This window comes from Patescibacteria group bacterium (assembly GCA_041661505.1).
Classification (GTDB): domain Bacteria; phylum Patescibacteriota; class Patescibacteriia; order Patescibacteriales; family JBAZCA01; genus JBAZCA01.
The window spans coordinates 115,343-170,896 of record JBAZUF010000002.1 but is presented as its reverse complement, the minus strand read 5'-3'; the positions used below and the strand labels follow the sequence as shown (position 1 = coordinate 170,896).

Genomic DNA, 55,554 nt, shown 5'->3' with positions numbered 1-55,554 from the left:
CAACCAAAGCCACTCCCGAGGCGGTATGATGAGGCGAGCGAAAAGGCCGGCAGGCGATTAGCGCGGTGTTAGACGGCAGTTTGCCGGCTACGCTGTAGATTTTGGTAATTTCCAAAGCCTCCTCCAGGCATAAATCCGGGAGAATGGAAGGCATAGTCCGGGCGATTAAGGTCTTACCCGAACCCGGCGCCCCGCTCATCAGTATATTATGGGCTCCGGCCGCTGAAATCTCCATCGCCCTTTTTACATGCTCCTGGCCTTTTACGTGGGACATATCAAAGGCCAGGGGCGGCGGGGTAAAATCGAATTGATGATCCCCGGCCGGAGGGATTTTCCTTTTTCCGTTTAAATGATTAACGACATCGGCTAAATTTTTAACCGGTATCACTTCTAAATCAGCTACCAATTTAGCTTCAGGCGCGTTAGACTCCGGAACAAAAAGATATTTAAAATTTTCCTTCTTGGCTTTAATGGCGATGGGAAGCACTCCGGTAATCGGCCTAAGAAGCCCGGACAAAGCCAGCTCGCCGACAAACATCATCTCGTGGATATTTTCGCGCGGTTTCAGTTCTTTGGTGATAAGCAAGATGCTGATAGCGATCGGTAAATCGTAATTCGGCCCGTATTTCCTTAAATCCGCCGGCGCTAAATTCACGGTCACTTTTAATTTGGGAAAATAAAAATCCGAATTCTTAATAGCGCTCCTTACCCTTTCCCGGGATTCAGAGATTGCCGCGTCCGGGAGCCCGACCACTGTAAATTTACCCAATTCGCCGCCGCCCAAGTCGCCCTCCACCTCGATCACTTCAGCATCCAATCCTAAAACTGCCGCCGAAAAAACTTTTGAAGACATATGAAAATATAAAATTGCGAAAAGCCGGCATTAGCAAAGATAGCCGAGGCCAGGCTAGCCGCACTTCGTGGCTCAATATTTTTTTTATTACTTGGCTCCGCTTGCCACCGCTTCTTCTAGTTTTACCGATAGCAATTTTGAGGCGCCGTCTTGCTGCATGGTAACGCCGTACAATATGTTGGCCCGGCGCATAGTCGCCCGGTTATGAGTGATAACTATAAATTGAGTTTTGTGGGAGAGGTCGTCTAAGATTTTTGCCAGGCGCTCGGAATTGGCTTCATCCAAAGCCGCGTCCACTTCGTCTAAAACGACAAACGGGGATGGGTTTGCGCTAATAATAGCGCAAATTAAAGCGATAGCCGTTAAAGCGCGCTCGCCGCCGGAGAGCATGGAAATTGAACGGATCTTTTTCCCCGGGGGAGTAGCCTGGATTTCGATTCCGGCCAAACCGGTCGCGTTATGCTTTTGCAAAAATTTTATCTTATTAATGTCAAATGCCAATTCGCCGATTGCCGAGTTCTTCTTTTTTTCTTTCTTTTCTCTCTTCCCGTCTCCGATATTCCCGTCCGGCAAAGCTATACTATCTTGGGCGGCTGGCTCCAAATCAGCCGCGGCCTCGATCCCGCTCCCTTCTTCCATCTCGCTCTCCATAACCTTAACGATCTTGGCCGCTCCGCCGTTAAATAATATTTTGAAATATTCTTCAAATTTGGAGGAAATAATTTTGAATTCCTTGTCAAAGCGCTCTTTAATCGTCCCGTCCAGCTCGCGGACGATTTTTTCCAAAGAAGTAATGGCCTGATTTAAATCGTTGACCTGGTCAGCCAAAAAATCATGGCGCACTTTGGTCTGTGTATATTCTTTTTCAATTTCCGGATCCAGCCCGCCGATTAATTCCAGCTGTCTTTTCAGGCTGGCAATCCGCTCCTGTCCGGCTTCCGCGTCGATTTTTTCCCCGCCGCTCGTTCCATTGCCGCTTTTTTGCCTTACCTCTTTCAATTCGACCGAGCTTTGCCGGATTTCCTTTTCCAAATCCTCCAACCGGGTCTCGTAGCGGGTGGAAGCAACCCTTACTTCGCCCAACTGGCCGGAAAGGCTATTTAATTCGTTTTGCAGATCCTGAATTGAGCGCTGTATTTTAAATAAGCGCCGCCTTTCTTCCTCTTCGACGCGGGAATTTGCCTCAATTTTTTCCTTGGCCGCGGCGATTTTATCGTTTAAGGCTTCTAGCCGGCTCTTATGCATCGGCTCTTCCTTGCCGTAATTTTTTTCCTCCTCCTTTTGGCTGGCTTTTATTTTTTCTTCCAATGACTTCAGTTCAGGCCTGGCCGCTTCTTCCCGCTGGCAAAGCATCTTAAGCTTCTCCTTTTTCATCTCAAGCTCCAAAGAAATTTTGTTGAATTTTTCTAAAATATCTTCTTTAGTTTTAATCTTTTTTTCGATTTCTTCTTCAATATTAGCTAAGTTATTTACCTCTTCGTTTTCCTCCAAAGCAACAATTTTTTCCAGCTCTTTTTTTATCTCACTCACCAATTTTTTTATTTTTCCGAAATCTTCGCTTTCTTCGGCGGCGGTAATCTTTTCTAAAAGAGCGCTTATTTTTTTTACTATTTTCTTTTCCGCCCCCTCGCCGGCTGCCTGGTTTATTTCTTTAACCCGTTCTCTTAGATCCTTTATTTCGCTGTTCACCCGTCCAGCTTCGGCCTCCAGTTCGATTTTTATCTGGTTTACTTTTTTTTCATCGCTCACAAGGCCCTTTTTCTCTTCTTCCAGCTTTTCCAAACCTTGTTTTATTTCTTCAATTTTCCCAAGCACCCAGGACAAATCGAACTTTCCTTTAGCCTCTAATTTTATCTGCGCCCGGGCTTCAAGGCGGGCCAATTCCCGAACGGTCTTTTCTTTCTCTGTCTGCAGTTCGGCCAATTCCTTTTTATAATTTTCTACATCATTATTTTCCCTCTCTTTTACTTCTAAATTGCTATGCTCGCGGTTTAGCGCCTCAAGCTTTTTGTCCTTTTCTTTTTTTACTTTTTCCAGTTCAAGAAACCGCTTGTTATAGTCGCTCCACTTTCCGTTAATCTCCTGCCAAATTTGGCCGTAATATTTGAGCTCCGCTTCCCGCAATTCTTTCTCCATTTCATCGCGCTTCTTTAATTTATCCACCTGCCGGGTAAGCGTCTTTAATCTCGGGGCGATTTCCTCCAAAAGCATCCTGGCTTGGCTTAAATTTTCGTAACTCGCCCGCAGCTTATTTAGTGAATCGTCCCGCTTGATCTGGAACTGCTTTACTCCGGTCGCTTCATCAAAAAATTCTTTCCGCTCCGAAAGGCTGGTATTTAAAAACCCCTCAACCGTTCCTTGGCCGATTACCGAGTAAGTCCTTTGCCCGAACTTGGCTTTGGCTAAAAACATTTGGATATCCAAAAGCCGGGCCTTTTGGCCGTTCAAAAGATAGTCTGATTCACCGTCGCGGAACAGCCTCCGGGTTAAAACGATTTGCGAGTAATCGATAACCGACTTCCCGTCCTCGTTATTTAGAAACAAAGAAACCTCGGCCATCCCGAGCTTCCCTTTTTTATCCGATCCGGAAAAAATCACGTCTTCGGATTTTTTTCCGCGCAAAATTTTCATGCTCTGTTCGCCCAAAGCCCAGCGGACCGCATCGGCAATATTCGATTTGCCGGATCCGTTCGGGCCGACTACCGAAGTAATTCCTTTGCGCCCGCCTTTGGGATCGGGAAAAACCAAAACATTTTTATTGGCAAACGATTTAAAGCCCTGTATCTCCAGCCGTTCTAAATGCATAATAAGATAACCTTCAAAAAAACGTATTTTAGAAAGACGCCTTAATTCGCGTCTTGAGTTTATTATACAATATTTCGCGCCCACAACAAAATCCCGCCTTTATGGCGGGATTTTGTGAGTCCTTCCGGGTTGACTCCCTTAAGTCGCAAGGAACCAGCCCGGTTTGTCCCGATCACTAGGGGACTATTCAATTTTAAAAGAGCGATTTACTTTTTTCATTTTGGATAACAATGCATAGGGACTTCGTTAATTATATAATTTTTTTAAATCCGTTCCGGAGTAAAAATATTTCAAAATTTCCTGCCACCCTTTCCCGGCGTTAGCCATTAAAAGCGCTCCGCGGGCTGACATGCCAACCCCATGCCCCCAAAGAGCTTGGCCCTTGTCTTCCGGGACTAAAACGCTTACCAGCCAAGCCATAGCTTTTCCGCCCCAAACTTCGATCCAGCTTCTTGTTCTTCCGTCTGACCGGGAAAAATATGGCGTAATAGCGATTTCTTCATTGTAAGTAACGATCGCCCCGCGCGTGTCATTAACGGCTTTGACTAAATTAGGCATGCGGATTTCCGAACCATAGCCGCGGTAAACCTGGTCATAGGCGGCATCAACATGAAAATGCTCGTCCGCATGCTTGGTTGATCCGTCCGGAATCTTATAATCCAATCCGCGGGAATAATGGTAAAGCGCGTAAGTCCGGGCGGCGGTAATTAATGTTTTTTGAAATTCAATATGGGAGATATTGGAGGTTTCGGCCAAGCCTTTCAGATAGTTTTCAATCGGCAGTTCGTTTATCGCCCATAGTTTTTTTGTTGCCTGGCTGTAATTAAATTCAACTGTGTTTCGGAATATGTTGTCGTTTAAACTTTTGTTCCAGGCCGGCCTGGCCTCATAATCAGGGAGGGTAATTAACCCGTCTTTATCGCGGGAAACGAATCTGATCGGTCCGGACAAATTTTTCGATATTCCGTTAACTTTGAGCGTGAATATTTTACTGGTGAAATTAAAAGCTAAAGAACTTTGGGCGTTTTGGCCGAGCCCGGAATAAATTAATTCTTTGCCCGAATAGACGTCGTAAAAGCCGCTTGAAATTATCCGGTGGGCTGATTTAGCGCTAAACAACCCAACCCGGATTATCGGCTCCTCATTCAAAAAATTCGCATAACTGGCAATGCCCGAACCTTGGCCGGTTTCATTGGGATTGGTATTGCATTCTTCATACTGTTTTTTATCTTCTTCAGCCAAAGCAATGCAAAAGTCTTTTGAATTGGCATTGGTATTAACATTAGTTTGGGCGGCGGCAGTATTTTGTACGGCAACCGAAGAAGTTAGAGGGGTTTGGGCGGCTGGATTAGCCGGGAGAGGCACAATGCTTGCCTTACTGGCTACATTAATGAAAATCCGGGTTAACGTGCCGGCCACCGGCAGTTCGCCGTTTTTTACCAGTTGCAAATCTTCCTGATAATCTCCGGTTTTTGCCGGACTGGCCAGGTTAAATTTAAATTCCGCTGTTTTTCCGGGCAAAACATCCCCTGTCAAACCGGCCAGCCGGAAATATTTTAGCCAACCCCCATCTTTAAACAAGGACGGGCGTTTTAAGGCCGAACCGGTTTCCAAAAAAATTTCTCCTTTTTTCCAGGCGCTTTTCCCGGTATTTTTAATTTTTAAACTGTAGCTGATAGTTTCCCCGGCTTTAAACTCTAAATAATGAGTGCCTTTTTCAGGCTGGCCCTTTAAATCAGACTCTGCCGCCCGCGCTATATCAATTTTAAGGCCGCCCGCCATTATTCGCTCCCCGGCATTGCCTAATAAAGAGCCCGTTAAGGCAATATACTGATAGGCGCTCTCCCATTGATGACTTTCTCGCCTTTGGCCGGCCTCGTTCCCAAGCTTAGCTTCGGAATAAAATCGATAGATTGAATTTAAGCCGGCCGCGCCGCCGACAACAATAAAAAAAGCAATGGACAGGCTAATTAGGAGCCCGAGTAAATCCGGCTCCTTGTCCATTGCTTTCTTCTTTATTTGGTTGTAATAACGCCAAGTTACATGGCTAAAACCATTAACACTCAACGCATTAGCTCTATCTTGCATGGGATTTTATTTTTGTTTTTGACTGCCGCTGCGATTTTTGTTTTTTGGAAAATATTAGAGACTTGTTTTAAGTCTCTATGTATATTGTATCAAAAAAAATCATTTTTGTAAAGCTGGCCTTAACGCTATATTTTTTATACTTGTCCCGCGAAAAGTAAGCTATTTTTCAAAATAATACGCGGAAACACGCAACAATATTGTCCCTAGTCTAACGAAGTCAAGGTTGACTTTTTCGGATGAGTTTGCTATTATTAAATTAGATAAGAAAATCCCTATGCCTCATCTAAAAGTGGGAAATAGGGCTTTTTTTATCCAGTTCGTTGCCCGAAAAACAAAAGGACATATGAACTTAAACAAAAATAAAGACAAAATCGCAAAAATGCTGGCTCACGTAAGCAAAAAGCTAAAAAAGCACCAGACTTTTATCTTTTCTTTTTTGATTATTGTTGTTGCTTTTGACTATTTTCTTTTCCCGTTGCCGGCTTTGGCCCAGGCTGAAGGCGATTTAAATGCTTCGGCAACGGCTGAAGAGCTGATAATTGAACAAAAAGAAAGCGTTCCAGCGGCAAATTTACCGGTAAATGAAGCTTCCAAACCGAAAAAGATAAAAATAGTGCAGATTACGGCCTATAATTCCGAGGCGGGACAAACCGACAGCGACCCTTGCACCACGGCCAATGGTTTTAATGTCTGCAAGCACGGGGTAGAGGATACTATCGCTACCAATGCGTTGCCGTTTGGCGCGAAGGTTAGAATTCCTGAACTCTTTGGCGACAAAATTTTTACCGTCCGGGATCGAATGAACCGGCGCTATACGGACCGGGTTGACGTATGGATGCTTAGCCACGAAAAAGCCGTTAATTTCGGAGTGAAGGTCGCTAAGCTTGAGATTCTTCCTTAATTGTCCAGAAAAACCGTATTAATATTTTTAACCCCGTGTTCCGGGGTTTTTTATTCTTGTATTTTTAACTGCTTTTTTGTAAGATTAAAAGGCAACGGATCTGATATTATAATTGCTATTGGCGAACATGCTAGAAAATGAAATTTCCTGCGTTTTTGGCGGCCAGGTGGCCAAGCGGCAAGGCGAGAGTCTGCAAAACTCTTATACAGGGGTTCGATTCCCCTCCTGGCCTCCAAAAGCGCAGGAATCAGCTATAAACTGGGCGGTCTGGGAATAAAATATATTAGAACATAAAAAGGGCTGTGTCCACAAAACTCTGGACATAACTCTTTTTTGTTTAAAAAAGTAAAGTCCACAGTAGCCTGGACTTAACTCGTTTCTAGTTTCCAAATTTCTGTCTCATTTTGTTTGAAAATTCTTCTTCAATTCATATAAAAATATGATGACCTGTGGATAACTCATGGATTTAAGTCCAGGCTACTGTGGACTTAAGTCTTATAAGAATTAATATAAAATTTATCTTTTGCCAAATTTTGACTAATATTATTCAAAATTTATTGTTTGCCATAATATTATAATGATATTTGACATAATTGACTCAAGCTTACGTATTTGATATAATTATATTAGATAGTGCATTGAAAATTTATTGCCTTTATTTCTTTGGCCGATAAAGCCAAGAAGTTGAAGGCTAAAATGCACGATTGAATTCAGTCGTGTACCTCTGTTTACTAATCTCGAATCCGGGAACCAACACCGGCTTGAGAAATCAAAACAAAAAAAACGGCTGGCATAGGTAAACCTACAAAACTTAGCCTATAGCTGGCCACTGATTGGTAAATAGAGAGCGTTTCGAAGTTGGTAGTAGCGCCAAAACCCCGAGGGTAGGGATTTTCTTAACCCATCATAAAGATGGGCCAGAAATAACCTTTAGGGCTGGGGCTCAAGACATAGGCCACAAAAATCTTTTTAATAAAAAAGGGGCCCGTCTGGGCCCCTTTTTATTTGCCAAAAAATCAATATCTGGATTATCCGCCTTTTTTAGGTCAAAAAACCTGGCTGGCAGTCAGTCTTGCCAAACTAATGCGTTTACCCTATAATTAATTTAGCTAGCCAGCCGAAGCCTTTATTGTTAAAAAGGGCTTTTATTATAAAGGGGGCAAGGAAATGGAGCCATTTCATTTCCGAAAGAGTATAAAAAATATATCGTCAGATATTTTAAATTGAGTTAAGAATATGATAGATAAAAAAACTCTTGCGCAAATAGAAAAAGAGCTGAAAGCGCAAAAGGAAAAAATAATAAAAGAGCTTGAAAACTTTACTTCCAAAAGCGACCACGATAAAGACGACCACAAGACTAAATTTCCCGAATACGGCAATAAAAGCGACGAGAATGCCCAGGAAATTAGCGAATATTCGGCGAATATCGTAACGGAAAAAATCTTGGAAGGAACTTTGAGAGATATTGAAGCGGCCTTAAAAAGGATTAAGGATGGGTCTTACGGCATCTGCAAGTACTGTAAGAATGAAATTAATCCTAAACGGCTCCTTGCCCGGCCTTTTGCTTCGGCTTGCGTGGAATGCAAGAAAAAACTCCAAAGTACATCCTGAACCGCTCTTATCCATCCTTAAATCATCCCGCCATACTCTCGCGAAGGAAAATTACCCGGCAAGAACGTCAAACAATCAGGAGCGGAACCAAAATATGCTATTAAGCCTCAATAAAAAGATGATAACCCTGAATTCGGTTGCCATCTTTTTTGTTTTTATTGACCGGCTATTAAAAATCTACGCGAATAGCCAGCTTTTTGGGGAAAAAATCACATTAATCCGCGGCGTCTTCTTCTTTGAACTGGTAAAAAACCAAAACATTGCCTTTTCTTTGCCGCTTTCCGGAGTTTGGGTGAATATCCTGATTTTTTTAGTTCTTGGGCTAATATTAGGAATAATAATAAAAAATGGCCGGAAAATAGGAATTAACGGCACATTTCTTTTATATATCTTTTTGGGTGGTTTAAGCAATTTAGCGGACCGAATCCGTTTTGGATCAGTAATTGACTATTTCCACCTGAATCATTTCACGGTTTTTAATCTGGCGGATATGATGATAACTTTTGGAGTTTTTGGGATATTGTTGGCTAACTTTAAACAGATTTATAACAAAGAGGCTAAAAATTAAATTTTATTTTTCTCTTAGCCTGGCTAATCTGTATTATCTCTATCCACTTAGTCTTTTTAGGAAGAATGCCTTTTAGCTTGTCAGCCCACTCAATAATTGTTATAGTGTCCTGTCGCCTAATAAACTCCGAAGCGCCGATGGCAATTAAATCTTTAGGGCTTATCCGATAGGCGTCAATATGGCAGAAATATTTAACCTTTTTGGCCTGGCCAGTTTTGGTTTTTAACCGGTAAAGCATCATAATGACAAAAGTGGGGCTTTGAACCGTCTCTTTTATTCCCAAACCCCTTGCCAATCCTTTAGCAAAGATTGTTTTGCCCGACCCCAGATTGCCTTTCAGGCCGACTAAATCGCCTCCAGACAGGCGCTTAGAGATGTCCTGGGCCAGATTCAAGGTTTCCGATTCATTGTTGGTAATAATGGATTTCATATTTTTCATTCTATAATCACAGCCATAATTAGTAAATAGCAGAGGCAATAAGCCAGGCGCCGCGATATTGCGCCATAAAAAATTTATGAGAAAAATTGAACAAGTAAACGAATTTTTATTGAGGGAGCTTTCACTGATTATTTCCCGCGAGCTTCCTTTGGAAGACGGATTTATTTCCATAAGCAGCGTTAAATGCTCGCCTGATCTTCTTTCGGCTAAAGTTAAAGTTTTGGTTTTGCCTGACCACAAGGCCGGGACTGCCTTAAAAAAATTAAGAGGGCACAGTTCGATGTTTGCGAAAATCCTTCAAAAGAAAATCCGGTTCCACCACATCCCGAAATTCAACTGGATAATTGATCCTTCGGGAAGGGAGGCCGACGAAATGGAAAGCCTTTTTAATGAAATTAAAAATGAATAGTCGCGAGAATATATTTATTGGGCAATAACTCATAGCAAAAGTTTAAACCCGGGAATCCAAGTAAACCATGAATCATCTATACCAAAAGGCTAATCAGGAAATTTTGAGGGCGAAAAATATTTTTTTAGCCACCCACATCAATCCGGACGGCGACGCCATTTCGTCTCTTTGCGCTATGGCCGAATATTTGGAAGGCCTGGGGAAAAAATATACGGCTTTTTGCCAAAGCGACTTGCCGGCCAATTATAATTTCATCCCTCATTTTGAAAAAATTAAATGCGCCCGCGAAGTAAGTCCGGCCCATGGGAGCAAGCTTGATGATTATGACCTCGTTTTGGTTTTTGACTGCGCCACCAAAGCGCGGGCGGGGCTGGGAGAGGGCTTTGACCGGCTGGCTTTAGGGCAAAAGATTATTGAGTTCGACCATCATCCTAAGGGCGAAGATTATGCCGATCTTGAGCTAAGGGATCAGGAGGCCTCATCCACCACGGAAATAGTTTACTCGTTTTTCAAAGCCAACAGCATTCCCATCAACCGGAAAATGGCCACCTCTATACTAACCGGAATTATCACCGACACTGAAAGTTATCTTTTCCCGTCGGCCACGAAAAAATCGGTAAAAATCGGTTCGGAGATGCTTTCGGCCGGCGCCTCCCACGCGCGGATTATTGAAAAACACATGAAAAATAAAAGCCTGGCAACCCTAAAAACGTGGGGGCGGATTTTATCCGGCCTGGCAATAAATAAAAAATATAATATCGCTGTAACGGCGCTAACTTACGATGATTTCCGGGAAAGAAATATTCCCGAAGAAGAATATGACGGGCTTTCGGCATTTTTAAGCAACCTGGCCGGCGTCAGCGCGATTTTATTCTTAAGGGAAGCCGAGCCGGGGAAAATTAGGGGTAGTCTAAGGACCTCTGGAAATCGCGTTGATGTCTCCAAATTAGCCGCGATTTTCGGGGGCGGCGGGCACCGGGCGGCGGCCGGCTTTACTTTTTTCGGCCGGCTGGAAAAAACAGGAAACGGCTGGCGGGTGGAGTAAAAGCAACAGGCGCCCAGGCGAAATTCTAAAGCAGGCGTTAAATGCGCCTTATATTTTTACCCCTTGACAATTTTTTCCTTTGTGCTAACATGCTAATACAATAAGACAAATAATAATATGGCTATAAAACCAGACAAAAAATTCGACAACCTTTACAAGGTCATTTTGCGGTTAAAAGACTTGAACGAAGCCCGGGATTTTTTCCGGGATTTGTGCACTGTTTCCGAATTAAGCGATTTATGCGACCGCTGGGAAATTGTCCAAATGATTGAAAAAGGCGTGCCTTACCGCGCCATTGCGGAAGAAATCGGCACCTCTACCGCTACGGTCAGCCGGGTGGCTTTTTGGCTGGCTAACGGAACTGGCGGCTACCGGACAATGCTCGACCGGCTCGGTTTAAATAGCGATAAGCATCAGCCCAGCTCAATCTCTTTCGGGAAAGGGTTGCGTTTAAATAATTAACTGCTTTTATATTCAGCGTTTTGATTGTTACTAACCCCTTCTCGAAAGAGAAGGGGTTTTCTGTTTTGCGTTTGGCAAAACAGAGCCTTGTTTAAATCAGGATCTCATATTGAGAAACCCAATGTTCGTTAAAAAGGAAAAAGAGAATGAAAATTACGACGGAAAAACAAATCAAAAAGTTGGAGTATTTGATTGGCCCGGAAAACGCTGAATCGGCCCGCTATCTTTTGGCCTCGGGCGGAGAGCTTTGGGTTTTTCGATCATTCGAAGAACTTGAAAAAGACGAAGATTTGAGCGAGCAGAAAAAAGTTCAGTGCTGGAAAATGTTTGTTGAAACCGGCGGTAAGTATGCCGCTTGGTATCGATTGCCGGAAAATAAAATAAAATTCTCTTCCGGCTTTACTTCTGATCCCGGCGACAATCGGGTTCGCTTTAACTGCGCGACTAGCGGCGCAACCTGGAGTCATTAATGCGTATTTCAACCAAGACCTTTAATTGGAATTCAGGATGCTTTGAAGGCTCCACTATCTGGAGAGGCGACTTGGATGGCGACGGTCTTTCGGGCGAACCGAATATAGATGAACGAACGGCCAGCCTGTCAGTGATAGATTTAACTTTTATTGTCCCTGTGTTTTGCCGTGGCTGGAAGGAAAAATACCTAACAGGAAAGGAGAAACTAAAGCGATTAAAAGAAGTACCGGAAAGAGCCCGACTTGGCATTAACGCCTTTCTCGGGCTTTGGGAAGATTATCTTCTGAATGATTCGAACAGCGCGATTGAATGGCTATTCAGGAATAAGATGGATGAGTATAAAATATATGACGACGACCCATTGGATGAGGAGGGTAAGCCGATAGAGGATTTACATGGCGTAAGTCGTTATATGGTTCTTGAATTTCCCGGACTTGTCATGCGCAACAGATATGGACATCCTTTTTGGCTATGCATAACGCGGTATTTTAGCGGTCGGTGCGTTTATACGGTTTATTTTCTTAACTGTTATGCTGATCGAAACGGAATTTCGCTTTGCTATCGATAGGAGAAAACAATGGGACTGAACATCGTTGTACCGGATGGATCAATGAAATTGAAAGTGATGGAGCTTTTTGGGAAAGCCGGCCTTCCTATCAGATTTGAAGCTGAACGCTCAAACATAGGGAAAGTGGATGTACAATGGATTAGCCAAGTCGTTTTTGAGCGACCCCAAGAAATTCCTGATTTTATGGCTGAAGGATATTTTGATGTTGCCATAGCAGGGGAAGACTGGCTGGCGGATTGCAACCTTGGCTTCCCGACCTTGCTTTCCATGGCCATAGGCCGGAAAAGCAATAGAGCTGTGAATATCATAATGGCAGTGTCAAAAGAGAACCCGGCTCAAACCCCTAATGATTTACCATCTAAAAGCATTGTTGCTACTGAATACGCCCGGCTGGCTGAAAAATTTTTCCGAATCATTGATCGGCCGGATATTATCATTAAACCCTCATACGGCAACACTGAAGCAAAAATCCGGTACGGGACTGACGGCATTATTGATGTAACGGAAACCGGCAGTTCGCTTGAGGCTAACGGACTAAAAATTATCGGCACAATCATGAAATCCAACACGGTCATTATCGCCAACCCAAAATCATTGGAGGATGAAAAAAAGTGGCTCAAGATAGACTGGTTTGCTCGATTAATTGAGGGCGCATATATTGCCTCAGTTTACATGGGTATTACCGCCAATGTTCCCGAAACGCTTCTTGATAGAGCGGCTAAAATCATAGGAGGACTTAAGGGGCCGACCCGTGCTCCTTTGCACGGCCCTGAAGGCTGGTACGCCCTCAACTCATTCGTTCCGAAAAAAGAATGGGACCTAATTTCATTTGAACTCCTACAAATCGGCGTTGAGGATATCGTGCCAACCTGGGAAATCCCCTGCGTAATGCGCTCCATGGTAAAAATTCCAGAATTTTCCCAAAATGATTGCGAAGGAATCGGGCCTTGTCTTGCTTGCATCCGATGGGAACAATTCGGTGGTAAATGCATGGGGATCACTTTATTAAAGGATCCTCCTTATGATTGCTATGTGCCAGGCCTTTAAGAGCAATTGACTTGCATGATTGTTCTTTGTTGAACTTAAGCCAAGTCTAAAAAATATGTTTAAGCGGGAATATAAGAGCAAATCTTTTTATTCCCGCTTCTTTTTTATAAATAGAATTCGGGTTGAAAAAAATAGGGCATTATGTTAAGGTATTTATACTTGCATGACCCGTGTGGCGGGCTTTACGGGATAGAAGAATTGAGGCCTCGCGGCTTACACAAAACAAAGCCAAATGGCTGATATTCATTATCCTTTTTTAATTTCCAGAGCCATTTAAACTCTTTAACATTAGATAAAAACGCGCCGTTAGCTCAGCTGGTAGAGCAGTTGCCTCTTAAGCAAACGGTCACTGGTTCGAATCCAGTACGGCGCACAAAAACCTGTCTAACGTCAGGCAGACAAAAATAGAATAGGATGTTGCCAGTTGAAACGTCCGGTCCTTGCCAATTAGCCTCTTTTCCGCCCCATGCCCCCCCCTAGTACTTAATCCGATTTAAAATATATTAGGTACTACAAACCCCAAAAAAGAAAAAGTAACGGACGCTTTTTAAAAAGCGTGATTGTTTTTTTTGTTGAATTCGCAATCCGGCTTTTTAAATTCCTGGTCATCTTGAAGGGCATTGTTTTTAAAGCCCTTGTTTATTTCTATAATTATCTCGGCCGGCCGGTTTTGAGATTTATTTTTTATAAGCTGGTTGTCAAAGTCTATAGGCTTTACCTTTTTGCCGTAAAAAGAAGCGGCTTGGCTAATAGCCCGACCTGGAATTTCATTAATCAGAAATTGATCCATGTATTGATGGCAGCCATTGCCGCCGTCATCCTCTTTTCTAATATCGCTGATTCCACCGCTTCCCAGTCTTTAATCGCCAATGCAAGTAAGCCGATTCTTTACAGCTTAATCCAAAACGAATTCGGAGCTCCCATAGACGACCAGCTGATTGAAGAAAAAATCGACGATCAAACTACCGCATCGCCGGTAGCAAAAAATTATTTAGAAGGCCAGAACGCGTTAAAATCCCAGCCCCGGGCTTCGACCCAGGAGCAAAACGATGAAGCCGAACTAACTTTAATTTCCCAGGGCGGAACCGCTCTTTTAAAGCCGGATATCGTATCCACCGATAAAATTATCCGGGCCCGCGATAATATTATTAACTATGCGGTGGCGGACGGCGATACGGTTTCGACCATTGCCCAGAAATTCGGCATCACCGTCAACACCATTCTTTGGGAAAATAATTTGACCGCTTATAGCTTGATTCGGCCTGGCGACCAGCTGGCGATTTTGCCGGTTTCGGGAGTAACTTACAAAGTGGCTCGCGGAGATACGCTTACCAGCATAGCCAACCGCTACGGGGTATCAGCCGACGATATTTTAAAGACCAACAAATTGGCGAGCGCTGGCGGAATCCGCGCCAGCGAAAAATTGGTCATCCCTGGCGGAAGAAAAATTGAATCCACCCAGTATCGCCAGCCGACCCAGGTCGCCTACACCGGCATTTCCATCTTAAAAAACCTAATCAAGCCTTTGAGCTCCAAGCCTATTTTCGGCAACAAGATGAATTGGCCGACTTCCGGATACCGCATCACCCAATACTATTCCTGGAGGCACACGGCCATTGATATTGCCAATAAAGTCGGAACTCCAATTTATGCCGCTGATGCCGGAACGGTTGTCTTTAGGGGCTGGTCAAACGGCTATGGAAATAATATCGTCATTGACCACGGAGGAGGAAAGAAAACCCGCTACGCCCATCTTTCAAAATTCTATTGCACAAACGGTCAGGACGTCGAAAAAGGCGAATCCATCGGCGCTATGGGCTCTACCGGCTGGTCAACCGGCTCCCATCTGCATTTTGAGATCATGATTAACGGGACTAAATATAACCCATTAAATTACGTAAAATAACTATGCAGCACATTATTTTAGGCTTGGTTATCATCGCGGCCGGAGCTATTACTACCATTAAATCCGAAGCTATGCTCGCCACTTTCGGGCGGATTAATTTTTTCGAGAGGTATTTAGGAACCGAAGGAGGGTCAAGGCTGGGATATAAGCTTTTGGGGATTGTGATTTTCTTTATCGGCACTCTGGTTCTGACTAACCTGATCGGCGGATTTTTAGGCTGGCTTTTGGGGCCGCTAATGCGCGTTTCTACGCCAAGATAATCCGTCTTATAGGCCGAAAACCGCGAAGTTTAAATTGACTTTTTTAATTCTCCACGGTATAGTAATTTTTTATAATAAAACACAGCCGGGCTGTTAGCTCATCTGGTAGAGCGCCTGCTTTGCACGCAGGAGGTGAGGAGTTCGAGTCTCCTACAGTCCACAAAATAAAGACCGTCTTCTGACGGGCTATTTATTAATTAACTATTCATTATTAGCACGCTATGCTTCAATTTTCAGAAACGTCGTTCAAAAAAATTGTTATCGCCTTGTCTTTGTACCTGGCTTCGCTTTTTGCCGCCAACACTTTAGGGCTAAAAATCATGCCCTTTCTATTCGGCTCCCATCTTTCGGTCGGGGTTTTTTCTTTTCCCATTGTTTTTTTGATGACTGATGTTATTGGCGAAGTGTACGGGAAAAAAGTGGCCCGGTTTTTTGTTTTAGCCGGTTTTCTCGCCACGGCTGTTTTCATTCTTTACTCCTTCCTTTCTCTAGCCATGCCCTGGTCCGCGGCCGGCCTTTGGGCGCAAGCCGGGTATGACCAGATTTACGGTATTTCTATCCGCATAGCAGTCGCATCTCTCGCCGCCTTCCTAATCGCCGAGTACCAGGATGTTTTCACTTTCTTTTTATTTAAAGAAAAATGGGGAATTAAAAATTTTTGGCTCCGCTCTAATTTGTCAAACGTTTGGTCTCAATTTTTAGATTCGGCCATATTCATGGTCATTGCTTTTTACGGCATCTATCCTAATAACACGTTAATCAGCATCATAATCACCTGGTGGCTTTATAAAGTCGCTATGGGCGCCGCCTATACTCCGCTTTCTTACATCGGCCTTTGGCTATTAAGAGACAAGAATGCCTCCGGAAAGCCGGATCAGATTAAAGAAACTGAAGCAACCGCATGATAGTCACACCGGTTAAAACCAGAATATTTAGAGAAGGCGAAGACGTCATTAATTTTATCTTAGAAAACATTAAACCTCTGAAAGATGGCTCAATTTTAGTTGTTACTTCAAAAATAATTGCTCTATCGGAAAGAAGGACGGCCGTTGCCAAGGATGAACGCGCTAAAGAAAAACTTATCCAAGAAGAAAGCGAGTGGTCGATGGAAACTAAGCATGTCTGGCTGACAATTAAAGATGGCGCGGTTATGCCTTCGGCCGGGATTGACGAATCAAACGCCAACGGCAAATTAATTTTACTGCCTAAAGATAGTTTTAAAACGGCTGATGCCTTAAGAAAGAAGCTAAAAAAGCATTACCATGTCAGACGTTTGGGGGTATTAGTAACTGACAGCCGGACTATTCCTTTAAGAGCCGGAGTTTCCGGCGTAGCCCTAGGCTATGCCGGCTTTAAAGGTATAAGGGATTATCGAAAGACTAAAGATATTTTTGGCCGGAAGTTCGAATATTCGCGCCTCGACTTAGCCGACAGTTTAGCGTCGGCCGCGGTCATAGTTATGGGCGAGGGAGCCGAAAGACAGCCTTTAGCAGTAATCGAAGGCGCGCCGGTAGAATTTTCAAACAGAGTTAACCGCATGGAACTGCGAATCGATATTGAAGACGATATGTATGGGCCGCTTTTTACCAAACTGGCAAAAAAATAAATTTTATTCATTCAAAAATCCACCGCGGGCAAAGCGGTGGATTTTTTATTTTTCCGCTACTCGGCAATTTGGATACTTTTAGCACCCATCCATGAGAGCTCAAAAATTTTCTTTTGGGCTCCCGCGATTTCTTCGGACTCGATTATTATCGCAAACTTTTCTCTCCAGCTTGCGACCATAATTTTATTATTATAAATATTCATTTCAATCGAGAAATAAAACTTATCGGCCGGTACTAAAAGGGAAGTCCGCATTTCTTCCATGTCATTCGCCGCTACTGCCCGGGACTCCGGCGTATCCGGCGCGATTACCCGGACCGAAACATTTTTTAAAGTCCTTTTCTTAAAATAATCTTTAAAATATTTCTCGCCCAAAGCTTTGTTCATATCCTCGCCGACGGCAAAAGCTAAAATTTCTTTTTCGGCAGTCAAAGTATCGGAAAACGCTTCCCGCATTCCTTCCACTCCTTCAAAAAATTTTACCTTGGGTTTTTCTTTGGTTGAATAAATTGACAAAAGCTGGGGCAAAAGCGACTGGGCCATTTTTAACTGCCCCTCGGTCTCCTTTATTTTTTTTTCCAGATAGCCAATAACTTTTTCCGGGCGTTCGGCCGCGTATTTTTGCACCTTGGTATCGGCGAGTAAATGCACTAACCCATTACTGGAAAGCGCTTCTAAAATATCATAGCTGGTCGTCCGATTGATTCCGGCCTTTCGGGCAATTTCCGTGGCAGTTCCCGGCCCTAATTCCAATAGGGCCAAATACACTTTTGCTTCCTTTTTATTAAACCCCAGCCCAATTAACTCTTTTTGGCTGATCATATATTTACTCACATTTAGGGCCAATTTTGGGCCTTATTTTCATTATACACCAAAGTGCGATTTGTGTCAATATTTTTCCACAATATTACATATTATTATTATTCATCTTTATTAAAGAGCAAATTTTATCCTTTTTTTGTCGTTCATACTTGACAATATATTATTCATGTGCTATTATACAAAGTTCAAGCTCAAAGTGGGCTTGAAAAGAAAAAAGTTCATTACAACTCTAACCAAAAAATATGATTGGAGAAAAATATGTTTAAGCTGGCGGACTTGATTTCTGATTCTATAGCATCCTTTAGAACAGCTGTGTCGGAAAAAAATTGGGGCAAAGTGCTTTTCGAAGGAAAAGAGATAGAAATGGGAGAAGACCTACCTCCTAAAATTAGCGAGCTCCAAACAGAAACTGAAATTGAGAGAGAAGGGGATTTGTTTACCGAAATCAAGGAAATGCTTGAGGAAAAACTTCAACGTTCGAACAACGGACCCAATTATCGCGTTCGGCTCCTTCATTGTCCCTGCGATTATAACGATTGCGAAGGAGATACCCTCTTTTTCAGCAAAAACGAGGAGGTTTTTCAAATTCGACTTATATCACATGAACAGCATGAATACATCTTCCCCAATAGAGCCAAAGAACTACTCAACCTCAAAAGAAATATTTTAGAAAAAGAAATCGGCGAGATTGATTTAATACTCGCCAGCATTTAATCTGTTTATCAAAGGAGTGAGTATGGTCAATATTGAAATTCTGGAAAAAAAGGTTAAGGACTTGGGCTTATCTACACGGGCTTACCTGACTCTGCGCCATTTGGAGGTGGTTACGGTTTTGGACCTCCTCCGAAAAACGCGGCAGGAGCTCCTCCACTGCAAAAACTTCAGCTGGAAATCCTGGGCCGAGGTGGAGCACGTCCTGGCTGATCTCGGGCTGGAGTTGAAGCCTTACTAGCTCTTTGCAACTAACAATTTAAAAGGCAGGAACCCGGGTTTAGTTCCTGCCTCTTTTATTTGAAAAAAATTATTTATTCTTTTCCCTGTAATCCGCAATGGCTTTTTTTAGGGCATCGGCCGCTAAATTAGAGCAGTGCATTTTAATCGGGGGAAGGCCTTCTAAGGCGTCGGCCACGTCGTTCCTCGTAATCCTTTCGGCTTCGTCCAGAGTTTTGCCTTTAGCCAATTCGGTTACCATACTGGAAGTGGCGATAGCGGACGCGCAACCCAAAGTTTCAAATTTAATATCATTAATCACGCCGTCCTTAACGTCTAAATATAATTTCATTAAATCGCCGCAAACCGGGTTGCCGACTACGCCGACCGAGGACGGATTATCCATCTTGCCCTGGTTGCGCGGATTGGTAAAATGGTCGATTAATTTTTTTGAGTAGTCCATAGAATTAATTTACAATTGTCAATTTTCAAATATCAATTGTTTTAATTTTTTAAAGCCAGCTTAATGATCATGGTCATCTTCCATAACCCGGCCAGCCGCTTTTTCTTTGTAAAAATCCGTTAAGACGCCTCCGGAAACTTTTCTTAATTTGGCTACCGATTCTTTTAATTTTTCTACGGTATAATCGATTTCTTCCCGGGTATTATACTTTCCCAAAGTCATCCGGATTGAGCCGTGCGCCTCTTCATGCTTTCTCCCTATTGAAAGGAGAACATGAGATGGTTCGAGTGAATCGGACGAACAAGCCGAACCGGTTGAAACCGCAATGCCATGCATATCGAGAAGCATCAAAAGGCTCTCGCCTTCAACGTTTTTAAAACTAATATTGGCGTTATTGGGGGAGCGCAATTCGCAGGAGCCGTTTAAAGTCGTGTCCGGGATTTCTTTTAAAATCCTATTAATCAAATAATCCCGGAGATCGGCTACTTTTTTATTTTTTCCCGAATCAATCATGGAAATAGCTTTCCCTAAACCGACAATGCCCGGAACATTTAATGTCCCGGCCCGCATTCTTCCTTCCTGGCCGCCGCCGGTCTGAATTTTTGTAATCGGCGTCCCTTTTTTTATGTACAGGAGGCCAATGCCTTTGGGGCCGTAGATCTTGTGAGCCGACATTGATAATAAACCAACGCCCAGCCGGTCGACATGGCAGTCAAAATAATCAATGGCCTGGGTCGCATCAGTATGAAAAATAATCTTTTGCCCGCGTTTTTTATTTTCTTCTTTTATTAACTCTCCGAGTTCGGCAATCGGCTGGACGGTTCCTATTTCGTTATTCACATACATGAGAGAAATCAGAATCGTGTTCGGCTTTATGGCGGCCATTACTTTTTTCGCGTCCATAACACCGTCAGCCTCGGGCAATAAAAAAGTAACTTCGGCCAAGCCTTCTTTTTCTGCGGCCTTGCAGCTATCTAAAACGCAATGATGCTCGAAGGATGAAGTAATAATATGCGGTTTTGCATCCTCTTTCCTGTTTAACTCGTAAAATCTTTTGACTGCTCCTTTAATCGCCAAGTTGTTGGATTCGGTAGCGCCCGACGTAAATACAATCTCTTCCGGACTAACGCCAAAATATTTAGCCGCCCTTTCCCGGGCCAGGCCAACGGCGGCGGCGGCGGCGTGGCCGAAAGAATGAAATGACGAGGCATTCCCGAACAAAACGCTAAAATAGGGAAACATTTCCTTTAAAACTTCCTCGCTAACCGGCGTTGTCGCCGCGTTATCTAAATATATTTTTTTCTCCTGCATATTATTTAATCAAAGTGTTTAACTTTATGCCGTATAGAGTTTTTCTGATCTGTCCTCCGAGCTTTTCCCAGACTTTGGCTGAAGGGCATTTGTGCTTCAGGCTGCAAGCTACGCCCACGCATTTCATCGGCGAAATCGAACCTTCGATAATTTCGATTACTTCTCCAACCGCCACTTGCGACGGCCTCTTCACTAAGGCGTATCCTCCAGTCTTTCCTTTAGTGCTTTTTACCAGATTATTCTTTCTGAACTCGCCCATCAGGCGTTCCAAATACTTTAAGGAAATATTCTCTTCTTTCCCGATTTCCGAAATGCTTTTTTGCTCCGGATAGGCGTTAGCCAGATTAATTATTGCCTTTAGCCCATATTCAGCTCGCGTAGAAAACTTCATATATTAGCCAATTCTAACTCCTACTAATTAAGTATGGATTAAGTATACCGAAAAGCTTATTTTTAGTCAAGCTGTGGTCGATTTCCTAATATTAATTCTGCGTTATAATAATAAATATGAATATTGAAGAATTAAAACATGGGGTGGAGGAATTTGATAAAAAGCTTGGCTGGAACAAGACGGAAATCAAAGAGATTATTAATTTCATGCAGGAGGAATTGGATAATTTAAAAGCCGGCGGATACAATAGAGAAAGGATTGACCATCTTCTAACTGACCTACTAATGCTCGTTATGCAGGCTGGCTATAAAAATCAAACTGATTTTAAGAAGGAAATAGAAAAATGGTTTATAGAAACTGAAAAAACGATTATAAAATAGCCCGGCAAAATGCCAGGCTATTTTATAATCTAGCTCTATTTTAATTTTCTACGGCATCTTGGAGCTAAATTTCGCAAATTCGTAGAAGAGAAACGAAAATAAAATTACCATAATAATCGGCGCGACAAAGGAGGCGTAATTTCTTTTCCCTGGCCGAAAGAGGCGAAGGAGAAGGGAGTTGGAGACCACGGATATTGAGCTTAAAGCCATAGCCAGGCCGGCTAGTTCCGGTTTTAGGACTAAGCCAAAGCCCATAAATACCCGGGCGGCAATCGGGATGCCGATAACGTTATAGAACAGGGCAAAAAACATATTCTGCTTTATTTTACCCATTGTTTCCGCGGACAGTTCAAAGGCGGTTACGACATCGCGCAAATCATTTCGCATGATTATGATGCCGCCGGTTTCCATAGCCACGTCGGTCCCGGAACCCATGGCAATGCCTAAATCAGCTTGCGCCAAAGCCGGAGCGTCATTAATACCGTCTCCAACCATGGCGACTTTCTTTCCGTCCGCCTGCAATTTTTTAACCTCTTTTGCCTTGTCTTCGGGCAATACTTCAGATAAGACGTAATCGATTCCTGCTTGCGCGGCAATCGCTTTAGCGGTCCGTTCATTATCGCCGGAAATCATATAGACTTCGAGTCCCATATCCTTTAATTTTTCGATCGCCTCGCGGGAAGTTTTCCGGATAGTATCCGCTACGCCGACCGCGCCTAAGATTTCTTTTTCATTAGCTAAAAGCATTACGGTTTTTCCTTCATTTTCCAGTTTTGCGATCTGCGCTTCCAGCTTTCCGATTGGCAGTTTAGCGGTTTGAGAAATTAATTTTCGGTTGCCTAAATAATATTTTTCTCCGCTGATTTCGCCCGTTACGCCCAGCCCCGGAATTGCCTTAAATTTTTCCACTTCGCTCAATCCATTCTTTTCTATTTCAGCTTTGTTAAATATCGCTTCGGCTAAAGGATGCTCGGATTGTTTCTCTAAACTGGCGGAAATGGATAATACTTTATCACTATCAGTTTTCCCAAACCCCACAATATCGGTTACTTCCGGTTTGCCTTTAGTTATCGTCCCGGTTTTATCAAAAATAATGGCGTTTATCTTTTCTACTGCTTCCAAAGGTTCTCCGCCTTTAATCAGGATGCCGTACTCGGCGCCTTTACCGGTTCCGACCATGAGAGAGGTTGGCGTAGCGAGTCCCAGGGCGCAAGGGCAGGCAATAACAATAACGGCGGTAAAGGCCATTAACGAGAAGGCAAGGGTGGCGTTTAGGAAAAAGAACCAGACGATAAAAGTAAGGACAGCTAAGCCGATTACTATCGGGACAAAATACGCGCTTATTTTATCGGCAAAAGACTGGATCGGCGCTTTTGATCCCTGGGCTTCTTCGACTACTTTAATTATCTGGGCTAAGGTCGTTTCTTCCCCTATTCTCGTTACCTTAAATTCAAAACTTCCAGTCTTATTAATCGTCCCGCCAATAACATTATCTCCTAAACTCTTTTCCACTGGGATTGATTCGCCGGTCAGCATGGATTCGTCAATCGAAGAGGCGCCTTTTACTATTTGTCCGTCAATCGGAATGGCTTCACCTGGCCGGACAATAATTATATCGCCTTTTTTCACTTCGTCGATTGCCAAATCCATGGTTTGATTGCCGCGCACCACCCGGGCGGTTTTCGCCCTTAACCCCATTAACTTTTTTATCGCGTCTGACGTCCGCCCTTTGGTCCGAGCTTCAAGGAGCTTGCCTAATACTACGAAAGTTATCAGGAAGGCGGCGGTTTCAAAGTAGAGGTCTGGAACCATTTCGCCGTTTTGGCCGATTATCGAGCCAGTGCGCGAGGCATAAATAAGAAGATTTGCGAGGCTATAGAAAAAGGCGGTCGAAGTGCCAATGGCAATTAGCGAATCCATGTTAAAAGTTTTCATCTTGAGGCTTGACCAGGCGCCTTTATAAAATCCCAAGCCGATATAAAACTGGATCGGGATGGTTAAAAGGAGTGAGATCAGGCCGTGATAAGGGATAAGAGCGCGGCCGGGAAGCGTTGGGAAAAAACCGTTTAGCATGAAGTAAACCAGCGGCAAAGACAAAATCAAGCTTATTAGAAATTTATTAGTCTGGGTTTTTAATTCTTTTTCTTTTCTTTTAGCTTCATCTTTTTCGCTTAATCCAGCGATGGCGCCATACCCGGCTTTTTCTATTACCTTAATAATCGCGCCTGTTTTTATTTCGTCTTCTTCGTAGATTACTGTAGCTTTTTCCGAAGCTAAATTAACGCTCGCGTTTTTTACGCCCGGAAGCTTTTTAACTGAACGCTCAATAATCGCGGCGCACGACGCGCAATGCATGCCCGAAATATTAAGCTTTAAAATTTTTGGCATATGATTATTCTCTTACTACTTCATAATTGGTCCCTTCGAGCGCCTTTTGGATTTCACTAAGAGGAATCTCCCGATCCGCCTCCACTTCAGTTTCCCCGCCCAAATCTTTTATCCTTACTTCTTTTACTCCTTCGATTTCACCGATCATGGACTTGGAAAGCTCAATACAGGCTTCACAGTTAAAATTTTTAATCTTGAATTTTATGGTTGCCATACGTTTGTTGGTTTAATATTTAATATTATTGAACTGAACTTTGGCCGCATCCGCAAGTTCCGCCGGAGGCCATGGCACAGCCGCCTGAAGCGCAGCCTCTCGAAGACCCATCGCAGCTTCCGCCAGTTTTTTTAACGGCGGCAGTTAAATCATTTTCTGCCGCTCCTTGTCCGGTCTCGTCAACCACGTTAAATACTCCGGTGTACATTCCCATTGAGCAGGAAAACTTTAGGGTGCCGGTTTCCGCAGGCGTAAACTCAATTATGTTTTCTCCGGCCACGAGGCTCTTAACAATATTGTATTTGGACAATACAATAGTGGAAGCGCAGGAATTAGGGGCTTGGGCGTCAATGACCCATCTTACCGGAATGCCTTTTTTAATCGTAAACCGGTTCGGGGTATATCCATTCGAAACTTCGGCCATCTTAACTACCTGGACGTTGTTTTCCATCGTAACGTTCGGATCGCTTTGGACAGCATTAACCTCATTCCTTCCGGCCTCCCCAAAAGAAAGGCCAGTAAGGTTGTATCCGTTAATAAGATTAAAGAGGGCGAATATTATTACAAGAAGGCCGGCGAATTTAAAAAAACGCCTGGCAAAAATTCCTTTTACTAAAGCGGTAATTCCGCCGACGCCTAAAAGGCCGGGGGCAGTGCCTAGAGCAAAAGTTCCCATAACCAAGGCGCCGGTCTGGAAACTGCCGGTCGAAACCGCGAATAATTGCATGGCCTGGGTAAATCCGCAAGGAAGAAAAAAAGTCAGGGCGCCCAAGAGCGCTGATTTCAGGTGGCTGTATTTTCCGGCTTCGGTTTTAATCCCAAGCCCGCGGCTAATGAATTTAGGCAGAGTCAATTTAAAAGAGTTTAAACCCGGAAAAATTCCGATTAGCTGAAGGCCCATTAAAAGCATAATCAGGGCGACAATAATCGTCAGGCCGCCAAGCGTTAAGCCGTTAAACTGGAATACGGAACCGATTATCCCTAATACTCCGCCCAAAAGGGCAAAGCCCAGGATCCGCCCCAGGTTAAAAAACAGGTGGGGCTTAAACTTTTGGAAGGCCGTGGCTTCGGGGTGCGCGGCGCCAAAGCGCGCCGCAGTCCCTAAGACTAGACCGCCGACTAACGCCATGCAAGTCGAAAATCCGGCGGTTACTCCGATTAAGAGGACGACCGGGAGACTGCCAGGCTGCGTGAGAGAGCTGCCAAAATTAATTCCGGTAATGCCAAAACTTTTTAGCGCTAAATAGACACCGAGTATGACTGCCAAGGCAAGGCCCAAGTCTTTATAATCGTTTATATCGCGGCTTATCCGGCCCGCGTCTTTTTCCGCGCCGATTTCATAGCCAGCCGAGCGGATAGCTTTTTCTATTTCTTTTGTCCGAGGCTTCTGGGCTTCGTAATGAATTTCCGCTATTCCCCTTTTATGGTTTAAAACTGATTTTTTCACGCCGGTAACTTCCTTCAACTTATCTTCAATAAGCATTTCGCAGGATTTACAGTGCATGCCTTTAATCGGTATAGTTAATTTTTTCATATGTTTATTCGCTTATATTTAATCTTATTCTATTTGCTTGATAAATACAAAAACATCCCGAAAAAAGGATGTCCGCGGTTAAACATAAAACTATTCTTTTTTAAATATTGAGGAAATTAACCCGGCCTCGGGCGGCGGAAGATCTAAAAATAGATATCCCGAAGAATTATAATAAATCTGATAACTGCCGTATCCGGTCAGAGCCTGGGCCGGAATTATTATCGGATGAAAGCCGTCTTTTTCTTTTGGAAGATCAGTCAGGCTGGTCTTTTCATGGTTAGCGCAGCAAGGAAGGACTGTATTTCCGTTTTGACTATCTGAATCAGCGCTTAGGCCTTTGGCAGGATGGACAACAGGAGCTTCGGCTCGCGTCGCGTGCCCGCCGCAAGTGCCCATCACAGGCCGCGGCATCGCGCGACTAGTCGGTTGTTCTTCGCTCGCCATTGCCGGGATTGGTAAAAGCAAAACGCAAAAATTTAAGCCGCTTAGTATAAATACCGAGAGTGAAATTACCCCCCAAGTTTTATTAAAACTTCTTTTCATTTTTTTAAATTACTCAATACAGCAGTCGATAGCCTTCTTAACCAGTTCACCCAGTTTTCCCATAAAGCCTTTTCTTTCAGCCTTAGGAGTATTTTCCGCTTCATGCTTATTAATCGCGTCCTCGTCAATTTTTTTCACGCCCTCTACTCCTATCACTTTTAAATTCAAGCCCCAAAATAACGAATAAAGGTCATAGGCTTTTTGAAATAAATCATTAGCTTCTTCCTTTTTTCCCATTTTATGCTGCTTGGTTCCAACTTCCATTAAACGCATGGAGGCGGCGAGTAAATGTTTGGAAATGCACCACTGTTCGCCTTCCGGGTCTTTAACAATTTTTCGAAGCAGATCGCCGCGCATCGCCCGGGCTTCTTGGAGCAGGTCGTAATACTCAGGCTTACCGAGCTTCGCTCCGGTAAAAAAGAAATGCTCTTCTATTGAAACCAGGTTCATAATTGCAATCGACAAATCCTGATCCGAGGACAAATCCATCTTGTCCTGTTTTTTCATATTATCCACCTTGGCGATAAATTCGTTTAGTTTTTGGGCGTCCATATTTTTTTAATCGGCATTACTGATTAAAATTTTGCCGATTATTTAGTGATGAAGTAAAAAATTGCGCTTAAAATAAGGAGGGCGCTGACCGGCATAACGACTTTTTGAAAAGGAAAGTATGCGTGCCCGTCGTTTCTTCGTTTCAGGTAATGATAGAGCCAGGCCGCCCCCCAGAAAACCAAACTGCCGGAGAGAATTCCTAAAAGCAATTTGTCGATTCCCCAAAGTTTGTTGCCGGAAAGGTGGACAAAATTGCTATAATAAAGAGAGAAGTAGATTAATACATAATATCCGATTATAACGGCCGGTCGGTCGTAAGGAAAGCGCCATTTTTTCCCATCCAGCCAATCCATTGTCCAATAGATCAAAGAAACTGTCAATCCGCCGATCCAGACGCCGGCTATCGTATCGTCAACGCCGAGCCATCTTGATAAACCCATAGCCGCCACGACCGTAACCGTGCAAACCGGACAAATCGCTTGGGCAAAGCTCGCTTTAAGGAGCCCGAAAAGCGGTATTAGTATGTAAAAAACCATCATAATTAAACTGCGCTATTTTTTACTTAAATAATCAATAATCGGCTGGTCGCCTTCAAAGCACCGGCCGTTGTCCCATAAGAAGGGAACCCCGACCTTGTCGATCGCTAATCCGCAATCAACCGCTTTCTCGCCCAGTTCCGCATTATTGGCTTTGTTTTCAAAAACTTCTTTGCGGATAATTTTTATCTTTTCGTCGATTTTATTATTGGCAATAAAATCTTCCACGTTTTTGCAATGCGGGCAAGTACTGCCGTAGTAAAGAATTAAGTCGGTGTTTCCGCCGTTCACCTTCCCAGCCGGCTTTTTGGAAAAATAAAAGTAGCCGGCAATGGCCGCTATTATCAAAACCCCAATAATTAAGTATTGCTTTTTCATAATTATTACTCCATTTGTATATTTTCATTCTACTCATTTATTGGAAAAAAGACAAATGTCCATTCTCTTCCGGCTAGATTGCATTTATTCGAATTTTCAGCTAAAATAAACCCATAATTACTCATTTCTCGACTAAAATTTCTAACTTTATGGCAGTTATAACTAACCAGGAAAAAATTAGAGAAGTATTAAGCCGCGGAGTGGAAAAAATCTATCCGTCTTACGAAGCCTTGGAAAAAGTTTTAATGTCCGGCCAACGGATCCGCCTTTACTGCGGCTTTGACCCAAGCGCCGAAGCCTTGCATATTGGGAATGCCATCCAGCTAAACAAATTAAGGCAGTTTCAGGAGTTGGGCCATGAAGTCATCTTTTTAATCGGCGATTTTACCGGAATGATCGGTGATCCGACCGACAAAACGGCCACCCGGAAAAAACTGACCCGGGAAGAAGTGCGAGCTAACGCTAAAAATTACAAAAAGCAGGCAGGTGCTTATCTGAATTTCAAAGGCGAAAATCCGGCGCAAGTCATGTATAACTCAAAATGGTCAGACAAAGTAACTTTTAAAGACCTGATTGAAATTACGTCAAATTTCACGGTTCAGCAGATGATCCAAAGAGATATGTTCCAGGAAAGGATGAAAGATGAAAAGCCGATTCACTTTCATGAATTCCTTTACCCAGTTGCCCAGGGGTATGATTCGGTCGCTATGGACGTTGATTTGGAAATCGGCGGGAATGACCAGATGTTTAACATGATGTGCGGCCGGGATTTGATGCGGGCCATGCGTAACAAGGAAAAATATGTTTTGACCACTAAGCTCCTGGCTGACCCGAACGGCGCGAAAATGGGCAAAACCGAAGGCAACGCCGTATTCATGAATGAAACGCCGGAAAACGTGTACGGCCAGGTGATGAGCTGGCCGGACGGTATAATTGACCAAGCTTTTGAATTGGCAACCATGGTTCCGGCGGAAGAAGTAAAAAAAATCCAGGAAGATTTGAAGAACCCAAACACCAACCCCCGCGATTTAAAGATGAAACTGGCTTTTGAGATCACTAAAATTATCCATAACCAGGCTAAAGCCAAAAAAGCCCAAAAACATTTTATTAAAACCGTCCAGCATAAAGAAATTCCAGATGAAGTCAGGGAGCTTAGCATGTCATCAGGAACGCGAAATATTGTTGACCTCTTGGTCAGCGCCAACCTGGTCGCCAGTAAAGGCGAGGCTCGAAGGCTGATTGAGCAAGGCGGGATAAAAATTAATGGCGAAGCGGTTAAAGACGCCAACATGAATATAGAAACAAAAGAGGGCATGATTATTCAGCGGGGAAAAAGGCAATTTGTAAAAATTTCAATTAGATAAATATGAACTCATTAAATAAGGTGAAAGCGCATGCCGCGGAGAAGGTTAATAAAGCGTTAAAACGAAAGCTCGTAAAACCAGACAGCTTTATTTATCCCCCGAATCCCGAATTCGGCGATTTGAGCTTGGCTTGCTTCGAATTGGCGAAACAACACAAGAAAACCCCAATCGAACTCTGTTCTGAATTGGTAAATAAAATTCCGGCTGATAAAATTATTGCCGGCGTCAAAGCGGTTGGACCGTATTTAAATTTTACTTTTAATAAAACCAATTTAACTGAATCGGTGTTAAAGGAAATCGGAAAAGAAAAGGATAAGTATGGCGCGAATAAAACCGGCAAGAGTAAAAAGGTGATGATTGAATTCTCTAACGCCAACACTCATAAAGAATATCATGTCGGGCATTTAAGGAATCTCTGCTTCGGCGATTCAGTTAGCCGGATTTTAGCCGCAAACGGCTTTAAATCGATTCCGGTTTCTTATATTAATGACTTTGGCATTCACGTTGCCAAAACAGTTTGGAAATTAAAGAACAGGGGCATGAAAGACATTCCTCAAAACAAAGGTTTTTATCTCGGGCAGATCTACGCCCAAGCCACGAAGGAATTAAAGGAAGATGAAAAGGCTAACCTAGAGGTCCGCGCAATAATGAAAAGCATAGAAAGCCGCAAAGGCGAGGACCATAAGCTGTGGTTTAAAACCCGGGAATGGAGTATTGACCAGTTTGATAAAATCTACGCCGAACTGGGCGTAAAATTTGATAATATTTTTTACGAAAGCGAATTCATCGAAAAAGGCAAGGACCTGGTATCCGAGCTATATGAAAAGCGCGTTCTAAAACGAAGCGAGGGGGCGATTATTGCCGATTTAGGCGAGAGTCTGGGCGTACTGGTTATTGTCCGTACGGACGGCACGACTACTTATCCGGTGGCTGACATCCCTTTGGCTTTGGAAAAATTTAAAAAATACAAACTAGATAAATCCATATATGTCGTGGATGTCCGCCAGAGCCTGTATTTTAAGCAACTTTTCGCCATCTTAGAAAAGCTCGGAGTAAAAAAAGAAATGGTCCATTTGGCTTATGAATTCGTAAAGCTCCCTTCGGGAATGATGTCTTCGCGCGAAGGGAATGTTATTACTTACGAGGATTTAAAAGAAAAACTTTTGGAAAAAACTATAAGTGAAACCAAAAAGCGGCACGAAAATTGGAACAGCGCGAAAATCAACCAGACCGCCTGGAAAATCGCGGTTGGGGCGGTTAAATTTGAGATGATAAAAGTCAGCGCCGGAAGCGTTATCACGTTTGATATTGATCAGGCCCTGCGCTTTGACGGCTTTACCGCCGCGTATTTACAATACACGTTCGCGCGCGTTTCCAGCATCCTCCGCAAAGCCGGAAAACAAAGCGCCAAGGCTGATTACAGCCAGCTAGCCGAGCCCCGGGAACATCAATTGATTTTAAAACTTTCTAAATATCCGGAAATTACTGAAAAGGCGGGAAAAAATTACGACCCGGCTGAAATCGCTAAATATTTATTTGAGCTGGCGCAGATGTTTAATGATTATTACCACAACATACCGGTATTAAAAGCCGAGGATAGCGCGCGGCAAGCTCGATTAGCATTACTTTCATCCGTTAATACGGTTATTAATAATGGACTCAATCTTTTAGGAATCGAAATCCTTGAAGAAATGTAATTTCATGAACTCAAAGTACGCTTCGCGGGGCGGAGAAAAGCTGGAGCATGCCTTAGCGCAATTTAATATTGATGTTAAAGACAAAATTTGCGCCGACTTTGGGGCTTCGACCGGCGGCTTTACTGATTGCCTCTTAAAGCACGGCGCTAAAAAAGTGTATGCCGTGGAAACCGGCTACGGCCTCCTTGATTGGAACTTAAGAAACGACGCCCGAGTAGTTGTTATGGAACGGACTAACGCCATGCACGTCGAGCTTCCCGAGCTTGTGGATTTTATTTCTATCGACACCAGCTGGACCCGGCAAAAAAATATTCTGCCAACCGCCTTGAAATTTTTAAAGCCCGGCGGAGAGATGATTTCGCTATTAAAACCGCATTACGAAGCACCCCGGCAATGGCTAAAAAAAGGCAAGGTGGATGAAGAGCGTTTAGACGAGATTGTTTTAATGGTAAAAGAGGAATTAAAGGAGATAAAGATTAAAGTTAAGGATATTATAAAGTCCCCGATAAGCGGAAAAAAAGGCGATAATATCGAGTACCTCGTTTGGATAAAAAATTGACAAGATAGAAAATTCAGCTATAATTACAATAAATTCAGATTTTTAAAGATGCTTTCTAACTGCCATGAGGCTATTCCCAGTAGCCAGTGGCTGACAAACTCTATGGCAAAAAACAACGACAACAGTAGCGACTTAATGCAAAAAATTGTCTCTTTATGCAAAAGAAGAGGCTTTATTTTCCCGGCCTGCGAAATTTACGGCGGCTTCGCGAACGCCTATTCTTACGGCCCTTACGGCACCGAACTGAAAAATAACATCAAAAGGCTTTGGTGGAAAAAATTCGTTTCCGGCCGGCCGGATATTGTCGGCATTGACGGCCCGATACTTTTACATCCCAAACTCTGGGAAGCTTCGGGCCACGTCGGCGGGTTTAACGACGCCATGGTTGATTGCAAAAAATGCAAAAAGCGGTTCCGGGCCGACCATATAGTCGAAGAAGCCACCGGAGAAGATATGGAGGGCAACTTAGAAGGCATGACCAAAGTTTTAAAAGAGAAAAAAATCAAATGCCCGAACTGCGGAGCTTCCGACTGGACTGAAGCCCGGACTTTTAACATGATGTTTAAAACCGAGATGAACGGGATTACCGACGCCGAAGGAAAAAGCCTTCCGGTCTATTTAAGGCCGGAAACCGCTGGCGCCATCTTCGTTGATTTTAAGAACGTTTTGGATTCAATGCGGGTAAAAATTCCTTTTGGCATCGCCCAAATCGGAAAAGCTTTTAGGAATGAAATCGTCGCCGGAAATTTCATCTTCCGTTTAAGGGAATTCGAGCAGATGGAGATCGAATACTTCATCCATCCAAAAACCGAGTGGGAGCCGCTGTTTGAAAACTGGCTAAAGCTCCAGGAAGAATTCGCCTTGGAAATCGGCGCGAAAAAAGAAGACGTGTCCCGCTACGAGCACCCGAAAGAAAAACTTTCCCATTACTCAAAGAAAACCATCGACACCATGTATAAATTTCCTTTTGGCGTTAAAGAGCTTTACGGCATTGCCCACCGAAGCGATTTTGATTTAACCCAGCACGCGAAATTCTCCGGCCAAAAGTTGGAATATTTTGACGCCGAGAATAACGAGCGCTATGTCCCGCACGTCCTAGAACCCACCTTTGGCGTAGACCGGACTGTTTTAGTCGCGCTTTTAGCCGCCTATAACGAAGAAGAAGTGGAAGGCGAAACCCGGGTAGTTTTAAAATTCCCGAAAAAAATCGCCCCGATCCAAGCCGCCGTTTTCCCCTTAATGAAAAAAGGCGGCTTGCCCGAAGCGGCTATGGAAATTTTTAACAGCTTAAAAGATAAATTCGTTACCGAGTATGATGAAACCGGCTCCATCGGCAAGCGCTACCGGAGGCAGGACGAAATCGGCACGCCTTACTGCCTGACGGTTGATTACGACAGCCTGAAAGACCAGGCGGTAACTGTCCGCGACCGGGATTCGATGAAGCAAGAGAGAATTAAAATTGATGAGTTAGAGAGTTATCTCTCAAAAAATCTCAAATAGCTGCTACGGCCTATTTTATATTTATTTATTCCTCAATCGGCGGTAAACTTTTCTTCCGGCAATATAGAAAAGCCAGAGAATAAGAGCCCACATTAAGAGCATGGGCAAAGTGACAATCAGGAAGCTGATCAATCCGTCGATAAAATTCTGCCCGTTAATAAGAAGCATCTTAACCGACGCTTTTACGACCTGCAGCGGCCGCCAGGCATTGCTCTCGGGAACTATTGTCGCGTCTTCGGTTAAATAGACCGATATCGTTGACCTATCGGTTTGGGAATTCATGTAGCGGATCTGGCCTTCCATCAAGTCAATCTCGGTCCTTACTCTCGCCACCTCCTGGGTTACCGCTAAAATCTCTTCAATTTTCCCGGAACGATTCAGGAGGTCTACAAAAGATTTTTCCTCGGCTTTTTTATTTTTTAAACGCGCCTCCAAATCGATGTATTCCTGGGTTACATCCTGGGCGTTGGTTGACTCGCTTAAAACCTGGGTTGCCGCTTTCTTTATTTCGTTAAAAACTTTTTCAAAACTGGAATGCGGCACCCGGATAGTAATCGTTCCGCTTTTTAACCCGTTTGTTGTTTCATAAAAATCCGAAGAATAGACTTCGCCCTGATTTTCTTTCGCGATTTGTCCGATTTTTTCCGCCGCCGTATCAGCCTTTGCCACTGTAAGGCTCAAATTTCCGGTTTTGATTATTTTTTTATCAACTGCGTTAACATTATTTTGGGAAACGCTCTTTGCTCCCGGGCCGGATATCTCCTGATTAACATCTAAACTAGGCGATGACGCGACACCTCCCGCTTGACCTTTTTTCTCTTTTAGAATTGAAAAATCTTCAACGCTGGCTTCCCCGTAGCCCGAGCCACCCGGATTAATCGACAAATCGCCGTTTGACATTGTCGATCTATATACGATCGCCGACCGATTGGCATAGGAAAAAATGGCAAAGGCGATCCATGCCAAAAACAGGATGCCGATAGCTATTAAGCCTTTTTTAACAATCCCGGGCATGTTGTCTAGCATAGAGATTTTTATTAATTATTACTCATCAATTATAACATATTCTGCCTATTTAAGGCCATGTACAGATTTGGGGGCATAACAAAAATGCTCCTTTTTCGGGGCATTTTCAATTCGGCTTCATCATTAATTAATCGGCGTGCGTATAATATATTATAGCTTAGCTTGACGGAATAATTATTATGGACTAAAAAATTAGCTTAGGAATAGCTACTAGCGCCCCAATTATATGGATAGAGCGGAAAACAACGCCTTCGCACGGGCTTATAACGATTATGCGCCGATAATCTTGAAGCATATATATTTTCGGGTTTCTAATTGGGAGATGGCCCAAGACCTTACCCAGGAAACTTTTTTTAAAACCTGGCAATACATTTCCTCGGCAAATAACCAGGTTAGGGATTACAAAAAGTTTCTTTACATGGTCGCCAACCATTTGATTATCGACCATTACCGCCGCAAAGACAAGTACCCGGTATCTTTGGAAAGTGTCAGTCCTAAAAAGACAATCGTCGACCCGGTCCAGGAAAAAGAAATGGACATTAACATTGAAATGGAGACTTTTAAAAAATATCTTGGCGAACTTAAAAACCATCACCAAAAAATAATTACCTATCGCTATGTCGACCAGCTAAGCATAACCGAGATTTCCAGGCTAACCGGCCGGTCGCCCAATAACATAAGCGTTATCATCCACCGTGGAATGAAACTTTTAAAAAACAAGATCAAAAACGGCAACAATAAAATTGTTGCCGAATAAAAGCTCTGTTTTTCTAATTTATGACGCCCTCCCGGAAACGTTCTTTCATTTCGAGATTAATCCATTTATCGCCTGTTTTTAGTATTTCGGCTTTAAAAGCTTCAAATTCCTGCCGAAAAACTGCAAGCTCTTGCCGATTTTCCCCAGTACGGTTTCCCGTTCTTTGGAATAGAAATTACCTAAAACAAAAATTCTTGAAAAAAGCCTGCTATTAAAGCTTAAGGGATTCACTAGGTTTTTAGCCGATTTTCTTATATGCATATATTTAATTCAAATTATTAATGAAATATGTTAAATGGCAGAGCGTCTGGTTTCATATAGATTAATCAAACTGCTTCGCTATTGTAGCGGACGATAATTAAAAAATGATTAATATTTAATTCAATAATATGGCAAAAAGAACAGCGAAAAGAGGCTTTGCATCAATGGATCCGGAAAAACAAAGAAAGATTGCGTCGAAAGGCGGAAAAGCGGCCCACGCTAAAGGTACGGCCCATGAGTTCACCTCCGAAGAGGCAAGGAAGGCCGGAAAAAAAGGCGGTAAAGCCAGGGCAAAAACTCTGCGCCGAAGATAATATCATCTTAATTTAGAAAGGGGGTGAAATTATGATCACTGCAGGAAGCATAATTGCTTTTATAGTTATTGGGCTGGTGGCCGGCTGGATCGCTTCAGAAATTATGACCGGAAGCGGACTGGGGATTGCCGGCGATATGATAGTCGGCATAGTCGGGGCGTTGATTGGCGGCAATATATTTGCCTTGTTCGGGGTTGCGTCCATCGACTTTTGGATATCCCTTTTGACAGCCGCCGTTGGTTCGATAGTATTACTACTACTAACGGGTCTGATTCCTAAAAGCACCATCACTCATTCAAGATAAAAAATCGAAAGGCGGGCCGAAAGGCCCGGCTTTTTTATGATTTTTGATTACTGGACTAGAATCTTTTTTGCTGGTAATATTTAGCTATCAGAAATTCTTTTTTAATTTCTTATGCCAAAATTTTTCAGCCGCCAATTCAGGTTCAGCATGCTTACCGATTTTTCCCACTGGATTATGGACTGGATCGGGTCGGTATCATCTCTTTTAGTGCATACGCTTCTTTTTGGCGTCGCGTTTTCTTTGGTTTTTCTCGGATTCAATGCCGACAAGGTACTATTGATCATTACCACCCTGGTTTCATTGGAAGCGATTTATCTCGCCATTTTTATCCAGATGGCGGTAAACCAAAACATTAAAAGCTTGACCGAAGTCGAGGAAGACATCGACGAAATTCAGGAAGATGTAGATGAGATTCAGAAGGATGTCGACGAAATTCAGGAAGATGTAGATGAGATTCAGAAGGATGTCGACGAAATTCAGGAAGATGTAGAAGAAATCCAAAAGGAAGACGAGGAGGAAGAGCAGTTCGATGTCCAAAATAAGCGCTCTCTAGAAAAAATTGAAGGCCAGCTTCAAAACTTGATTAGCGAAATCGAAGCGATAAAAAACATTAAAAGGCCGAAAAAAACCGCCGCCCAAGAATACACATCCACTCAATCAAAAAACCGGGGATAGCCCGGTCTTTTTTATTAATATGATTTCTTCGGATTAATAGTTTAAAAATAAAGCCCCCTATTAGCCATAATAATAACCTTCCCGGCCGAAGCGGCATCAGGGCCGAAAGCTACTAGCCCGTAACGGTGGCCGGCCATGACAAAAATATTTTTATCTTTTACATCGGTTTGCTTAAACAATTTTTCTATTTCCCTGGCCATTGCCGGGGTGCCGTAAGCCGCTTTAGGAGAAGTGGCCGGAACTCTATTCTTTAATTTTTTCCATAGCTTTTGGTTATGGATGTGAATAACGCAGTTCGCGTTTTTATTTGACTTATATACTGCCGCGTGCGATAACGATTCGGAAGAAACTCTTACCGGGCCTTGGCAATTCAAACTATTCTTTTTAAAATCATAACCCGTAACCCGCGTATAATGCTTATTATTTAATTTCTTAAATTTTCCCGTAGCGCTTCCGGTGATTATAAACATATCGGTCCGGCCAATCCTTTGGCTTATATTCCCAAAACCGATTCCTTTTTTATCACTTCCAATCATTCCCAAAGCGTATAATTTTTTTCGCCAGTAATTGATCGTTTTTAATCTACCAGCCGGGATGGGTCTAGCTTCTTTCCAACGGCAGTCAAATTTAATATACCCGTCTTTTGTTTTAACAGGTTTCATGTTCGGGAAATAAATTTATTAAGCTTTTCTCATTTGGCTCGCAGATCCCGCGCTCGGTTACAAGGCCGGTTATAAGCCGGGCCGGAGTAACGTCAAAGCCGTAATTTAAGGCCGGGCTGGACGGCGGGCAGATTAATACTTTTTTTATGCTTCCGTCATGCCAGCCGGAAACATATTTAATTTCGCTTCCATCTCTTTCCTCAATCGGAATTTCTTTTTGGCCGTCCTTTATTTCCCAGTCAAAAGTCGAAGAGGGCAGGGCCACGTAAAAAGGAATATTATTATCTTTGGCGGCCAGAGCTTTTAAGTAAGTACCGATTTTATTGGCGGCGTCGCCGGTTCTCGTTACCCGGTCAGCGCCGACGATGACCATATCTACTAAACCATGCTGCATAAGGTGCCCGCCGGTATTATCAGCGATAAGCGTATGCGGGACGCCGTGCTGACCCAATTCCCAGGCGGTAAGGCCGGCTCCCTGGTTTCTTGGCCGGGTTTCATCCACCCAAACATGAATTTTAATTCCCCGATCATAGGCCGCGTACATAGGGGCGGTAGCCGAGCCATAATCAACAAAGGCCAGCCAGCCGGCATTGCAATGGGTTAATATATTTACGGTCTCGCCGTTTTTCTTTCGGCTTATTTCCTCAATTAATATTAAGCCATGCTCGCCGATTTTTTTGCAGTACGCCGCGTCTTCCTCGGCAATTTCATTGGCAGTTTTAAAAGCGGCGGTAATTTTTTCTTCGGGCGCGTCCTTGCTTCTAATAATTCTAAGCTGGCGTTCTACTGCCCAAGCCAAATTAACCGCGGTCGGCCGGGTGGTCTTTAACTTTTCTCCGACGCTTTCTATATAATCGTCAAAGGACGTGCTGTGAGCGGACTCCAAGGCGGCTAAATACATGCCATAACCGGCGGTAGCGCCGATTAATCCCGCTCCCCGCACTTTCATTTCTTTTATAGCCCCGGCCGCGTCTGCCACTGTCTTTAAATCCTCAATAATAAATTCATGCGGCAGGCGGGTCTGGTCGATAATTTGGATAATTTTCGGATCATCCGGCGAAATCCAGATAGTCCGATAATGCTGGCTTCCTGTTTTCATATAACCCAATTTTACCCCAATTAGCATAAAACACAAAATAAAAAACGGGCTATTAACCCGGTTTTTTTAACTCGTGCTTGTAGTCCCTAGGGGAATCGAACCCCTGTTACCAGGATGAAAACCTGGTGTCCTAACCACTAGACGAAGGGACCAAAATCAATCTTCAATCAACAATTATCAATTTTCAATAATTTTAGTAAAAGAAAAGCTCTTTGCCAGAGCTTGAATTATTATAACAAATTATCAGCGGTTGTCAATATTTTGGCTTAAATTTGACCACTTTCATTTACTTGTAAAATGCCGTAAGGTATAATAATATCAGGCAAATAACCAATTGATAATTTAAAATTGCCAATTGTTAATTGAAAAAAATGGCTTCAATCAAAAAACCAAAATTATTAGTCATTGACGGAAACGCCCTGATCCACCGCAGTTTTCACGCTTTGCCGGCAACGATGACAACTAAATCCGGCGAGATGACCAACGCGATTTACGGCTTTATTATGGTGCTTTTGAAGGCCCTAAAAGAACTAAAGCCCGAATATGTCGCTTTGACTTTGGATAAAAAAGACCGGACTTTCCGCCACGCGGCCTACGAACAATATAAAGCCCACCGGGCGGCGGCTCCGATGGAATTATACAAACAAATTCCGCGAATTAAGGAAGTCTCCCGGGCTTTTGGCATCCCAATTTATGAAATGTCCGGCTATGAGGCGGACGATTTAATTGGAACAATTGTCCAGACAGTCGACGGGGCGGTCGATAAAATAATCGTTACCGGCGATTTGGATACCTTGCAGCTAGTTAATCCGCACACCAAAGTCTATACCATGAGCCACGGCCTTTCGGATAATGTAATCTACGACGAAAAAAAGGTCAAAGAAAGGTTCCTGGGATTGGTTCCCGCCCAAATGGTCGATTACAAGGCTTTGCGCGGCGACCCTTCGGACAATATACCGGGAGTGCCCGGCGTCGGAGAAAAAACCGCCATAGAACTTTTATTAAAGTTCAAAACTTTAGATGGCGTATATAAATATCTTGAAGGAAAGAAAAAAACGGACAAAATCAAGCCGCGCATCGCGCAATTATTAGCTGAAAACAAGAAGCAGGCGTATTTAAGCCAAAAACTGGCGCGAATTGAATGCCGCGTTAAAACCGATTTTAGCTTGGCCAATTCGAAATTCGGCCGATATGACAAAGAAAAACTGGTTCAGCTGTTAAGCGAACTGGAATTCAAATCTCTCCTTCCAAAAATCAGGGAAATAGACGCCCAATTTACAATAAACCAGGGGCTGTCACCCGGAGGAAAAATAAAAAAAGATTCCGGCGGGGAGAGCGGCCAGGCCAGGGCCGGATCCGGCGAAGATAAATTCGAAAGAAATAAAAAACTTTTCAGCTACCGGCTGATTGACGATGAAAAAGAATTTGAAAAATTCGTTAAAGAATTAAAAAAACAAAAGATATTCGCCATCGATACGGAAACTTCGGAATTTGATCCGCATTGTTCTCTTTTACTCGGCGTCAGCTTTTCCTGGAAAGAAAAAGAGGCGTATTTTGTTAAGGTAAAAAACGTCCTGGGGGCCTGCGAAGCCAAGGCCAGAAATTTAAATCTATTTGATCAAAGCGCCAGCGCGAAAGAAGATATTTTTCCGGCTGCTTCGGCCGGCAAAAAAGGCATTGAACTGGAAAAAATTGTTTCCCGCCTGAAACCAATTTTAAATAATCCGAAAATAAAAAAAGTCGGGCAAAATATAAAATTTGATTATAAAATATTGAAGGCTTTCGGAATGGAAATGGAAGGAATATATTTCGATACCATGATCGCTTCTTACATTCTAAATCCCGGAACGCGCCAGCACGGACTGGACGCTTTGGCTTTTTCCGAATTCGGCTTTGAAAAAATTTCCAAGGAAGAGCTTTTGGGGAAGGGAAAAAATAAAATTTCATTTTCGCAAATTTCGGCGGAAAATTTAAGCCTTTATTCCTGTGAAGATGCCGATTTTACGGCTAGGTTAGCCAAAAAATTAGAAAAAGAGCTAAAGGCGCAGGACCAGATAAAATTATTCTTTGGCATTGAGATGCCTATAGTACAAATTTTAGCGGACATGGAATTAACCGGCGTAAAAATCGATACTGATTTTTTAAAAGCCATGGGAAAAAATATCAACCGCGATATAGAAAAACTGGAAGAAAAAATTCTCAAGCTGGCCGGAAAAAAATTCAATATAAGCTCTACCCAGCAGTTAAAAGAAGTGCTCTTCGTTGATCTTGGAATTTCTACCGCCGGGATCGGGAGAACCAAAACCGGGATATCAACTTCGGCCGATGAATTAATTAAAATGCGCGATCGGCATCCGATTATTCCTCTAATCATGGAATACCGCGAATTAACCAAGCTGGAAAGCACCTACATCCGCGCCTTGCCGGAATTAATTACTAAACCGACCGGGCGCCTGCATACGAGCTTCAACCAGGCAATAACTTCAACCGGCCGGTTGTCTTCAACCGAACCGAACCTGCAAAATATTCCGATACGCACCGAACTGGGCCGGGAGATAAGAAAAGCGTTTATCGCCGAAAAAGGCTGCCGGCTTTTGTCGCTTGATTATTCCCAAATCGAATTGCGTTTGGCCGCTCATGTTTCCGGCGATAAAGTAATGACGAGGGCTTTTCGCGATGGTCTAGACATTCATAAATCAACCGCCGCTGAAATTAACCAGGTCAAATTAGAAGAGGTGACGCCGCAGATGAGAAGGGAAGCTAAAGCCACTAATTTTGGAATATTGTACGGCCAGGGTCCGCATGGACTTTCTCAAAACGCGGATATCCCCTACGATCGCGCCAAAGAATTTATCGACAAATATTTCGCGGCCCACACTGGAATTAAAAAATATATCGAAGACAGTCTAGAAAAAGCCAAAGAAAAAGGCTATGCCGAGACCATGTTCGGACGGAAAAGATATTTGCCGGAAATCAATTCTTCGGTGATGCAGATTAAAAAGGCGGCCGAGCGGATGGCCATCAACACGCCCTTACAGGGCGCGGCCGCTGATATCATGAAACTGGCCATGATTAAAGTAGCCGAAGCTTTGCCGGAAGTAAAAATTAAAAATCTGAAAGATTCTTCCGCCAGAATGCTTTTGCAAGTGCATGATGAATTATTATTTGAAGTGCGCGAAGATGAGGCTGAAAAATGGGCCAAAATAATTAAAGATATAATGGAGAACGTTGTAAGTCTTAAAATTCCGATTGAGGTTGAGGCCAAAGTCGGGAAGAATTGGGGAGAGATGGAGGTTGTCGGATAAAAGAAAACCGGGGCGGAAATTGCCCCGGCGGGTCTAGAACATGCCCAGCCTTTTGGCCATGCTAGTCAATGTGTTTGGCAATTCGTAGCAAGCCAAGGCTATCCGTCCGAAGAACCGCTTTAGGAAGGCGGGATAAAAGTACCGGATGCCTTCAAGGCCAACTATAATGCCAATTACAATGACCGCGAGAACGAGGCCAATGGCAATCGCCAGTTGATAGTTCGTGGCAATGTCTTTGGTTCTGATTACCAGCGCAAAAAATATACCGGCAACAAAACAGGCAAAGCTAACGCCTAGACTCGACAATGCCTCCAATAAGCCCATATCAATAATTTTCACTATGCCCTCCTCGCACGCTAAAAAGGAACATTAAAAATATTTTTGTCTTAACAAAACCTTGCCATAAATATGCCCCAAAGTCAACCGAAAAAAAAATCAATCGACACTTTCGCTTTTGAAAAATTTGAACTGGACAAATTCAGGAACGAGATCCGGTTCTTTTACCGCTTGGGAGAAAAAACAAATTTTGTCGAAACATTGAAGCTAAAAAATAAGGCCGCCTGGGACAAAATTAACAAAGCCGCCCTGAATGAAGCCCTGTTCGGCCTGCATTTGGCAATGGGCGTAAGCTATTGGAAAGCCTATTGCCCGAAAAAAATAATCATTAAATCGGGAGCCTTGAGCAAGGCCCAGGCCGATTATTGGAATAAGCTTTATACGATTGGACTGGGCGAATTCTATTATAAAAACAAAATTGATTTTAGAAAACTGGTCAAATTTCCTTTTGCTGATAAAAAAACTTTGCCGGTTAAGATAGGAATAAAAAACAGCTTTCTGGTACCGGTCGGCGGAGGAAAAGATTCCATAGTTTCAGCTGAATTATTAAATAGCGGGCATTTTAATTTCTCCTTATTTAGCCTCGGCGACAGTAAAATACAAAAAGAGGTGTCGAGGATAATAGGAAAAAAGCGGATTTTGTTTGAAAGGACTTTAGATAAAAAACTTTTAGGGCTAAAGGGGGCCTATAACGGCCATATTCCCATTTCATCCATTTATTCGTTTTCCGCGCTCCTGGCCGGAATCTTATATGGCTACAAATATATAATTTTTTCCAATGAGCAAAGCGCCAACTTTGGAAACGTCAAATACCTGGGAAAAAATATCAACCATCAATATTCAAAGAGCTTTGAAGCGGAAAAAGATTTTAATAATTACGTGCAAAAATTCATCACCCCGGACATAACCACGTTCAGCCTGCTTCGGCCTTTTTCTGAACTGAAAATTTCCGAAATTTTCTCCAGGCATAAAAAATATTTTCCTTATTTTTCCAGTTGCAATAATAATTTTAAAATCAAAGGCAAGAGTAAAAAAAGGTGGTGCGGTAAATGCCCTAAGTGCGCTTTTGTTTTTTCCCAGCTTTCCGCCTTTCTTTCCAAGAAGGAACTATTGGGAATTTTCGAGAAAAACCTGTATGATGACCGGAAGCTTTTAGGCTTATATCTTGAATTACTGGGCAAAAAGGATATAAAACCCTTTGACTGCGTCGGTACGCCCGAAGAAGTAACAGCCGGAATGGAGCTGGCTTTAAAAAAGGGTGAATTAAATAACAGCTTTATTTTAAAGCAATACAGTAATAAAATAACGCCGGGTATAAAAAATAAAAGAGGCTTAATTAATGCCGCCTTGAAAATTCATGCGATAAATTTACCAGGCGGATTTGGAAAATTAATTTCTAAATCCAGATAAAGCTATGGGGTATAAAAATATTATAATTCTTGGTTTCGGGATTGAAGGTAAAAGTGCTTTTAGCTATCTTAAAAAAAAATACCCCAAAGCCGCTTTTGCCATTGCCGATAAAAATAAGATTGATTCCTCTTTTAGGGGGCGGACTTTCACCGGGAAAAATTATTTAAAAAACATCGGCGGATACGATTTGATCGTTAAGTCGCCGGGAATAAGCCTCCGTGAAAAAGATATTGCCAAAGCCGTAAAAAAAGGAGCCAGGCTTACTTCGGCGACAGAACTCTTTTTTGAAGCCTGCCGGGGAAAAATTATCGGCGTAACCGGAACAAAAGGAAAAAGCACCACTTCCACTCTAATTTACGAAATACTGAAGAAGGCGAAAATTAAGTCCTCGTTGGTCGGAAATATCGGCAACCCGCCGTTAGATTTTCTAGATAAAAATTCGGGTAAAGGAAAAATTTTCGTGTATGAGTTGTCGAGCTATCAGCTAAATGACTTGAAAAAAAGCCCCTGGATCGCGGTTTTTCTAAACATCTTTCCGGACCACATGCCTTATCACGGCAGTTTTAAAAATTATCAAAAGGCTAAGGCCAATATAGAAAAATTTCAGGGAGGCGATGACTGCTTCATTTATAATTCCGATTACCGATTCCTGGCTAACCTGGCGAAAAGCGCGAAAGGCCGGGCGGTAAGCTATACAAAAACCTGTTCGGCCAAGAATGGGGCAGTTTACTATAAGAATGAGAAAATCATTTCCCAAAAAGATATCAAGCTTTTAGGGAAACACAATCTAGAAAATATTTTCGCCTGTATAACGGCGGCTAAAATCCTAAAAGTTTCGAATACCGTTATCCGGGAGGCAATAAAAAATTTCAAAGGCCTTCCGCACCGGCTGGAATTAGCGCGCGTTTATAAAGGCATAAAATTTTACGACGACGCCATCTCCACTACGCCCGAATCAACTATCGCGGCAATTGAAGTGTTTGGCGATAATTTAGGAACAATAATATTGGGCGGCGAGAACCGCGGGTATAACTTTTCCCGTCTGGCTAAAATTATATTAAAATACCGGGTTAAAAATGTTGTTTTGTTTCCTGATTCAGGAGCTAAAATCTGGAAAGAAATCGTTAAGGCCTGCCGCGCCCGGGGCGAGAAGCTCCCCTTGAAGCTGGAAACCAAAAAAATGTCCCAAGCCGTAAAATTCGCCTATAAAAATACCGAAGAAGGCAAAGTCTGCCTTTTATCGACTGCCTCTCCCAGCTACAGCATATTTAAAAACTTCATAGACAAAGGAAATCAATTTAAGAAGGAAGTGAAAAAGCTTAAATAAACCAAGTATGATTATATTTCTTTACGGCCCGGATTCTTTTAGGGCCAAAAGAAAATTAGGCGAGCTAAAAGATAAATTCCGCCGGGAAATAGACATCGCCGGAAACGATTTGGTCGCGGTGGACGGCGAGAAAGCAACACTTAACCAAATTAACGAGCTGGTCAGCCCGGCATCATTATTTTCAAAAAAACGGATGGCGGTCATTGAGAATGTTTTCTCTAATAAGTCAGCCGGCCTTTTCGCCGAACTGCTGAAATTTTTAAAAAAGAACGAGAAAGGGGAAAATATAATTATTTTTTTAGACCCGGCTTCGTCAAAAGAAAAATTAGCCGGGGAAAAAAACGAACTTTTTAAATTTCTAGCCGCCCAGAAGTATTCCCAAGAATTCAAGGAACTCTCGCGCGAAGACTTGGCCCGATGGATAAAAAAGGAGATTTCGGATTTGGGCGCGTCAATTACGCCTAAAGCCCTCGACTTACTTATGGCTTTAGCGGAAAATTCCTGGCAGTTAAACAGCGAATTGGGAAAAATTGCCGCTTACAAGGCGGCGATTACCCCGGCCGGAGAAAAGGCGCAAATTGAGGAAAGCGACGTTCATGAGATGGTAAAAGGAAAACTGGATACCAATATTTTCGCCTTGACTGATTCCATCGGCGCCAAAAACAAAGCGCTGGCCCTAAAACTTTTAGAAGATCAATTCCAGTCCGGAGCCAACGACTCTTATCTCCTCTCTATGATTTTAAGGCAATTTAAGATTATTTTAGGCATCCGCCAGGCGCTGGACTCGGGCGGAAATTCGAGAAATATCGCTTCCATATTAAAACTCCATCCGTTTATCGTCCAAAAAGGAATGAGCCAGGCCCGATTTTTTAAAGTCGAAAACCTGAAGACAATAGTCAGTAAGTTAGTTGAAATCGACTTTGATCTAAAAACCGGGAAAGGGGATTTAAAAACTAATTTAAATCTTTTAATCGCCGGGCTAAAATAATATCGCGTCAGCCTATTAAAAATCCCTGCCGGATGGCAGGGATTTTTATTGTAAGCTTATTTTTTTTCCGAAAAAACTTTATTGTAGCGGATATGCAACCTTGATTTTTTCCGGTCGCGGTTATTTTTTTTGATAATCCGTTTTTGGGCGGCCTTATCAATAGCTTTCAAAGAGTCGGTCAAAAGTTTTTTGGCGCCTGCGTCTTTGGCTTCAATAGCCTTGATTGCTTTCTTGACGAGTTTTCGCAAATCAGTAATTACTTTTTGATTTTTTTCCCGCCGCTTGATGCTTTTTCTTAATTCTTTCTTTGCCGAAGGTAGATTGGGCATAATAAATAATGCTTTAAGTCTTTATAAAAATGTGTGAGAGATAGTATATTATTAGCATAATCGCCGTTATTTTTCAAGGGGCTGGCTTTATTTTAACTTCGGTTTTCCGTAATCCATACAAGAGACAGGCTCCAGCCGCGGCTATTATCAACAAGCTCGTAATTTGCGCGTGCCTTAATCCTGCAAACACATAGGCCGGATCAACCCTAATAAATTCAGTCATAAATCGCAAAAAGGAGTATAAAACCAGATAGCTCAAAACTATTTTTTTACCAGCCGAACTGAATGGCTTGCCGGGGGATTTCTTTTTCAAAATTATAACATGCCAGGCTATTAGGATTATAAATATAATCAAGTCGCCGAGGCTTTCGTATAAAAATGCCGGATGGAAATAATTGAAGTTCATATATTCAAATGGGCGGTTCATTATTTTTATAGGGATTCCCCAGGGCAAGCTGGTTGCTTTGCCAAAAAGCTCCTGGTTAAAATAATTTCCCCATCTTCCAAAGCTTTGGGCTAAAGCCAGGCCCGGAACCAAAAGGCCGGACAAAATCCAAAAATTAATTTTCCTTTTTTTCGTAAAAATATATAACGCCGCCAGTCCAAAAATAATCGCGCCGTGAATTGCTAGTCCGCCCTGCCGGAAATTAAAAATTTCTGAAGGCTGGCTTAAATAATATTGCCACTCGATTAAAATATGAAAAATTCTTGCTCCGGCAATTCCGGCGATAACGAGCCAAAAGCTTAAATCAAGAATATAATCGGTTTTAATACCGTAATATTTCGCCAGCTTAAGGCCAACGCTAATCGCGGCAACAATCCCCAAGACAATAAAAAAACCGTACCAGTAGATATGGACAGGGCCAACCGAAAACATGATCGGGTTGGGTTGGAAAGTATGGAGAAAATTAATCATGTTTCTATTATACCAACTCCCGTTAAAAGAGAAAACCGGAGGCCAGCAACACGTCGTAAATGCGCGTGTGCTGAACTCCGGTCAGTATGCTGCTAGTGTGCTTTCTCACCCCTCCTTTGTAAGACAATCTGAAGCGGGGAACGATCCTCCTCTTCAGAGAATTCGGGCTCGGATTCTGTGGGGTTTGGGGGTAGCGTTTTCAGCACTGGCTGATTATGCCAGTCCGAAATCCAAGCGAGGACCGCAAATATCGCTACCCCGGCCACCAAGGCGAAATAAATCCACAATGGGGTCCGGTTGAAATCTTCCTTCAAATATCTCGCCCCGCTGTCAAATAAAAAGAGGACAGCGATGCACCCCCCACATGCACACATGAGGAGTCTAAAAATAACCGTCACGACCTTATAAAACTTGTTCATTTTTACTCTCCTAATTTGTTAGTTAGTAAGAAAGATAATAAAATGAATACGTTACTCCAGTTCTCCAATACTACCCACATAATAAATATATGGCGCAAAATTCGAGAACTGGAGCGTTTTAAAGAGCTTGCCTGCCGCAAGGCACGACAATTTACAATATAGCACAAAACCCATCCGTTGTCAATTGCCAATCCGGGAGAATTGGCTTATATTAAACAAATACTCCAATCAAAAACCACCTTTTCGCGGGTGGTTTTTAAATTCTTAGTAAATTGTTATTTTCCCAAACTCATCATGGTTTTTATAACCGTATCCGGATTTAAAGAAATGCTGTCGATGCCTTCTTTTAAGAGAAATTCGGCAAAGTCCGGAAAGTCGCTCGGTCCCTGGCCGCAGATGCCGACTTTTCTTTTGGCTTTTTTTCCGGCCTGAATTAAATTTTTTATCAGATATTTTACGGCCTGATTTTTTTCGTTTGATTCGCCGGCAACCCTGTAGCCGCCGCCGGCGTCGCGATCCATGCCCAAGGTAAGCTGGGTAAGGTCATTGGAACCGATGGAAAAGCCGTCAAAAACTTTAGCAAATTCTTCGGCCAGAATTATATTAGAGGGAATTTCGGCCATAACATAAATTTCCAGCCCGTTTTTCCCTTGCTTCAATCCGCATTCGTTCATTATCTCCACCACTCTTTTTCCTTCCTCAACGGTTCGGCAGAAAGGCACCATGATTTTAACGTTAGTGAGGCCCATCTCGTCCCGCACCCGGCACAAAGCCTTGCATTCCAGCTCAAAAGCCGGGCGGTATTTTTCGTCGTAATACCTGGACGCCCCGCGCCAGCCAATCATCGGATTGGATTCTTCGGGCTCAAAAATCTTGCCGCCAATCAAGTTAGAATATTCGTTGGATTTAAAATCAGACAGCCGGACAATTACGTCTTTCGGGTAAAAGGCGGCGGCAATCATGGCGATTCCTTCCGAGAGCTTGTCGATGAAAAATCGGCTTTTGTCTTTATAGCCGGCGGTCATTTCCTCGATTTTCTTTCTTGCGGCTTGATCTTTAACTTTATCAAAATTAATTAAAGCCATGGGGTGGATTTTTATTGAGTCGTTTATTATAAATTCCTGGCGTGCGAGGCCGACTCCGTCGTTCGGGATAAAGGAAAACCCGAAAGCCGATTTTGGCGTACCAATATTCATCATTATTTTAACCTCGGGCTTTTTCAGCTTTTTTACGTTAATTTTATTGACTTTGAACTTCACTTCGCCGTCATAAACAATACCTTCTTCCCCTTCAGTACAGCTTACCGTAACCTTTTGGCCGGTTTTAATTTTCTTGGAGGCGTCGTTAGTGCCAACAACGCAAGGGATGCCTAATTCGCGGGACACAATGGCCGCGTGGCAGGTCCGGCCGCCTTTGTCGGTAACTATGGCCGAAGCGATTTTCATGATTGGCTGCCAGTCTGGGTCCGTCATCTCGGTAACCAAAACTTCACCCGGCTTAAAATTGGAAATTTCCTTTACGCTCATAATGCGGTTGGCTTTTCCCGCGCCGATTTTGTAGCCGACGCTTTTCCCTTTGGCGATTATTTTTCCTCTTTTTTCCAGCTTGAACTCTTCAATAATATTATAGTCGCGGGTGGAGTGGATCGTTTCCGGCCGGGCCTGGATGATATAAAGTTCTTTGGTTTTTCCGTCTAAAGCCCATTCGATGTCCATTGGCCGCTTGTAGTGCTTTTCAATGGCCATGCCCCATTCGGCCAGTTTTAATACCTGGGCGTCGGTAATAGAGGGCTTCAAGCGGTCGGCCTCGCTTACTTTTATATCCTTTACCGGATGCTTGGGGTCGCTATTATATATCATCTTTAAGGATTTTTTTCCGATGTTTCGGGAAATTATGGCTTTAGTCGGCTTAAAAACATAAAATTCGTCCGGATTCACCTTTCCCTGGACGATATTTTCCCCAAGCCCGTAAATAGAATTAATTAAAACTACATCGCGAAAACCCGATTCGGTATCGATCGTAAACATCACCCCGGAAGATCCTAAATCACTCCGCACCATTTTTTGGATGCCGACCGACAAGGCGATGTCAAAATGGTCAAAGCCCTTGTCATGGCGGTAGGAAATGGCCCGGTTGGTGAAGAGCGAGGCAATGCATTTTTTTACGGCAATCAAAATTTCTTTTTCGCCGCGGATATTTAGAAAAGTTTCCTGCTGGCCGGCAAAAGAAGCGTCCGGCAAATCTTCGGCCGTAGCCGATGACCGAACCGCTACGTCCAGATTTTTGGTTTTATACAATTTTCCCAGCTGGCGGTAAGCTTCAAATATTTCATTTTTTAAGTCATCAGGAAATTCCGCCTTAACTATCGCCTCGCGCACCGCCGAGCCTTTTTTAGCTAAACTTAGCATATTTTTTGTATCAAGGCCAGCCAAAATTTCTCTTATTTTTATATCCATTCCAGATCCTTTTATAAAATAATTGTAGGCCTCGGAAGTAGTCGCAAACCCATTAGGAACTTTAATTCCGTCTTCAGTAAGATTTTGGAACATCTCGCCCAATGATGCGTTTTTGCCGCCGACAGTCGGAACGTCTTTAATGCCGATTTCATTAAAAAATTTTACAAACTTGGACATAAATAATTTGAAATGGAATTTATGAAATTAGCTAAAAATAATTTCAATAAAGCCCGCAGAATGAATAATAAATACTAATTTATAGGTTAATCTTTTTGCTCCATTCGCCTACATAAGGGATCTCCCAACGCTCGCCGTTCAACGTCTTCACAATCGCTAAAACCGATATTATCAAAAGAGCCAGCATGGCTAGCTGGCCCAATAACGGAACCCAAATGAAAATAAATACCAACAACTCGAGCGCGAACAAAACCAATCCTTGCTTAGCGTGAAATTGGGCGAACTTTGAGTCTTTTCTTGCTAATAACGGAACTAAAAACAGAATGAAAATATAAGACAATGCCGCGACTGCTTTATTATTTTCCACGTCAACTTTCTCTTCTTTGCCGCCCGTTTCAGATTCATTTTTTACACCCCGCCCTTGGGATTTTTTTTCATCCATCATAATATAGGCTTTTGGATAATGAGTTAGTCTTATGAATTAATTTTATCAGCTTTATTATTATAATTCAATAGCTAATTTTTTAAGTTTTTTACGTAGTTTTTAGCAGTAAGTTCTTGACAAACATTTTACATTAAACGACAATAAAAAGAGTCTGGATGTATTCGCTTTGAAGAAAGAGCCGGTTATTAACGACCGGCCTTTATAAAAGATTATCCTACCTAATTTTTGCGAAGGCAAACAAATTACACAATTATAGAAAAGGGCGAGTGGTGAAACTGGCAGACACGCATGCCTTAGGAGCATGTGGGGCAACCCGTGGAGGTTCAAGTCCTCTCTCGCCCACCTTAGCACACAACACGACTCCTTCCAGACTGATAGCCAATTATCTTTTTTGGAATGTGTCATTTTCTCTTATTGAGTTAAGTCCACAGTAGCCTGGACTTAACTTTTTTATTTGGCTAATATTAGTATGGTCTAAAATAAAAAGAAAAGTCCACAGTTTTGTGGACAATAGTCATTTTATGTTATAATATGTTTCAACCTATAAATGCTTATCAAGCATCTCTTTTAGACTATCTTTAGTCCTCGCGCCCGTTATCTGCTCAACCACCTTCCCATCTTTAAAAAGAATATAGGCCGGGATGCTCATAATATTGAATTTCTCCGAGAACTCTCCATTCTCGTCAACATTTACCTACTCCACCACTATTTTACCATTATATTCTTCTTTAATTTCATCAATTATCGGAGACATTGTGCGACAAGGTCCGCACCAAGGAGCAAAAAAATCAATCAATAATAGCCCCTGGATTTTTTCAACAGCGGTTAAACTTAATTTTTCTTCACTCATATTTGTAGAGTTTTCACAAAAACGATTAATTTTCTGTATCGCGGGGATCTTGAGTATATACACGGTGGACTTAGTGGGGCTCGAACCCACGACCTCTTGCATGCCATGCAAGCGCTCTAGCCAACTGAGCTATAAGCCCTTATTCTAAACTGCTTGGCCTATTCTTAATGCGGTCTTCTGTTGTCTTACCCACAGATTATCCACAAAATTTGATTAATTATTGATTAAGCTAATATTTGGCTAACTTTAGCTAAAATATTAACTTTATCTATCACTTATTCCCACAATTTACCTGACTTATCTCCATATTATCAACAGCCTTGTTGCGAGAACGGATTTTACACCCAGATTGAGTTAAGTCCAGAGAACTGTGGACTTAACTTCCCCACTTATCCACAGCCAGAATAGTTAAGTCCAGAGAACTGTGGACTTAAGTCCCTTTTGTGCCCCCACCAGGAATCGAACCTGGATTTCGGGCTTAGGAGTCCCTTGTTCTATCCATTGAACTATGGAGGCAAAAGTGATTTTGCCTTTTGTCGTTTTAAAGCAAATTTTCACTTAGAAAACATAGCTCATGCTATGCTTATAAACTAAATATGTCTGATGATATTATCTCATTCGTTCGTCCCGCGTAATGCGGGGCTCACTCATATCGATTATAATTAATAGCCTATCAAATGTCAATGTTGTTTTTCGCCGGGAATTGATTTAAACTTGAATTAGCCTTGTCCTTAACATATTTATCAAATAGAAATAAAATTATGTTTACAAAATCAAACGGGGATTCGAACGTAAATTTGAAAGAGGTGGAAACTATTGTCGGCCCTTCGGTAAAAGTCAAAGGCGATTTCCACTGTGAGGGCAATATTGTTGTTGAAGGCGAAGTGGAAGGAAACCTGCGCTGCGGGAACATGCTTCAGTTAAAAAATAAGTCCCGAATTTCGGCCGACGTTTCCGCCAAAGAGGCTATCATCGGCGGGGAAGTAAAAGGCAACGTTAAGGTGAGCGGCTATTTAGAAATTACCGAAACCGCGAAAATTTTAGGGGATATTGAAGCCGGAATAATTTCCATTGCCAAGGGAGCAATTTTTAACGGCCAATGCCAAATGACTAAAGAAGGCCAGCCAACAAAAGAAAACGGCAAAACGGCGCCGAAATAATAACGCGAACTTATTCCGCGCCGGCTAGACGACCGTCAAGGCGGGTAATTGCTAAGCGATTATGCATGTTTATATCTACGATAATTTTCTAAATGAGGGTAAATATACCCGAATATTAGCGCAAATCGAGGCGCGCATTACTGATCTTGGCTTGAATGGAAAAATCGGGCGGCTGGGAGTAATGAAAAAAACCAACGAGCTGGTAAGGGACGAAATAAAAAGAGGGGCCAAAACTATCATTGCCGTAGGCAATGACGATACGATTGAAAAGATCGTCCGCTGTATGGCCAATTCGAGCGTCCCTTTAGGCATAATTCCGGTAGGAAAAAAGAATAATTATATCGCCGAGTCTTTAGGCATTGAACCGGAAGTCGCATCCTGCGACATCTTGTCTGCCCGCCGCGTGGAAAAAATGGACTTGGGAATGATCGGCAATTTTTATTTCCTCTCCAAACTGACGACCGCTTCGGAGGATTTGAATCTTGAAATCGATTCCGGATATTCGGTCGAATTAAAAAAGCCCGGCTCTATCCGGGTTATTAATTTAGCCACCTCTGACATTGCCTTGCCCCAGGGCGTGAATTTCAGTCCGCAAGACGGAAGCTTACAGCTTCTTTTAGAAACCAGGAAGCCGAAAAAAGTGATATTCAGCGAAAATAATTTCGAAAGCGTTTTTACTTTTAAAAGGGCCGGCTTGCGAAGCAAAAACCCAATAATTTTTAATGACTTCCTCAAGGTAACCGGCAATATCGATATTATGGCGGCGCACGGCGCTCTAAACGTCATTGTAGGAAAAGACCGAAGCTTTTAGCCTGCCGCCCTCCCAAGAGCAAGAGAATCAGCCGTTTCTGGCCTGATTAGCATGCTGGCAGAAAAACCGCGGACTGTTTTAAACTGAAAAAACGTTGCTAAACACGGCTTAAGTTGCCGGTTTTTTATTTTGTTTAAAGATATAAACCTGCTGAAGAGCGGTCAAAACCGTAGTGATTAGCCAATAAAGCGACAATCCGCCGGGCAGGGTCAAGCCGATAAAAACCGTCATGGCCGGCATAAAATATAGCATTTGCTTGTTTAAAATAGCCGTAAAATCCTCATCTTTAGCCGCCGGAGCCTTTATTTCCGCCCGTTTAGTAGTCATCATTTTAGCCTGCCAGAACTGGGCCAGGCCGGCCAAAATGGCCAAAACGATGTTTGGCTTGGAAAGGTCAAGGATTCCTAAAAACATATTATTTATGTGCGCCGGCATCTGGACAAAAGAATAAAGGAGGTTAGCTTGGCTCGCGTTAATTCCCTCCCGAAAAACCCGAAAAATTGCGATTAAAAAAGGGAACTGTACTATAAGGGGAAGACAGGAAGAAAACGGATTTACTTTGTGCACTTTATAAAGCTCGAGCATTGCCCGGCCCTGGGCTTCTTTATCATCCTTATATTTGGCCTTTACCTCGTCCACTTTGGGCTGAAGGTCTTGCAAAGACTTCTGGGATTTAATCGAGCTCTTGGATAAGGGCAAAAGGATTAATTTAATAATGATCGTAAAAATAATGATGGCCAGCCCCAAATCGCCTCCAGGAATAACATGGGTAATATAGACTAGCAAATTAAAGACCGGGCGATAGAAAAATTCATGATAAATACTATACATAATTGAGGGCTAAAAGCTATTTAATTTATTTTAATGGGTCATGTCCTCCTTTGTTCCAAGGGTTGCAGCGAAGCACCCTCCAAACAGCTTTGGCTCCGCCCCGGAATAGTCCGTATTTTTCAATAGCGCTAATGGCGTATTCGGAGCAAGTCGGCTTAAACCGGCAATAGCCATAAGGAAAGAGGTATTGCAAAAGGCCATGGTCAAAAGACAGGGTCTTTTGGTAAAAACGGATAAGAAATAAGGCAACATGGCGGGGGAAGTAGGTAAAATAATCTTTCATAAAAGGGCATAGAATCGCTAAAACGGCGTATTAATGCCGCGAACTGCCTAAAGCGGTTTTTTGTACAGCTTAAGCTTTGAAAACGAGTGCTGAAGAAGCTTTAGAATATCCTGATAGTCCTTCTTAACTACCGGCGGCCGGCAAATTATGGCGCAATCATAACCGGATTTTAAAAGATCCATCTGGGTTATCAGGGCTTGCCTGATTCTTCTTTTAATTTTATTCCTGATAACCGCTTTTTTCGAGACTTTAGTGCCGGTTAAAATACCAAAACGGCTTATTTCTAAGCCATTTTTCGCGCATTTTACCCCAAGACAATCAGTATAATAAGCTTTTCCTTTGGTAAAAACCTGGTCAAACTCTTTGTTTTTTGTTAATCGATATGGTTGGGGAAGCATGACTATTTAGACAAACGCTGGCGGCCCTTTTGCCTTCTCTTCTTTAACACTTTTTGTCCGTTTTTAGTTTGCATTCTTTTCCTGAAGCCGTGCTTTTTTTTAGCCTGTCTCTTTTTAGGCTGAAAGGTTCGTTTTGGCATAATTTCTTTAAATAATTCAGTTAACTTTTATCGCGATAACTAAAAGATAACATTAGCCTTTGATTTAGTCAACAAAAAGCCCGTTTACAGTCTTTATTCTTATCGCCTCTTCAGCGCTTGTGCGCTTGGGCTTAAAAAATCGTCCCAGGCTATTGCCAATTATTTTTCTTCCCTATAGAATAAGATTGCTAAGCGCCGGCCTTTTAATTATTTTCCCGTTTCCACAGCTTATCAACAGGTTGTGTACTTCTCATATTTTTTTATTTAAATTATAATTTAGACTATACTCTCTGAACTCTTATATAGGTTAATTTTTAAAGGAGATTTTTTATGGATAAGGAGCAAATTTGGCAAGTCGTTTTGGGTGAAATCGAATTGAACTTATCCCGCGCCAACTTCACCACCTGGTTTAAGCACACCTCAATCTCCGATATAGAGGAAGATCGGGTAATTATCAGCGTGCCCAATAATTTTACAAAAACCTGGCTGGAAAAAAAATACCACAAAGAAATCGGCCTGGCTTTAGAAAGGATTGTTAATAAAAAAATTAAGGAGATTATTTACAAAATTGAAGCGATTAAGCGCGAGGCTCCCCGGCGGGCCGATCAGCCAATCGCCCAAGGCGCTTACGAAGCCTTTGAACCCCAGCCGCAAAACCGCTTTGGCTTAAACAACCGCTATACTTTTGATAACTTTATTGTCGGCAAGGGAAACGAGCTCGCCCACGCGGCCTGCCAGGCCGTAGTCTCCAATCCCGGCCGGGCCTACAATCCCTTATTTATTTACGGCGGAGTAGGCTTGGGAAAGACCCACCTCATTCAAGCCGTCGGCCATGAATTAGCCAAAAAAACCAATAAAATTTTATTTGTTTCTTCAGAAAGATTCACTAATGACTATATCCAAGCCGTCCGAAACGGCAAGGCTAAAGAATTTAAAGACACCTATCGCAACGTTGACCTTTTATTAGTTGACGACATCCAGTTCATTAGCGGCAAGGAAAGCACACAGGAAGAGTTCTTCCACACCTTTAACGAGCTCCACCAATCCAACAAGCAAGTTGTGGTGGCGTCAGACCGGCCGCCAAAATCAATCCCTTACCTGGAGAAGAGGCTTTTGTCCCGCTTTGAATGGGGGATGATAACCGATATATCGCAGCCTGATCTAGAAACCCGGGTCGCGATTTTAGACGCCAAATGCCGGGAACGAAATTTCCTTATCCCTTTGGATATTTTAAACTATATCGCCGAAAATATCATCTCCAATATTAGAGAGCTT

At 42.8% G+C, this 55,554-nt stretch carries 58 protein-coding genes, 7 tRNA genes and 2 pseudogenes (2 of these 67 only partly in view); 35 read left to right on the top strand and 32 right to left on the bottom strand.

All coding sequences use genetic code 11. The annotated features are described in order from the left end of the window. The 3 genes from WC715_03250 to WC715_03240 form a co-directional block, all read right to left on the bottom strand. Window positions 1-853 carry the 5' portion of a YifB family Mg chelatase-like AAA ATPase gene (locus tag WC715_03250; protein MFA6171436.1) on the bottom strand. The gene continues 671 nt to the left of window position 1, outside the view, so only the first 853 of its 1,524 coding nucleotides appear in the window; it begins with the start codon at window positions 851-853; its stop codon lies off the left edge, out of view. A gap of 87 nt (window positions 854-940) precedes the next feature. Then, on the bottom strand, window positions 941-3,658 hold the full coding sequence (locus WC715_03245) for a chromosome segregation SMC family protein (GenBank protein ID MFA6171435.1): 2,718 nt from the start codon (window positions 3,656-3,658) through the stop codon (window positions 941-943). 246 nt (window positions 3,659-3,904) lie between these two features. Continuing rightward, a complete protein-coding gene (locus WC715_03240) occupies window positions 3,905-5,746 on the bottom strand; it encodes a SpoIID/LytB domain-containing protein (GenBank protein MFA6171434.1) in 1,842 nt (613 codons plus the stop codon). Between the two features lie 343 nt (window positions 5,747-6,089). On the opposite strand from WC715_03240, the gene WC715_03235 reads away from it, so the two are divergent. The 4 genes from WC715_03235 to WC715_03220 all read left to right on the top strand — a co-directional run bounded on the left by WC715_03235 (window position 6,090) and on the right by WC715_03220 (window position 8,826). Further along, complete coding sequence (locus tag WC715_03235; GenBank protein ID MFA6171433.1) at window positions 6,090-6,647, top strand: hypothetical protein; 558 nt, start codon at window positions 6,090-6,092, stop codon at window positions 6,645-6,647. Between the two features lie 160 nt (window positions 6,648-6,807). Continuing rightward, window positions 6,808-6,882, top strand: a tRNA-Cys gene (locus WC715_03230). A gap of 1,001 nt (window positions 6,883-7,883) precedes the next feature. Beyond that, on the top strand, window positions 7,884-8,258 hold the full coding sequence (locus WC715_03225) for a TraR/DksA C4-type zinc finger protein (GenBank protein MFA6171432.1): 375 nt from the start codon (window positions 7,884-7,886) through the stop codon (window positions 8,256-8,258). 94 nt (window positions 8,259-8,352) lie between these two features. Next, complete coding sequence (locus WC715_03220) at window positions 8,353-8,826, top strand: signal peptidase II (protein ID MFA6171431.1); 474 nt, start codon at window positions 8,353-8,355, stop codon at window positions 8,824-8,826. Here WC715_03220 and tsaE read toward each other — a convergent pair. After that, complete coding sequence (tsaE, locus tag WC715_03215) at window positions 8,816-9,256, bottom strand: tRNA (adenosine(37)-N6)-threonylcarbamoyltransferase complex ATPase subunit type 1 TsaE (protein MFA6171430.1); 441 nt, start codon at window positions 9,254-9,256, stop codon at window positions 8,816-8,818. The two genes, WC715_03220 and tsaE, sit on opposite strands and share 11 nt — an antisense overlap. A gap of 85 nt (window positions 9,257-9,341) precedes the next feature. Here tsaE and rbfA point away from each other — a divergent pair, with 85 nt between their 5' ends. The 12 genes from rbfA to WC715_03155 all read left to right on the top strand — a co-directional run bounded on the left by rbfA (window position 9,342) and on the right by WC715_03155 (window position 17,039). Next, complete coding sequence (rbfA, locus tag WC715_03210; protein MFA6171429.1) at window positions 9,342-9,674, top strand: 30S ribosome-binding factor RbfA; 333 nt, start codon at window positions 9,342-9,344, stop codon at window positions 9,672-9,674. 67 nt (window positions 9,675-9,741) lie between these two features. After that, window positions 9,742-10,719 (top strand): bifunctional oligoribonuclease/PAP phosphatase NrnA, encoded by a 978-nt coding sequence (locus tag WC715_03205; GenBank protein MFA6171428.1) that lies wholly within the window; start codon window positions 9,742-9,744, stop codon window positions 10,717-10,719. Window positions 10,720-10,836: 117 nt separating this feature from the next. After that, a complete protein-coding gene (locus WC715_03200) occupies window positions 10,837-11,181 on the top strand; it encodes a YerC/YecD family TrpR-related protein (protein ID MFA6171427.1) in 345 nt (114 codons plus the stop codon). A 146-nt stretch (window positions 11,182-11,327) separates the two neighbouring features. Then, window positions 11,328-11,651 (top strand): hypothetical protein, encoded by a 324-nt coding sequence (locus tag WC715_03195; GenBank protein MFA6171426.1) that lies wholly within the window; start codon window positions 11,328-11,330, stop codon window positions 11,649-11,651. Then, window positions 11,651-12,220: a hypothetical protein gene (locus tag WC715_03190; GenBank protein ID MFA6171425.1), complete on the top strand. Its 570-nt coding sequence runs from the start codon at window positions 11,651-11,653 to the stop codon at window positions 12,218-12,220. Before WC715_03195 ends, WC715_03190 begins: the two co-directional genes overlap by 1 nt. 9 nt (window positions 12,221-12,229) lie before the next feature. Beyond that, window positions 12,230-13,267, top strand: coding sequence for an ATP phosphoribosyltransferase (gene hisG, locus WC715_03185; protein ID MFA6171424.1), 1,038 nt, complete (start codon window positions 12,230-12,232; stop codon window positions 13,265-13,267). A gap of 300 nt (window positions 13,268-13,567) precedes the next feature. Next, window positions 13,568-13,640 (top strand) — tRNA-Lys (locus WC715_03180). A 183-nt stretch (window positions 13,641-13,823) separates the two neighbouring features. Then, window positions 13,824-15,173, top strand: a complete 1,350-nt coding sequence (locus tag WC715_03175; GenBank protein MFA6171423.1) for a peptidoglycan DD-metalloendopeptidase family protein — start codon at window positions 13,824-13,826, stop codon at window positions 15,171-15,173. Between the two features lie 2 nt (window positions 15,174-15,175). Beyond that, entirely contained in the window at window positions 15,176-15,433 is a 258-nt protein-coding gene (locus tag WC715_03170) for a hypothetical protein (protein ID MFA6171422.1), read from the top strand. Between the two features lie 87 nt (window positions 15,434-15,520). Then, a tRNA-Ala gene (locus WC715_03165) sits at window positions 15,521-15,593 on the top strand. 61 nt (window positions 15,594-15,654) lie between these two features. Beyond that, entirely contained in the window at window positions 15,655-16,338 is a 684-nt protein-coding gene (locus tag WC715_03160; GenBank protein ID MFA6171421.1) for a queuosine precursor transporter, read from the top strand. Beyond that, complete coding sequence (locus tag WC715_03155; GenBank protein MFA6171420.1) at window positions 16,335-17,039, top strand: coenzyme F420-0:L-glutamate ligase; 705 nt, start codon at window positions 16,335-16,337, stop codon at window positions 17,037-17,039. The genes WC715_03160 and WC715_03155 overlap by 4 nt, the downstream gene beginning before the upstream one ends. A gap of 56 nt (window positions 17,040-17,095) precedes the next feature. On the opposite strand, the gene WC715_03150 is transcribed toward WC715_03155, so the two are convergent. Further along, on the bottom strand, window positions 17,096-17,860 hold the full coding sequence (locus tag WC715_03150) for a helix-turn-helix domain-containing protein (protein ID MFA6171419.1): 765 nt from the start codon (window positions 17,858-17,860) through the stop codon (window positions 17,096-17,098). Between the two features lie 258 nt (window positions 17,861-18,118). Here WC715_03150 and WC715_03145 point away from each other — a divergent pair, with 258 nt between their 5' ends. After that, complete coding sequence (locus WC715_03145; GenBank protein MFA6171418.1) at window positions 18,119-18,574, top strand: hypothetical protein; 456 nt, start codon at window positions 18,119-18,121, stop codon at window positions 18,572-18,574. A gap of 22 nt (window positions 18,575-18,596) precedes the next feature. Continuing rightward, entirely contained in the window at window positions 18,597-18,812 is a 216-nt protein-coding gene (locus tag WC715_03140) for a DNA-directed RNA polymerase subunit alpha C-terminal domain-containing protein (GenBank protein ID MFA6171417.1), read from the top strand. 69 nt (window positions 18,813-18,881) lie between these two features. Here the strand turns inward: WC715_03140 and nifU are convergent, their stop codons facing one another. From nifU to WC715_03125, 3 genes are read right to left on the bottom strand one after another with little or no spacing between them, the layout of a single operon-like run. Then, the gene (nifU, locus tag WC715_03135) at window positions 18,882-19,253 is read right to left on the bottom strand and encodes a Fe-S cluster assembly scaffold protein NifU (protein ID MFA6171416.1); all 372 of its coding nucleotides are present in this window, start codon (window positions 19,251-19,253) and stop codon (window positions 18,882-18,884) included. A 60-nt stretch (window positions 19,254-19,313) separates the two neighbouring features. After that, window positions 19,314-20,564 carry a cysteine desulfurase family protein gene (locus WC715_03130; GenBank protein MFA6171415.1) on the bottom strand — a complete coding sequence of 417 codons (1,251 nt, stop codon included), beginning with the start codon at window positions 20,562-20,564 and terminating at the stop codon, window positions 19,314-19,316. 1 nt (window position 20,565) lies between these two features. Further along, entirely contained in the window at window positions 20,566-20,955 is a 390-nt protein-coding gene (locus WC715_03125; GenBank protein MFA6171414.1) for an Rrf2 family transcriptional regulator, read from the bottom strand. Window positions 20,956-21,071: 116 nt separating this feature from the next. Here WC715_03125 and WC715_03120 point away from each other — a divergent pair, with 116 nt between their 5' ends. Further along, the gene (locus tag WC715_03120) at window positions 21,072-21,335 is read left to right on the top strand and encodes a hypothetical protein (protein MFA6171413.1); all 264 of its coding nucleotides are present in this window, start codon (window positions 21,072-21,074) and stop codon (window positions 21,333-21,335) included. 48 nt (window positions 21,336-21,383) lie between these two features. Here WC715_03120 and WC715_03115 read toward each other — a convergent pair whose 3' ends face one another. The 7 genes from WC715_03115 to WC715_03085 form a co-directional block, all read right to left on the bottom strand. Continuing rightward, complete coding sequence (locus WC715_03115; GenBank protein ID MFA6171412.1) at window positions 21,384-23,723, bottom strand: heavy metal translocating P-type ATPase; 2,340 nt, start codon at window positions 23,721-23,723, stop codon at window positions 21,384-21,386. A 4-nt stretch (window positions 23,724-23,727) separates the two neighbouring features. Further along, a complete protein-coding gene (locus tag WC715_03110) occupies window positions 23,728-23,937 on the bottom strand; it encodes a heavy metal-associated domain-containing protein (protein MFA6171411.1) in 210 nt (69 codons plus the stop codon). A 25-nt stretch (window positions 23,938-23,962) separates the two neighbouring features. After that, complete coding sequence (locus tag WC715_03105; protein MFA6171410.1) at window positions 23,963-25,471, bottom strand: sulfite exporter TauE/SafE family protein; 1,509 nt, start codon at window positions 25,469-25,471, stop codon at window positions 23,963-23,965. 90 nt (window positions 25,472-25,561) lie between these two features. Continuing rightward, window positions 25,562-26,014 (bottom strand): hypothetical protein, encoded by a 453-nt coding sequence (locus WC715_03100; protein MFA6171409.1) that lies wholly within the window; start codon window positions 26,012-26,014, stop codon window positions 25,562-25,564. Window positions 26,015-26,023: 9 nt separating this feature from the next. Then, window positions 26,024-26,566, bottom strand: coding sequence for a hypothetical protein (locus WC715_03095; GenBank protein ID MFA6171408.1), 543 nt, complete (start codon window positions 26,564-26,566; stop codon window positions 26,024-26,026). A gap of 38 nt (window positions 26,567-26,604) precedes the next feature. Further along, the gene (locus tag WC715_03090; GenBank protein ID MFA6171407.1) at window positions 26,605-27,105 is read right to left on the bottom strand and encodes a hypothetical protein; all 501 of its coding nucleotides are present in this window, start codon (window positions 27,103-27,105) and stop codon (window positions 26,605-26,607) included. Between the two features lie 12 nt (window positions 27,106-27,117). Continuing rightward, entirely contained in the window at window positions 27,118-27,480 is a 363-nt protein-coding gene (locus WC715_03085) for a hypothetical protein (protein MFA6171406.1), read from the bottom strand. Window positions 27,481-27,629: 149 nt separating this feature from the next. On the opposite strand from WC715_03085, the gene tyrS reads away from it, so the two are divergent. From tyrS to WC715_03065, 4 genes are all read left to right on the top strand, one after another. Then, on the top strand, window positions 27,630-28,844 hold the full coding sequence (gene tyrS / locus WC715_03080; protein ID MFA6171405.1) for a tyrosine--tRNA ligase: 1,215 nt from the start codon (window positions 27,630-27,632) through the stop codon (window positions 28,842-28,844). 2 nt (window positions 28,845-28,846) lie between these two features. Then, a complete protein-coding gene (gene argS, locus WC715_03075; GenBank protein MFA6171404.1) occupies window positions 28,847-30,541 on the top strand; it encodes an arginine--tRNA ligase in 1,695 nt (564 codons plus the stop codon). 4 nt (window positions 30,542-30,545) lie between these two features. Beyond that, the gene (locus WC715_03070) at window positions 30,546-31,100 is read left to right on the top strand and encodes an SAM-dependent methyltransferase (protein ID MFA6171403.1); all 555 of its coding nucleotides are present in this window, start codon (window positions 30,546-30,548) and stop codon (window positions 31,098-31,100) included. Between the two features lie 102 nt (window positions 31,101-31,202). Continuing rightward, entirely contained in the window at window positions 31,203-32,600 is a 1,398-nt protein-coding gene (locus tag WC715_03065; protein MFA6171402.1) for a glycine--tRNA ligase, read from the top strand. A gap of 21 nt (window positions 32,601-32,621) precedes the next feature. Here the strand turns inward: WC715_03065 and WC715_03060 are convergent, their stop codons facing one another. Then, window positions 32,622-33,626, bottom strand: coding sequence for a DUF4349 domain-containing protein (locus WC715_03060; protein MFA6171401.1), 1,005 nt, complete (start codon window positions 33,624-33,626; stop codon window positions 32,622-32,624). Between the two features lie 226 nt (window positions 33,627-33,852). Here WC715_03060 and WC715_03055 point away from each other — a divergent pair, with 226 nt between their 5' ends. Beyond that, window positions 33,853-34,383 carry a sigma-70 family RNA polymerase sigma factor gene (locus WC715_03055; protein ID MFA6171400.1) on the top strand — a complete coding sequence of 177 codons (531 nt, stop codon included), beginning with the start codon at window positions 33,853-33,855 and terminating at the stop codon, window positions 34,381-34,383. Window positions 34,384-34,461: 78 nt separating this feature from the next. Here WC715_03055 and WC715_03050 read toward each other — a convergent pair whose 3' ends face one another. Next, window positions 34,462-34,644, bottom strand: coding sequence for a hypothetical protein (locus WC715_03050; protein ID MFA6171399.1), 183 nt, complete (start codon window positions 34,642-34,644; stop codon window positions 34,462-34,464). Between the two features lie 128 nt (window positions 34,645-34,772). Between WC715_03050 and WC715_03045 the strand changes: the two are divergent. From WC715_03045 to WC715_03035, 3 genes and pseudogenes are all read left to right on the top strand, one after another. Then, window positions 34,773-34,940 (top strand): annotated as a pseudogene (locus WC715_03045) (KGG domain-containing protein). A gap of 49 nt (window positions 34,941-34,989) precedes the next feature. Next, entirely contained in the window at window positions 34,990-35,262 is a 273-nt protein-coding gene (locus tag WC715_03040) for a GlsB/YeaQ/YmgE family stress response membrane protein (GenBank protein ID MFA6171398.1), read from the top strand. A 111-nt stretch (window positions 35,263-35,373) separates the two neighbouring features. Further along, window positions 35,374-35,937 carry a DUF677 domain-containing protein gene (locus WC715_03035; GenBank protein ID MFA6171397.1) on the top strand — a complete coding sequence of 188 codons (564 nt, stop codon included), beginning with the start codon at window positions 35,374-35,376 and terminating at the stop codon, window positions 35,935-35,937. A 41-nt stretch (window positions 35,938-35,978) separates the two neighbouring features. On the opposite strand, the gene WC715_03030 is transcribed toward WC715_03035, so the two are convergent. The 3 genes from WC715_03030 to WC715_03020 form a co-directional block, all read right to left on the bottom strand. Continuing rightward, complete coding sequence (locus WC715_03030) at window positions 35,979-36,599, bottom strand: class II aldolase/adducin family protein (protein MFA6171396.1); 621 nt, start codon at window positions 36,597-36,599, stop codon at window positions 35,979-35,981. Further along, complete coding sequence (mtnA, locus tag WC715_03025) at window positions 36,586-37,698, bottom strand: S-methyl-5-thioribose-1-phosphate isomerase (protein MFA6171395.1); 1,113 nt, start codon at window positions 37,696-37,698, stop codon at window positions 36,586-36,588. Before mtnA ends, WC715_03030 begins: the two co-directional genes overlap by 14 nt. Before the next feature lie 80 nt (window positions 37,699-37,778). Then, window positions 37,779-37,850: transfer RNA gene (locus WC715_03020), tRNA-Glu, on the bottom strand. 219 nt (window positions 37,851-38,069) lie between these two features. Here WC715_03020 and polA point away from each other — a divergent pair. Further along, window positions 38,070-41,003: a DNA polymerase I gene (polA, locus tag WC715_03015; GenBank protein MFA6171394.1), complete on the top strand. Its 2,934-nt coding sequence runs from the start codon at window positions 38,070-38,072 to the stop codon at window positions 41,001-41,003. Window positions 41,004-41,036: 33 nt separating this feature from the next. Here polA and WC715_03010 read toward each other — a convergent pair whose 3' ends face one another. Next, the gene (locus tag WC715_03010; protein MFA6171393.1) at window positions 41,037-41,327 is read right to left on the bottom strand and encodes a hypothetical protein; all 291 of its coding nucleotides are present in this window, start codon (window positions 41,325-41,327) and stop codon (window positions 41,037-41,039) included. Between the two features lie 84 nt (window positions 41,328-41,411). On the opposite strand from WC715_03010, the gene WC715_03005 reads away from it, so the two are divergent. Genes WC715_03005 through holA form a run of 3 tightly spaced genes read left to right on the top strand, consistent with a single transcriptional unit; the run spans window position 41,412 to window position 45,064 of the window. Then, a complete protein-coding gene (locus WC715_03005; protein ID MFA6171392.1) occupies window positions 41,412-42,749 on the top strand; it encodes a hypothetical protein in 1,338 nt (445 codons plus the stop codon). Between the two features lie 4 nt (window positions 42,750-42,753). Continuing rightward, complete coding sequence (gene murD, locus WC715_03000) at window positions 42,754-44,076, top strand: UDP-N-acetylmuramoyl-L-alanine--D-glutamate ligase (protein ID MFA6171391.1); 1,323 nt, start codon at window positions 42,754-42,756, stop codon at window positions 44,074-44,076. Window positions 44,077-44,083: 7 nt separating this feature from the next. Continuing rightward, window positions 44,084-45,064 carry a DNA polymerase III subunit delta gene (gene holA / locus WC715_02995; GenBank protein MFA6171390.1) on the top strand — a complete coding sequence of 327 codons (981 nt, stop codon included), beginning with the start codon at window positions 44,084-44,086 and terminating at the stop codon, window positions 45,062-45,064. 56 nt (window positions 45,065-45,120) lie between these two features. Here the strand turns inward: holA and rpsT are convergent, their stop codons facing one another. The 4 genes from rpsT to WC715_02975 all read right to left on the bottom strand — a co-directional run bounded on the left by rpsT (window position 45,121) and on the right by WC715_02975 (window position 49,806). Further along, window positions 45,121-45,393, bottom strand: coding sequence for a 30S ribosomal protein S20 (rpsT, locus tag WC715_02990; protein ID MFA6171389.1), 273 nt, complete (start codon window positions 45,391-45,393; stop codon window positions 45,121-45,123). Window positions 45,394-45,466: 73 nt separating this feature from the next. Beyond that, entirely contained in the window at window positions 45,467-46,309 is an 843-nt protein-coding gene (gene lgt, locus WC715_02985) for a prolipoprotein diacylglyceryl transferase (protein ID MFA6171388.1), read from the bottom strand. A 694-nt stretch (window positions 46,310-47,003) separates the two neighbouring features. Then, a complete protein-coding gene (ppsA, locus tag WC715_02980) occupies window positions 47,004-49,361 on the bottom strand; it encodes a phosphoenolpyruvate synthase (GenBank protein ID MFA6171387.1) in 2,358 nt (785 codons plus the stop codon). 79 nt (window positions 49,362-49,440) lie between these two features. Beyond that, complete coding sequence (locus WC715_02975; protein MFA6171386.1) at window positions 49,441-49,806, bottom strand: hypothetical protein; 366 nt, start codon at window positions 49,804-49,806, stop codon at window positions 49,441-49,443. A 260-nt stretch (window positions 49,807-50,066) separates the two neighbouring features. Here WC715_02975 and WC715_02970 point away from each other — a divergent pair. Next, window positions 50,067-50,148 (top strand) — tRNA-Leu (locus tag WC715_02970). Between the two features lie 199 nt (window positions 50,149-50,347). Here WC715_02970 and trxA read toward each other — a convergent pair. From trxA to WC715_02955, 3 genes and pseudogenes are all read right to left on the bottom strand, one after another. Next, window positions 50,348-50,656 (bottom strand): annotated as a pseudogene (gene trxA, locus WC715_02965) (thioredoxin). Window positions 50,657-50,721: 65 nt separating this feature from the next. Then, window positions 50,722-50,795: transfer RNA gene (locus WC715_02960), tRNA-Ala, on the bottom strand. Between the two features lie 305 nt (window positions 50,796-51,100). After that, window positions 51,101-51,172, bottom strand: a tRNA-Arg gene (locus WC715_02955). 245 nt (window positions 51,173-51,417) lie between these two features. On the opposite strand from WC715_02955, the gene WC715_02950 reads away from it, so the two are divergent. Both WC715_02950 and WC715_02945 read left to right on the top strand, forming a co-directional pair. Next, window positions 51,418-51,816 carry a polymer-forming cytoskeletal protein gene (locus tag WC715_02950; GenBank protein MFA6171385.1) on the top strand — a complete coding sequence of 133 codons (399 nt, stop codon included), beginning with the start codon at window positions 51,418-51,420 and terminating at the stop codon, window positions 51,814-51,816. Between the two features lie 61 nt (window positions 51,817-51,877). Continuing rightward, on the top strand, window positions 51,878-52,627 hold the full coding sequence (locus tag WC715_02945; protein ID MFA6171384.1) for a diacylglycerol kinase family protein: 750 nt from the start codon (window positions 51,878-51,880) through the stop codon (window positions 52,625-52,627). 108 nt (window positions 52,628-52,735) lie between these two features. Here the strand turns inward: WC715_02945 and WC715_02940 are convergent, their stop codons facing one another. The 4 genes from WC715_02940 to rpmH are packed head-to-tail and all read right to left on the bottom strand — an operon-like array spanning window position 52,736 to window position 54,279. After that, window positions 52,736-53,458, bottom strand: a complete 723-nt coding sequence (locus WC715_02940) for a YidC/Oxa1 family membrane protein insertase (GenBank protein MFA6171383.1) — start codon at window positions 53,456-53,458, stop codon at window positions 52,736-52,738. Window positions 53,459-53,483: 25 nt separating this feature from the next. Continuing rightward, a complete protein-coding gene (gene yidD / locus WC715_02935) occupies window positions 53,484-53,741 on the bottom strand; it encodes a membrane protein insertion efficiency factor YidD (protein ID MFA6171382.1) in 258 nt (85 codons plus the stop codon). A 47-nt stretch (window positions 53,742-53,788) separates the two neighbouring features. Beyond that, window positions 53,789-54,139: a ribonuclease P protein component gene (gene rnpA / locus WC715_02930; protein ID MFA6171381.1), complete on the bottom strand. Its 351-nt coding sequence runs from the start codon at window positions 54,137-54,139 to the stop codon at window positions 53,789-53,791. A 2-nt stretch (window positions 54,140-54,141) separates the two neighbouring features. Further along, window positions 54,142-54,279, bottom strand: a complete 138-nt coding sequence (gene rpmH, locus WC715_02925; GenBank protein ID MFA6171380.1) for a 50S ribosomal protein L34 — start codon at window positions 54,277-54,279, stop codon at window positions 54,142-54,144. 330 nt (window positions 54,280-54,609) lie between these two features. On the opposite strand from rpmH, the gene dnaA reads away from it, so the two are divergent. Next, on the top strand, window positions 54,610-55,554 hold the 5' portion of the coding sequence (gene dnaA, locus WC715_02920; protein ID MFA6171379.1) for a chromosomal replication initiator protein DnaA. 399 nt of this gene lie beyond the right edge of the window; the window shows 945 of its 1,344 coding nt (coding positions 1-945); it begins with the start codon at window positions 54,610-54,612; the stop codon falls past the right edge of the window.

What these genes read in the sequence shown, in the direction of transcription:
- polA (MFA6171394.1), top strand. Translation starts at nt 38,070, where the DNA reads ATGGCTTCAATCAAAAAACCAAAATTATTAGTCATTGACGGAAACGCC.
- WC715_02975 (MFA6171386.1), bottom strand. Translation starts at nt 49,806, where the DNA reads ATGATGGATGAAAAAAAATCCCAAGGGCGGGGTGTAAAAAATGAATCT.
- WC715_02945 (MFA6171384.1), top strand. Translation starts at nt 51,878, where the DNA reads ATGCATGTTTATATCTACGATAATTTTCTAAATGAGGGTAAATATACC.
- WC715_03200 (MFA6171427.1), top strand. Translation starts at nt 10,837, where the DNA reads ATGGCTATAAAACCAGACAAAAAATTCGACAACCTTTACAAGGTCATT.
- WC715_03105 (MFA6171410.1), bottom strand. Translation starts at nt 25,471, where the DNA reads ATGAAAAAATTAACTATACCGATTAAAGGCATGCACTGTAAATCCTGC.
- WC715_03240 (MFA6171434.1), bottom strand. Translation starts at nt 5,746, where the DNA reads ATGCAAGATAGAGCTAATGCGTTGAGTGTTAATGGTTTTAGCCATGTA.
- WC715_03125 (MFA6171414.1), bottom strand. Translation starts at nt 20,955, where the DNA reads ATGAAGTTTTCTACGCGAGCTGAATATGGGCTAAAGGCAATAATTAAT.
- WC715_03070 (MFA6171403.1), top strand. Translation starts at nt 30,546, where the DNA reads ATGAACTCAAAGTACGCTTCGCGGGGCGGAGAAAAGCTGGAGCATGCC.
- WC715_03010 (MFA6171393.1), bottom strand. Translation starts at nt 41,327, where the DNA reads ATGGGCTTATTGGAGGCATTGTCGAGTCTAGGCGTTAGCTTTGCCTGT.
- WC715_03055 (MFA6171400.1), top strand. Translation starts at nt 33,853, where the DNA reads ATGGATAGAGCGGAAAACAACGCCTTCGCACGGGCTTATAACGATTAT.
- yidD (MFA6171382.1), bottom strand. Translation starts at nt 53,741, where the DNA reads ATGAAAGATTATTTTACCTACTTCCCCCGCCATGTTGCCTTATTTCTT.
- hisG (MFA6171424.1), top strand. Translation starts at nt 12,230, where the DNA reads ATGGGACTGAACATCGTTGTACCGGATGGATCAATGAAATTGAAAGTG.
- WC715_03155 (MFA6171420.1), top strand. Translation starts at nt 16,335, where the DNA reads ATGATAGTCACACCGGTTAAAACCAGAATATTTAGAGAAGGCGAAGAC.
- WC715_03090 (MFA6171407.1), bottom strand. Translation starts at nt 27,105, where the DNA reads ATGATGGTTTTTTACATACTAATACCGCTTTTCGGGCTCCTTAAAGCG.
- rpmH (MFA6171380.1), bottom strand. Translation starts at nt 54,279, where the DNA reads ATGCCAAAACGAACCTTTCAGCCTAAAAAGAGACAGGCTAAAAAAAAG.
- WC715_03170 (MFA6171422.1), top strand. Translation starts at nt 15,176, where the DNA reads ATGCAGCACATTATTTTAGGCTTGGTTATCATCGCGGCCGGAGCTATT.
- rbfA (MFA6171429.1), top strand. Translation starts at nt 9,342, where the DNA reads ATGAGAAAAATTGAACAAGTAAACGAATTTTTATTGAGGGAGCTTTCA.
- WC715_03220 (MFA6171431.1), top strand. Translation starts at nt 8,353, where the DNA reads ATGCTATTAAGCCTCAATAAAAAGATGATAACCCTGAATTCGGTTGCC.
- WC715_03235 (MFA6171433.1), top strand. Translation starts at nt 6,090, where the DNA reads ATGAACTTAAACAAAAATAAAGACAAAATCGCAAAAATGCTGGCTCAC.
- nifU (MFA6171416.1), bottom strand. Translation starts at nt 19,253, where the DNA reads ATGGACTACTCAAAAAAATTAATCGACCATTTTACCAATCCGCGCAAC.
- rpsT (MFA6171389.1), bottom strand. Translation starts at nt 45,393, where the DNA reads ATGCCCAATCTACCTTCGGCAAAGAAAGAATTAAGAAAAAGCATCAAG.
- WC715_03120 (MFA6171413.1), top strand. Translation starts at nt 21,072, where the DNA reads ATGAATATTGAAGAATTAAAACATGGGGTGGAGGAATTTGATAAAAAG.
- WC715_03040 (MFA6171398.1), top strand. Translation starts at nt 34,990, where the DNA reads ATGATCACTGCAGGAAGCATAATTGCTTTTATAGTTATTGGGCTGGTG.
- WC715_03115 (MFA6171412.1), bottom strand. Translation starts at nt 23,723, where the DNA reads ATGCCAAAAATTTTAAAGCTTAATATTTCGGGCATGCATTGCGCGTCG.
- murD (MFA6171391.1), top strand. Translation starts at nt 42,754, where the DNA reads ATGGGGTATAAAAATATTATAATTCTTGGTTTCGGGATTGAAGGTAAA.
- WC715_03035 (MFA6171397.1), top strand. Translation starts at nt 35,374, where the DNA reads ATGCCAAAATTTTTCAGCCGCCAATTCAGGTTCAGCATGCTTACCGAT.
- WC715_03110 (MFA6171411.1), bottom strand. Translation starts at nt 23,937, where the DNA reads ATGGCAACCATAAAATTCAAGATTAAAAATTTTAACTGTGAAGCCTGT.
- WC715_03205 (MFA6171428.1), top strand. Translation starts at nt 9,742, where the DNA reads ATGAATCATCTATACCAAAAGGCTAATCAGGAAATTTTGAGGGCGAAA.
- WC715_02940 (MFA6171383.1), bottom strand. Translation starts at nt 53,458, where the DNA reads ATGTATAGTATTTATCATGAATTTTTCTATCGCCCGGTCTTTAATTTG.
- WC715_03160 (MFA6171421.1), top strand. Translation starts at nt 15,655, where the DNA reads ATGCTTCAATTTTCAGAAACGTCGTTCAAAAAAATTGTTATCGCCTTG.
- WC715_03140 (MFA6171417.1), top strand. Translation starts at nt 18,597, where the DNA reads ATGGTCAATATTGAAATTCTGGAAAAAAAGGTTAAGGACTTGGGCTTA.
- WC715_03100 (MFA6171409.1), bottom strand. Translation starts at nt 26,014, where the DNA reads ATGAAAAGAAGTTTTAATAAAACTTGGGGGGTAATTTCACTCTCGGTA.
- argS (MFA6171404.1), top strand. Translation starts at nt 28,847, where the DNA reads ATGAACTCATTAAATAAGGTGAAAGCGCATGCCGCGGAGAAGGTTAAT.
- WC715_03005 (MFA6171392.1), top strand. Translation starts at nt 41,412, where the DNA reads ATGCCCCAAAGTCAACCGAAAAAAAAATCAATCGACACTTTCGCTTTT.
- WC715_03150 (MFA6171419.1), bottom strand. Translation starts at nt 17,860, where the DNA reads ATGATCAGCCAAAAAGAGTTAATTGGGCTGGGGTTTAATAAAAAGGAA.
- WC715_03195 (MFA6171426.1), top strand. Translation starts at nt 11,328, where the DNA reads ATGAAAATTACGACGGAAAAACAAATCAAAAAGTTGGAGTATTTGATT.
- holA (MFA6171390.1), top strand. Translation starts at nt 44,084, where the DNA reads ATGATTATATTTCTTTACGGCCCGGATTCTTTTAGGGCCAAAAGAAAA.
- tsaE (MFA6171430.1), bottom strand. Translation starts at nt 9,256, where the DNA reads ATGAAATCCATTATTACCAACAATGAATCGGAAACCTTGAATCTGGCC.
- WC715_03130 (MFA6171415.1), bottom strand. Translation starts at nt 20,564, where the DNA reads ATGCAGGAGAAAAAAATATATTTAGATAACGCGGCGACAACGCCGGTT.
- WC715_02950 (MFA6171385.1), top strand. Translation starts at nt 51,418, where the DNA reads ATGTTTACAAAATCAAACGGGGATTCGAACGTAAATTTGAAAGAGGTG.
- mtnA (MFA6171395.1), bottom strand. Translation starts at nt 37,698, where the DNA reads ATGAAAACAGGAAGCCAGCATTATCGGACTATCTGGATTTCGCCGGAT.
- rnpA (MFA6171381.1), bottom strand. Translation starts at nt 54,139, where the DNA reads ATGCTTCCCCAACCATATCGATTAACAAAAAACAAAGAGTTTGACCAG.
- WC715_03145 (MFA6171418.1), top strand. Translation starts at nt 18,119, where the DNA reads ATGTTTAAGCTGGCGGACTTGATTTCTGATTCTATAGCATCCTTTAGA.
- lgt (MFA6171388.1), bottom strand. Translation starts at nt 46,309, where the DNA reads ATGATTAATTTTCTCCATACTTTCCAACCCAACCCGATCATGTTTTCG.
- WC715_03225 (MFA6171432.1), top strand. Translation starts at nt 7,884, where the DNA reads ATGATAGATAAAAAAACTCTTGCGCAAATAGAAAAAGAGCTGAAAGCG.
- WC715_03060 (MFA6171401.1), bottom strand. Translation starts at nt 33,626, where the DNA reads ATGCTAGACAACATGCCCGGGATTGTTAAAAAAGGCTTAATAGCTATC.
- WC715_03190 (MFA6171425.1), top strand. Translation starts at nt 11,651, where the DNA reads ATGCGTATTTCAACCAAGACCTTTAATTGGAATTCAGGATGCTTTGAA.
- ppsA (MFA6171387.1), bottom strand. Translation starts at nt 49,361, where the DNA reads ATGTCCAAGTTTGTAAAATTTTTTAATGAAATCGGCATTAAAGACGTT.
- WC715_03050 (MFA6171399.1), bottom strand. Translation starts at nt 34,644, where the DNA reads ATGCATATAAGAAAATCGGCTAAAAACCTAGTGAATCCCTTAAGCTTT.
- WC715_03065 (MFA6171402.1), top strand. Translation starts at nt 31,203, where the DNA reads ATGGCAAAAAACAACGACAACAGTAGCGACTTAATGCAAAAAATTGTC.
- WC715_03245 (MFA6171435.1), bottom strand. Translation starts at nt 3,658, where the DNA reads ATGCATTTAGAACGGCTGGAGATACAGGGCTTTAAATCGTTTGCCAAT.
- tyrS (MFA6171405.1), top strand. Translation starts at nt 27,630, where the DNA reads ATGGCAGTTATAACTAACCAGGAAAAAATTAGAGAAGTATTAAGCCGC.
- WC715_03095 (MFA6171408.1), bottom strand. Translation starts at nt 26,566, where the DNA reads ATGGACGCCCAAAAACTAAACGAATTTATCGCCAAGGTGGATAATATG.
- WC715_03085 (MFA6171406.1), bottom strand. Translation starts at nt 27,480, where the DNA reads ATGAAAAAGCAATACTTAATTATTGGGGTTTTGATAATAGCGGCCATT.
- WC715_03030 (MFA6171396.1), bottom strand. Translation starts at nt 36,599, where the DNA reads ATGAAACCTGTTAAAACAAAAGACGGGTATATTAAATTTGACTGCCGT.